This window comes from Luteimonas sp. MJ250, from assembly GCF_039548455.1.
Lineage (GTDB): Bacteria > Pseudomonadota > Gammaproteobacteria > Xanthomonadales > Xanthomonadaceae > Luteimonas.
The window spans coordinates 55839-112263 of record NZ_JBCLVB010000015.1 but is presented as its reverse complement, the minus strand read 5'-3'; the positions used below and the strand labels follow the sequence as shown (position 1 = coordinate 112263).

Sequence of the window (56425 nt, the reverse complement as noted above, 5' to 3'; positions counted from 1 at the left end):
GTGCTGCAGGGCGACGACCATGCCTACCTGCGCACATTCCCGATGAAGGGCGATGAAGTGGTGGGCTCGCCCGCCGAGGGTCCGGTTTACATCCACGCCGTGGCCGGCACCAAGATGTACGAGCAGTCGGATGCGCCGCACATCGCGAAGCGCTTCACCGACATCTCGACCTACCAGGTCATCGACATCGACGGCGGACGCCTGCAATACACGGCCTATGACGTCGACGGCAGGGTCATGGACGATTTCAGCATCGAGAAGTGATGCGCCAGGGCCCGCGGGGCCCTTGCTTCAGGCGGAACCCGAGAAGCCCAGCTGCCGCCAGGCTTCGTAGGCCACCACCGCCACCGCGTTGGACAGGTTGATGCTGCGGTTGTCCGGACGCATGGGCAGCTGCAGCCGATGGTCGGGGGCGACCGCATCCAATACGTCGCCGGGCAGGCCGCGGGTTTCGCAGCCGAACAGGAAGGCGTCGCCGGCAGCGTAGCGGGGCGCGTCGTAGCGCACCTGGCCGCGCGCGCTGAGCGCGAACAGCCGCGGCGGCGCGATCGCGTCGAGCGCCGTGGCCAGGTCGTCGTGCACCGCCACCTGCGCGTACTCGTGGTAGTCCAGCCCGGCGCGCCGCAGCTGCCGGTCATCCATGTCGAAGCCCAGCGGCCGCACCAGGTGCAGGCGGGCGCCGGTGTTGGCGCACAGGCGGATCACGTTGCCGGTATTGGGCGGGATTTCCGGCTGGTAGAGGATGATGTCGATCATCGCGTGCTGCGGTCGAAGCGGGCGGCGTGCAGGATATCCGGCCGTGCGGCTACCAGGCGATCGTCTTGCCGTCGGTGCCCAGGAACCGCCCGCTGTCGCCTTCGCCGAGGGCATCGACCTGGCGCAGCATGCCGGCGACGGCGTCTTCCGGCGCGACGTCGGCGTCGCTGCCGCCCATTTCGGTGCGCACCCAGCCCGGGCTGGCCGCGATCACCACGATCCCGCGCGGGGCCAGCGCCTGCGCCAGAAGCACCGTGGCCATGTTCAGCGCCGCCTTGCTGATGTTGTAGCTGGGCGTGCCGAAGCGCTCGGTCAGCGCGATCGATCCCAGGCGCGATGACACGTTCAGCACCCGCGCGCCCCCGGCCAGCAGCGGCGCCAGCGCCTGGGTGAGCAGCAGCGGACCCATGGCGTTGACCCGGAAGCTGTGTTCCAGATGGGCTTCGCCCAGGGTGCCGAAACGCTCGCCCGAGTGCAGCACGCCGGCGTTGTTGAGCAGCAGGTCGATGCGCCCGCCGTCGCCCAGCACCAGCGGCAGCTCGGCGGCGAACGCCGTGCGCGAGCGGGCGTCGGCGACGTCCAGCGGCAGCACGTGCAGGCGACCCGGATGCTCCGCGGCCAGGGAATTGAGCGCGGTGGCGCGCCCGGGCTCGCGGCAGGCGGCGACGACGTGGTCGCCGCGGACCAGCAGTTGGCGGGCGAACTCGAGGCCAAGGCCGCGGTTCGCGCCGGTGACCAGGGTGGTGCGGGAAGGACTGTCCATGCCGGCAGCATGCACCAGGCGGGGTCACGCGGGCGTTTCGACCGGGACCAATGGCCCGCTCCCGCCGGCCGCGCGGCACCGTACCATCAGGAGCTGACCAGCAAGGAAGAGCCCATGTCGACGTTCAAGACCCTGCCGCGCCGCGGCACCCTCCTCGCCCTGGCGCTTGCCGCCGCCATGGGCACCGCCGCTCCGCTCGCCTGGGCCGAAGCACCGCCCGCGACCGCGAACGCCGGCGTCGACATCGCATACGAAGAGTTCACCCTCCCCAACGGCCTGCGCGTGGTGGTGCACACCGACCGCAAGGCGCCGATCGTGGCGGTCAACATCTGGTACCACGTCGGCAGCAAGGACGAGCCCTCCGGGCGCAGCGGCTTCGCGCACCTGTTCGAGCACCTGATGTTCCAGTCGTCCGAGAACCACGCCGGCGAGTACTTCGCGCCCTACACCCAAGTGGGCGTGACCGATCAGAACGGGACCACCAACACCGACCGCACCAACTACTTCCAGAACGTGCCCACCACCGCGCTCGACACCGCGCTGTGGATGGAGTCCGACCGCATGGGCCACCTGCTGGGCGCGGTCGACCAGGCGGCGCTGGACGAGCAGCGCGGCGTGGTCCAGAACGAGAAGCGCCAGAGCGAGAACCAGCCCTATGGCCAGGCCTGGGAAAAGCTCATGAAGGCGCTGTATCCCGCCAGCCACCCGTACCACCACTCGGTGATCGGCTCGATGAACGACCTCGACGCGGCCTCGATCGAGGACGTGCACGCCTGGTTCCGCGCCTGGTACGGCCCCAACAACGCCGTGCTGGTGCTGGCCGGCGACATCGACCTGGCCACCGCGAAGGACAAGGTCGCGAAGTACTTCGGCCACATCCCCGCCGGCCCCGACATGGCGCAGCCGGCGGTGGACGTCGCGCGCCGCGCCAAAGCGACCCGCGAGACCATGCATGACAAGGTCCCGCAGGCCCGCATCTACCGGGTCTGGAACGTGGCCGAGGTCGGCAATGACGAGCTCGAGCGCCTGCAGCTGCTGGCGCAGGTGCTGGGCGGCAGCCGGTCCTCGCGCCTCGACGCGCGCCTGCTGCACGGCGACCAGCTGGTCGACAGCATCAGCGCGGGCGTCTATGCCAAGCAGTTGGGCTCGAACTTCATCCTCATGGCCAACGTGAAGCAGGGCGTGGATCCGGCGAAGGTGGAGGCGGTGATCGACGAAGAGATCGACCGCCTGCTGGCGGAAGGCCCGACCGCGGACGAGATGGCGCGCGCGCGCACGGTGTTCCGCGCCGGCTTCATCCGCGGCATCGAGCGCATCGGCGGCTTCGGCGGCAAGGCCGACGCACTGGCCGAATGCGCGGTCTATGCCGATGACCCGGGCTGCTTCCGCGAGTCGCTGCGCATCATCGACACCAGCACCGCCGACCAGGTGCAGGCCGCCGGCCGCGAATGGCTTGGCGACGGCGATCACACGCTGCTGATCCTGCCCGGCGAACGCACTCCGCTGGTCGAGGAGCCGGCCGGGACGCCACAGCCCTGGGACCTGCCGCAGCTGGACGAGCACTACTGGGTCACGCCGCCGGCCGTGGACCGCAGCGCCGGCGTGCCGATGCCCGACGCCTTCCCGGAGCTGAAGTTCCCCGACGTCGAGCGCGCCACGCTCGGCAACGGCACCACCGTGGTCCTGGCGCGCCGCACCGGCGTGCCGGTGGTGCAGCTGCGCTACCAGTTCCCGGGCGCCGGCTACAGCGCCGATGCCGGCCGCAAGATCGGGACCGCGAGCTTCGCCATGGGCATGCTGGACGAGGGGGCCGCAGGCCTCAAGCCGCTTGAGTTCGCCGACCGCGCTGAAGCGCTGGGCGCGCAGCTGGGCGCTGGTGCCGGCCTGGATGCGGGCACGGCGTGGCTGTCGGCGCTGAAGGGCCAGCTGGACCCGTCGCTGGCGCTGTTCGCGGACATGCTGCGGCGCCCGGACTTCGACGCCGCCGAGATCGAGCGCGTGCGTGCGACCTGGATCGCCAACATCGCCCAGGAAAAGGCGCGTCCGCAGACCGCGGCGCTGCGCGTGCTGCCGCCGCTGCTGTACGGCGAAGGCCATCCCTATGCGATGCCGTTCACCGGCAGCGGTACGGAAGCGTCGATCGCATCGCTGACCCGCGACGACCTGGTGGACTTCCATCGCGCACAGATGCGGCCGGAAGGCGCCACCCTGGTGGTGGTCGGCGACACCACCCTGGCCGAGATCGTGCCCCTGCTGGAAGCGCACCTGGGTGACTGGTCCGGCAGCGGCCCGGCGCCCGGCGCCGCGGCGGCGATCCCGGCCGTGCCCCGCCCCGCGAAGGCGCGCGTGTTCCTGATCGACCAGCCCGGCGCGGTGCAGGCCAACATCTACGCCGGCCTGCTGGTGCCCGCCACCACCGACGACGGCGCGGTGCGCTTCGACATGGCCAATGGCGTGATCGGCGGCGATTTCACTGCGCGCCTGAACATGAACCTGCGCGAGGACAAGCACTGGTCCTACGGCGCCCGCAGCGGCGCGTCCGGCGCCCTGGGCCAGCGCCCGTGGCTGGCCTCGGCGCCGGTGCAGATCGACAAGACCGCCGAAGCGATGGCCGAGATGAAGCGCGAAATTGCCGGCTTCGCCAGCGGCGAGGCACCGCCGACGGTGGAGGAGGTCGAGCGCATCCGCGCGATCAACACGCTGAGCCTGCCGGGCGCGTACGAAACCGCCTCCTCGGTGGCATCGACCATCGCCGGCAACGTGATGTACGGGCGGCCGGACGACTACGTGCAGCGCCGCAAGGCGGAGATCGAAGCCATGACCCCGGCGCAGGTGGCGGAAGCGGCGAAGGCCATCGACGCCGATGCGCTGACCTGGGTCGTGGTCGGCGATCTTTCGCAGATCGAAGCCCCGGTGCGCGCGCTGGAGCTGGGCGAGGTCACCGTGCTCGACGCCGACGGCCAGCCCGTCGCGCGCTGAGCCCTGCGCCCAGAGGGCCGCCGCTCAGCTGCGGCCTGCATCACCTGAACGACAGGTCTTGCCGTCACCGCTGGTCACCGCTGCAGCTGCTCCTGCAAGAGTTGCGGCGGGGCACAATCGACCGGGTCCAACACGGAGTTCCTCCATGCGCCAACTACTTCTGGTTCCCCTCCTGATGGTCTTGTCCGCCTGCACCTGGGTGCACATGGCGCCAGGCGCCTCTGCCGTGCGTATCGCCGCGTCGCCGCCGGCGGGCTGTGACAAGCGCGGCGAGGTCGAGGTCTCGGTGAAGCACAGCATCGCGTTCATCGATCGCAACACGCTGCGGGTACGGGAAGAGCTGGAAACCCTGGCCCGCAACGAGGCCCCCGGACTGGGTGCCGATACCGTGCACCCCCTGTCCGACCCCGTGCGCGGCGCCCAGCGCTGGGCCGCCTGGCGCTGCGGCCGCTGATTCCCGCCCCGGGGAACGCGCTCCCACGGGGGCCGCAGGTGAACGGATCGACGGGCCGGAAAGTGCGCCGAAGGCCGGAAGCCGCTACATTAGCGGATCTTTTTCCCAGCTTTACGGCGGCATAGCCCATGTTGTTCCAGCACGTAGCCATCGCGGGCCTTGCCCACATCGACGCCCCGCGCCGGTTGACCTCCGACGAGATCAACGCCCGGCTGAAGCCGACGCTCGACCGCCTGGACATCCGTACCGATGTGCTGGGCGACGTTGCCGGCATCCACGCCCGCCGCCTCTGGGACGGCGACATGCTGGCCTCCGACGCCGCCACCCTGGCCGGCGTCAAGGCGCTGGCCGATGCCGGCATCGACCCGGCGCGCGTGGGCCTGCTGGTCAATACCTCGGTCAGCCGCGACTACCTCGAGCCGTCCACGGCCAGCATCGTCAGCGGCAACCTCGGCCTTGGCGACGAATGCCAGAACTTCGACGTCGCCAACGCCTGCCTGGCCTTCATCAACGGCATGGACATCGCCAGCCGCATGATCGAGCGCGGCGAGATCGACTACGCCCTGGTGGTGGACGGCGAAACCGCCGACCTCGCCTATGAAAAGACCATCGAGCGCCTGAGCCGCGCCGACGCCACCGAAGAGAACTTCCGCAACGAACTGGCCACGCTCACCCTCGGCTCGGGTGCCGCCGCCATGGTGCTGGCGCGCGCCGAGCTCGCCCCGGGCGCACCGCGCTATCGCGGCGGCGTGACCCGCGCGGCCACCGAGTGGAACAAGCTCTGCCGCGGCAACCTCGACGGCATGATCACCGACACCCGCACCCTGCTGATCGAGGGCATCAAGCTCGCCACCAAGACCTTCGAGGTCGCCAAGCAGAAGCTCGGCTGGGTGGCCAGCGAACTCGACGAGTTCGTGATCCACCAGGTCAGCAAGGTGCACACCGCGGCCTTCACCAAGGCCATGGGCATCGACCCGAAGAAGGTCATGACCATCTTCGGCGAGCACGGCAACATCGGCCCGGCCTCGGTGCCGATCGTGCTCAGCAAGCTGCGCGAGGAAGGACGCCTGAAGAAGGGCAACCGCGTGGCGCTGCTGGGCATCGGATCGGGGCTGAACTGCTCGATGGCCGAGGTGGTCTGGTAAGACCGGGCTGCGCAGGGGCTTGGACGGGGCCGGCCAGTCCGGCCCCGCGTCGTTTCAGGCGCGCGGATCCGCGCGTCGTATCGTGCCCGGCACCGCCTGGACGTCCGGCGCGCGGGCAAATCACTGCAGTGTCGGAGGCGGGGTTCGATGGAATTCGGTTTCGAGGTGTTGGCCCTGCTGGCGCTGGCGGCCTTCGTCGCCGGCACCATCGATGCGCTGGCCGGCGGCGGCGGCCTGATCACCATTCCCGCGCTGATGGCGGCCGGCATCCCGCCGGTGCAGGCCATCGCCACCAACAAGCTGCAGTCGAGCTTCGGCACCGCCGGCGCGGTGCTGGCGTTCGCACGTCAGGGCCGGATCGACTTCCGTCGGTTCCTGTGGCCGGCCGTAGCTGCGTTTGCCGGGTCTGTCGGCGGCGCGATCGCGATCCAGCTGGTGGATCCGTCCTTCCTCGCCGGCCTGGTGCCGGTGCTGCTGGTGGCGATGGCCGCGTACTTCCTGCTCGGCCCGAAGGCCAGCGAGGCCGAGCGCCACGCGCGGCTGGGGCATGCGGCGCTGGTCACGCTGATGTTCGCGCTGGGCTTCTACGACGGCTTCTTCGGCCCGGGCACCGGCTCGTTCATGGCGACCGCGCTGGTGGCGCTGTTCGGCTTCGGCCTGGTGTCGGCCACGGCGCACACCAAGCTTCTCAACCTCGCCAGCAACGTCGCCGCGCTGGCGACCCTGGTCATCGGCGGCCAGGTGCTGTGGACCGTGGGCCTGGTGATGGCGGTGGCGAGCATCGCCGGCGGCCAGCTGGGCGCGCACCTGGCGCTGGGCCGTGCGGGCGCGCGGGTGATCCGGCCGCTGCTGGTGATGATGTCGCTGCTGCTGACGGTGAAGCTGCTGATGGAGCCGGGAAATCCGCTGGTGGAGTGGGTGAGGGATGTGCCGGGTTGAGGCCGGCACACTGAACCTGCCTGGAAATCCCGTAAATTTATACACGTCGCCAGGTTTGTATAAAAATACCCGTTGCCGTGCAGCAGCAGCGCGGTGCGGCCATTGGCCTCGCTGGTCGGCGGCAGGTCCAGGTAAGCCATCTCGACCTGCTGCCGCTGCGATTCGAACCCGTGCATGCGAACCGGGTGCGGATAGTCGAAGCCTTCCAGCCGCGGGCGCTGCAGCGGCGGCGGCCGATCCGCTGATGCCAAGCAGGCCTGCGAGCAGGAGGGCGCCGCGCTTCGATCGGGAAGGGCGATCACGCTGGCTCACGGCGCGTCTCGAGTGTCGGCCGCCGCCGAGCGCTCGATCGCCTCCAGCGCCTCATGCAGCGCGACCGCATCGCCAAACCCCGGCGCCAGCCGCGTGCCCTCGCGGATGTCGCGCGCCAGCAGCGCATACATGCGTGCGACGTTGCGCGCCACCGGGGAGTCCGGCCAGTCGGCGTAGGCCTCGGCAGGCGGCATGAGCTCGGTCAGCGCCGTCTCCGTGCCGCGGGCGCCGCGGATCGTGAGCTGTTCCAGCTGCGCGTGCCCGGACGCGCCGGTCACCTGGATGTCGCCCTCGGTGCCGTTGATCTCCCACAGCAGGTTGCTGTCCGCGCGCGACAGTCCGCCGCGGTAGTGGATTGAGAACGCGGCGCCGCGTTCCAGCGTGCCGTGCACCAGCACCTGGTCGGGCGTGGTCTTGTCGATGGTCGCGCCGGTATCGGTGATGGATGTCCGCGTGCGGCGGTTGATCAGCCGCGCCGACAGGCTGCCGAATCCGCCCAGCACGTCGAAGAAGCCGGCCAGCGTGTGCCCGAGCGGAATGCTGAGCAGCGTCGCACCGTTGCGGACGTCGTCCAGATAGGCGTGCGCGGCGTCCGTCCGTCCGCCCCACTGGCCGCCGCTGCCGACCAGGGTGGTCGACAGCACCTCGCCGACATAGCCGTCGGCGATCAGCTGGCGCAGGTGCTCGATCTCCGGCGCCACGCGCATCTGGGTGCCCACCGCGGTCACCACGCCACGCGCTTCGGCCAGCGCGGCCAGTGCGCGCGCCTCGGCCAGTCCGTTGCCCAGCGGCCATTCGCAGTAGACGTGCTTGCCGGCATTCAAGGCCGCGCTGACCAGGGCGTGGTGGTGCGGCACCTTGACGGTCACGACCACGAGGTCGACCTCGGGCGATTCCACCAGCGCCTGCGAATTTTCGAAGGCATGCGGCAGGCTGAAGGCTTCAGCGGCGCGCTGCGCGCTGGCGAGGCTGGTGTTGGCGACGCCGACCACTTCGTAGTCGTCGGGCAAGGCCGCCAGCGCGGGGATGTGGGCCATCGCGGCCCAGTGGATGCCGGGGTTGAGGCCGATGATGCCGACGCGGATCCGTGTGCCCATGTCCTGCTCCTCTTCAACGGGTAGCGCGCGGCTCAGTTCAATCCGCAGCACTTCTTGTATTTTTTCCCGCTGCCGCAGGGGCAGGGGTCGTTGCGCTCCGGGGCCGCGTCGCGGCGGATCGGCGTGCGCGGGGTCAGTGCTTCCACGCGGTGGTGGTTGAGGTCGGCCATCATCGAAGGGATTTCGATCACGATGCCCAGCCGCTCGCGGTAGTCGACGGGCATCGCTTCGGCGGTGGGGTCGTCCGGGTTGATGGCTTCGCCGCTGGCCAGGCGGTCCAGGGCGTCGAAGATGTCTTCGATCCAGTCGTTGTCGTCCAGCCACTGGTCCCACTCGGCCTCGCGCAGCATCACCGCGGAGAAGAAGCCGTGGGCCCAGTCGGTGCCGACGTCGAGGTCGTCCTCGTCGAGCGCCTCCTCGCCGGTGAGCTCGGGGTCCTCGGGCAGCCACATCAGCGGCGCGAGGTGGTCGGGCAGGTCGCCGTCGTCGTAGCGCACGCGGGCGGTGCACATGTTCAGGTGGCCGAGCAGCAGCTGCTGCACCTGGTCGGCCTCCGCCTCGCCGTCCCAGGTCGGCGCCTTGCCGCCCCAGACCACCGGCTGCCATTCCTCCGGCGGCACCGCCGATGGCGAGACGGCCAGCGCGGTCAAAAAGCCGTCCAGCGCCTCCAGGTTGAAACCCTTGAAGGGCACGGCGCGCCGGTCGAGGAGGTCGGCGAGGCGTTCGATCCGGTCTTCGTCGAGATAGGGCGGGGCGGACGTCGGGCTGGTCATGGCGATCTGCGGAAGGCGGCGAGGCCTGCATGGTAGTCGCGTCGCCCGGCGACGGGGCACTCCTCCTCCGGTGCGTGCCGGGCCGGGGCTGCGCCCCCGTCCTACAATGGCGGTCGCTGTCCGCCCAGGCGTCGCCATGCATCTTCCGGGTTATCCCTCCAGTCCCCAGCGTTTCCAGGTCCGTCCCGGCATCGCGATGTCCTATCTCGACGAGGGTCCGCGCGACGGCGAGGTCGTGGTCATGGTCCACGGCAATCCGTCGTGGAGCTATTACTGGCGCACGCTGGTGGCGGGACTGTCGGACCCCGCTTCCGGCAAGGGCTACCGCTGCATCGTCCCCGACCACGTCGGCATGGGGCTGTCCGACAAGCCCGACGACGCGCCGAACGCGATCCCGCGCTACGACTACACCCTGCAGTCGCGGGTCGATGACCTCTCCACGCTGCTCGGGCACCTCGGCATCGACGGCCCGGTGACGCTGGCGGTGCACGATTGGGGCGGCATGATCGGCTTCGGCTGGGCGCTGTCGCACCAGGCGCAGGTGAATCGGCTGGTGATCCTCAACACCGCGGCCTTCCCGATGCCGGATACCAAGGCCATGCCCTGGCAGATCGCGCTGGGCCGCGACTACAACGTTGGCGAGATGGTGATCCGCGGCTTCAACGCGTTTTCCTCCGGTGCGTCGTGGCTGGGCGTGGAGCGGAAGATGCCGGCCGATGTGCGCCGCGCCTATGTCGCGCCCTACGACAGCTGGAAGAACCGCATTTCGACGGTGCGCTTCATGCAGGACATCCCGCTGTCGCCGAAGGACCGGGCCTGGCCGATGCTGGAGGAGTCCGGCCGGCGCCTGCACGAATATGCCGGCCTGCCCGCCTTCATCGGCTGGGGGCTGAGGGACTTCGTGTTCGACAGCCATTTCCTCGAGCGCTTCCAGGCCGAGCTGCCGGGCGCGGAGACGATGGCCTTCGATGATGCCGGCCATTACGTGCTGGAAGACAAGCACGAAGTGCTGGTGCCCGCGATCCGCGATTTCCTGGACCGCAACCCGCTCTGATCGCCGGCGCTTGGTGGCCGCTCCCACAGCAGCCAGCCGCAATCAGGCTGCGATCGGCGGCGGCAGGGCGGGCGGCGGGGTGCCGCGGTCGTTGGGGTGGTCGCTGCCGTCGGGGTTGCCGTCGCGGTCATTGGCCGCGGCTTCGCGCCAGATCCAGTCCGCAGGCGTCAGCGCGGCCAGGCCGTGCGCCGCACGCGCGTTGTCGCACTGGCGGCCGGGTTCGCCGAACTCCCACGAGGCCGCCACGTCGCGGCAGGCCTGTGGGCGCAGCGGATGGATGCTGCAGCGCGAACGGCGACCGATGTCGGCGTCCAGCGCCACGCAGCGCGGCGTGGATCCGCCGGCGGTGCCGCGCATCGCGAGCTCGTGGTTGCGCAGCGGCACCGTCAGCGCCGCCGGCACGTGCCCGCCCAGCACCGGGTCGGCTTCGGACCAGTGCAGGCTCACGCGGAAATGGGCGCAGCAGGCGCCACAGCTGAGGCAGGGATGGGGCACGCGGGCGGGTCGCTGAGTGGCGTGTGCAGGATTTTTCGGCACGCGCGGCGGGCGCGCAAGGGATTTCGGACTGCTGGCGGGGGAGCAGGGGATCGATACCGCGTCGGGTGAGGCCTGCAGCGGTGGCGATCAGGCGCCGGTGCGGGCCGCATCCAGCCCCTGCTGCCAGAACGCCGCCTCCAGCCGCGAGGCCTTGCGGAAGATCGCGACCAGTTCCGCGTAGCGGTTCTCGCTGGCATAGCGCCGGCCGAGGTCGTCCAGCCACGCGTGCGCGGCGGCGCCCGCCTGCTGGAAGGCCTCGCCGGAGTACTCGGCGATCCAGTCGCGGTAGGGATGGTCGGCAGGAATGGCGTCGATGCCCGCGGGCGTGAGCCGGCGGCCGATCTCGGCATAGCCCAGGGTGCAGGGAATCAGCGCAACCTGCAGGTCCAGCAGGTCGCCGGACATGCCGATGTCCAGCACGAAGCGGGTGTAGGCCACGGTTGCCTGCTGCTCTTCGGTGGCTTCGACGTCGGCGGCCGACAGGCCCCAGCGCTCGCACACGCGCAGGTGCAGGCCCATTTCATCCAGGATCGCGGCCAGGCCGCCGCGGGCCGCCTGCATGTCGGCCAGGCCGCGGCTCTTGTACGCGGCCAGGGCGTGGGCGCGGGCGAACTGGATCAGGAACAGGTAGTCCTGCACCAGATAGTTGCGAAACGCGGCCGGTGGCAGGCTGCCATTGCCCAGGCCGCGGACGAAGGCGTGGTCGATATAGGCGTTCCAGTCATCGGCGGCGGTGGCCTTGAGGCGTTCGAACAGCGACATGGTCGGGTCTCCGGGACGCGCGGCCCGGCCGCGGGCCGGCGATTGTCGGCCATTGCTGCTCACGGGGCCAACGGGCCGCCAAGGTGCCCGGGCCGAGCGCGATGATCCGCGATGGCGGAGCCTGCAGGATCGCCAACGCGCCAACGCGCCAACGCGCATGTGCCCCGCGCGTCCGGGCGATAATCCAACCATGACCGGTCCCTGCAACATCGCCGCCGCGCTGCCGCGGCTGGCGCGCGAGCTGCCCGACCAGGTGGCCATGCGCGCCCCCGGCCGCGACGGCCGCTACGCCACCGCGCTGACCTACGCCCGGCTCGACGCCCGCAGCGACGCCATCGCCGCGGGCCTTGCCGTACGCGGCATCGGCCGCGGCACGCGCACGGTGGTGATGGTGCGGCCGACGCCGGAGTTCTTCCTGCTGATGTACGCGCTGTTCAAGGCCGGCGCGGTGCCGGTGCTGGTGGATCCGGGCATCGACAAGCGGGCGTTGAAGCAGTGCCTGGGCGAGGTGCAGGCCGAGGCCTTCGTCGGCGTTCCGCTGGCGATGTTCGCGCGCGTGCTGCTGGGCTGGGCGAAGTCGGCGCGGCTGCGGGTGACCACCGGCGCGCGGCCATTGTTCGCGGACGTGACCCTGGCCGAGGTCGAGCGCAGCGGCACCGACGCGGGCCCGCAGCTGGCCGATAACGCGCCCGATGATGTCGCCGCGATCCTGTTCACCAGCGGCTCCACCGGCGTGCCCAAGGGCGTGGTCTACCGCCATCGCCACTTCGTGGCCCAGATCGACATGCTGGGCGGCATGCTTGGCGTGTCGCCAGGTGGCGTCGACTTCCCGACCTTCCCGCCGTTCGCGCTGTTCGATCCGGCGCTGGGCCTGACGTCGATCATTCCCGACATGGACCCGACGCGGCCGGCAAAGGCCGATCCGCGAAAGCTGCATGCGGCCATCGAGCGCTTCGGCGTGACCCAGCTGTTCGGCTCGCCGGCGCTGATGCGGGTGCTTGCCGAACATGGCAAGCCGCTGCCCACGGTGACGCGCGTGACCTCGGCGGGTGCACCCGTGCCCGCGGACGTGGTGGCCAAAATGCGCGAACTGCTGCCCGACGACGGGCAGTTCTGGACGCCCTACGGCGCCACCGAATGCCTGCCGGTGGCGGTGATCGAAGGCCGTGAACTGGTGACCCTGCGCGAGCGCACCGAAGCCGGTGCCGGCACCTGCGTCGGCCGCCCGGTGGCGCCGAACGAGGTGCGCATGATCCGCGTGACCGACGAGGCCATCCCCGAATGGTCCGACGCGCTGCTGGTGAAGCCGGGGCAGGTGGGCGAGATCACCGTGGCCGGACCCACCGCCACCGACACCTACTTCAATCGCGACGCGCAGACCGCGCTGGCGAAAATCCGCGAGGCGGGCAGCTTTTCCGCGGGTACCTCCCGCATCGTCCACCGCATGGGCGACCTCGGCTATTTCGACGCCGAAGGCCGCCTCTGGTTCTGCGGCCGCAAATCGCAGCGCGTGGTGACCGCGCAGCGCACGCTGTGCACAGAACAGATCGAGCCGGTCTTCGATACCCATCCCGACGTCCGTCGCACGGCGCTGGTCGGCATCGGCGAGCGCGGAGCCCAGCGGCCGCTGCTCTGCGTCGAGCTGCAGCCCGGTATCGACAGGGCCGAACACGCCCGCATCGCCGATGAGCTGCGCCACCTTGGCGAAGGGTTCGTCCACACCGCGCACGTCGATGCCTTCGCCTTTCACCCTGCGTTTCCCGTCGACATCCGCCACAATGCGAAAATCGGCCGCGAAAAACTGGCCGTCTGGGCCGCGCGCGAGCTGCGTCGCGGCAAGGTCTACGACGCGGTGGTGACGCCTGATTGACGCGAGGGAGCACTGAAGTGCGGGTACTGGTGACGGGCGGCGGCGGATTCCTTGGCCAGGCGCTGTGCCGTGGCCTGGTCGAACGCGGACACGAGGTCACGAGCTTCAACCGCGGCCACTACCCCGAGCTTGATGCGCTCGGCGTCCGCCAGATGCGCGGCAATCTTGCCGACCGCGATGCGGTCATCGCCGCCTGCGCCGGCATGGATGCGGTTCTGCACAACGCCGCGAAAGCCGGTGCCTGGGGCAGCTACGACAGCTATCACCGGGCAAACGTGATGGGCACCGGCAACGTGCTGGCCGGCTGCCGCGAACACTTCGTGCCGAAGCTGGTCTACACCTCATCGCCCAGCGTGACCCATCGCGCCACGCACCCCGTCGAGGGCGGCACCGCCGACACCGTGCCCTATGGCGACGACCTCAAGGCGCCGTACGCGGCGACCAAACTGATCGCCGAAAAGGTGGTGCTTGCCGCCAATGACGAAGTCCTGTCGACCGTCGCGCTGCGGCCGCGGCTGATCTGGGGGCCGGGTGACAACCAGTTGGTCCCGCGGCTGGCCGAACGCGCCCGTGCCGGCCGCCTGCGCCTGGTCGGCGGCGGCATGAACCGCATCGACACCACGTATATCGACAACGCCGCGCAGGCCCACTTCGATGCGCTCGAGCACCTGGGGCCGGGAGCGGCCTGCGCCGGCCGCGCCTACTTCATCAGCAACGGCGAGCCGATGCCCATGCGCGAGATCGTCAACGCGCTGCTGCGCGCGGTGGGTGCGCCCGAAGTCGAGGGCACGCTCCCCTTCGGTCTCGCTTATGCGATCGGCGCCGTCTGCGAGACAGCGTGGCCGCTGCTGCGCCTGCGTTCGGAGCCGCCGATGACCCGCTTCCTGGCCGAGCAGCTCAGCACCACGCACTGGTACGACATGGCGCCGGCCACCCGCGACTTCGGCTATGCGCCCAAGGTGTCGATTGCCGAAGGCCTCGAGCGCCTGGCCCGGTCGCAGCGCGGAACCATCACCTCCTGACGACCCGTGGCCGGCAAGGATGTCGCCAGCCGTCCGCGCTCCGACGGACTGGAGAACCGCCATGCTGAGTTATGCCGTCATCTTCCTGGTCATCGCCCTGATCGCCGCCGTGCTGGGCTTCAGCGGTATCGCGGGTGCCGCCAGCAACATCGCCTGGATCCTGTTCGTCGTGTTCCTGGTGCTGGCCGCGATCTCGTTCTTCCGCGGCAAGCGGGTCTGACCCGCGCCACCGGTGCGCCGCGGCGTCTCGGCGCGCCGGTGGCCCGTCGGCGGCGCGGTCCGGCGCGCCGGCGCAAGGGGCGCGGCCGCTACAATGCCGGCCATGGCCCGATCCCCTTTTTCGCTCCCCGGCTTGAAGCCGCTGGCCGGCCGCGCGCTGGAATCCGCGCTCAACCGCGCGCTCGCACTCGATGACGACACCCGCCAGGCGCTTGCCCGGCTGGATGGGCGCCACGTCGCCCTGCACCTGGCCTCGCCGCCCCTGGCGATGTCGGTGCGCGTGGACGGCGAAGCGCTGCGCGTGGGGCCGGTGGCCGACGATGCCAGCCCCGACCTGTCGGTGCGCACCACGCTCGGCGGCCTGCTTGGCCAGCTCCAGGGCATGCTTGGCGGGGCCGACGAGCACGCCACGCCCAGCGGCCGGCTGCGCATCGAAGGCGACGCCGAACTCGCGCGCGCGCTGCAGCGCCTGGCCTCGCGCTTCGACCCCGACTGGCAGCGGCCCTTCGTCGCCGCCTTCGGCGAGGTCATCGGCGTGCAGGTGGCCAACGGGGTCGCGGCGGCCCTGAAGGGCGCGCGCCGCGCTGGTGAAGGCTTTGCGGCCACCGCCGCCGAATACGTGGTGGAAGAGTCGCGCGACGTCGTCGGCCGCCATGAGCTGGATGCCTTCCACGACGACGTCGACATCCTGCGCGACGACGTCGAACGCATCGCGGCGCGCGTGGCGCGCATGGCGTCAAGCGCGGGAGCAGCCCGGTGAGTTCGGCGATGCACGCCCTGAAGATCGGGCGCGTCCTGCTCCGCTATCGCCTGCACACGCTGTTTGAAGGCACGCCGGTCCAGCGCTGGCTGTGGCTGCTGCGGCCGTTCGTGCCGCGTGCCCCGCGCGGGATCACCGACCTGCCGCGCGGCGCCCGCGTGCGCCTGGCGCTGCAGGAGCTGGGGCCGATCTTCGTCAAGTTCGGACAGGTGCTGTCGACCCGCCGCGACCTGGTACCGGCCGACGTCGCCGACGAACTGGTGCTGTTGCAGGACCAGGTGGCGCCCTTCGACGGCGAAGAGGCGCGCGCCATCGTAGAGCGCGAACTGGAGCGGCCGGTGGCCGAGGCCTTCGCGCGCTTCGACATCGTGCCGCTGGCCTCGGCCTCGGTGGCGCAGGTGCACGCGGCGCAGCTGCCGGGCGTCGATGGCGCGCCCGGCGCCGAGGTCGTGGTCAAGGTGCTGCGTCCCGGCATCGATGCGCGCATCGCCGCCGACATCCGCCTGCTTGAGCGCATCGCCGGCCTGGTCGAGCGCACGCATCCAAGCGCCGACAAGATCCGCCCGCGCGAAGTGGTGGCCGAAGTCGCAGGCACGCTGGCCGCCGAACTCGACCTGCAGCGCGAAGGCGCGAATGCGTCGGTGCTGCGGCGCTTTTGGGCGGACTCGCCCGACCTGTACGTGCCCGCGCCGGTGTGGTCGCACAGCAGCGAGCGCGTGCTGACGCTCGAGCGCGTGCACGGCATTCCCAGTGACGACATCGTCGCGATCGAAGCCGCGGGCATGGACCGTAAGCTGCTTGCGGCGAAGGCCGTGCGCGTGTTCTACACCCAGGTGTTCCGCGACAACTTCTTCCACGCCGATGCCCACGCCGGCAACATCTGGGTCGACAGCGACCCGTCGCGCCGGGTCAATCCGCGCTTCATCGCGCTGGATTTCGGCATCGTCGGCCAGCTCTCCGGCGACGACCAGTACTACCTCGCCGAAAACTTCATGGCGATCTTCAACAAGGACTACCGTCGCATCGCCGAGCTGCATGTGCAGGCCGGCTGGATGCCGTCGCACATCCGCCTGGATGAGCTGGAAGCGGCGGTGCGCGGTGTCTGCGAGCCCTATTTCACGCGACCGCTGTCGGAGTTCTCGTTGGGCGAAGTGCTGCTGAAGCTGTTCCGCACCGCACAGCGCTACCAGCTGACCCTGCAGCCGCAGCTGATCCTCCTGCAGAAGACCCTGCTCAACGTCGAAGGCGTGAGCCGGCACTTGGACCCGGAAATCGATATCTGGGCGGTGGCGCGTCCGGTGCTGGAGCGGATCCTGGCCGAGCGCTACAGCCCGCAGCGGCTGGCCGGCGAGTTCCGCAAACGGCTGCCGGAGCTGATCACCCGCGCGCCGGAAATGCCGCGGCTGATGCACGCATGGCTGAGCCAGCAGGTGGAGGGTCGGCACCAGCTGGGCATGCACTCCGCGGAGCTGGCCGAGCTTGTGCAGGTGATGCGCGCGATGCAGCGGCGCACCGTGGCTGCGATCCTGGGCGTGGGCCTGCTGGTGGCGGCGGCGGTGCTGTACGGCCTGGATGCCGGTGGACCGCGTTTGTGGACGGTGCCGGTTGCGGCGTGGGTCGCGGGTGTTGCTGGCCTGTGGGCGATCATCGCCGCCCGGCCACAGCGATGAGCGCTTCTGGCGGGAGCAGCTCTTGCGGGAGCGGCTATAGCCGCGATCCGGGGACTATCGCGGCTATAGCCTCTCCCACACAGGTCCCGACGGCCGCTCCCGCAGCGGCATCCGCTCCCGCAGCCATGCCGGTGCTGCATCTGGAAGAGCGCTTCGCCGTGGTCGACAAGCCCGCGGGGCTCATGGTCCACGACAGCAAGCTCGCACGCGGCGAGAGCGACTTCGCCGCCGACCGCCTGCGCGCGCAGTTCGACAGGCCGATCTTCCTCGTCCACCGCCTCGACCGCGCCACCAGCGGCTGCCTGTTGCTGGCCTTCGATCGCGAAACCGCCTCCGTGCTGGGCAAGTCGCTGATGGCCGGCGAGGTCGACAAGGGCTATCTCGCCGTGTGCCGCGGGTGGCCCGCGGACGAGGCGTTCACCGTCGACCACCCGCTCGACGGCGGCCCCGGCAAGCCGCAGAAGAAGCCGGCCGTGACCCGCTTCCAGCGTCTCGCCACCGCCGAGCTTCCAATTCCGTCCGGCGGTTTCGAGACCTCGCGCTACGCGCTGCTGCGCGCCTGGCCGCAGACCGGGCGCTTCCGCCAGATCCGCCGCCACCTCAAGCACCTTTCGCATCATCTGATCGGCGACACCAGCCACGGCGACGGCCGCCACAACCGCAGCTTCCGCATGCTCGGCATCCACCGCATGCTGCTGCACGCGGAGCAGCTGTCGTTCCCGCATCCAGGGGATCCGGCGCGGCGCGTGCACGCCGTGGCGCCGCCTGACGTGGAGTTCGCACGCGCGCTGGCATTCTTCACGCAGCCCGCCGCTGCCGCGCCGGCTGCCGAGGCGAGACCGCGCTGACCGTCGCGCTGGCCATCGATTCCGGACGCCCATGACCACCACGCCATCCGCCATCGAAATCCCGGACGCCGAAATCATCGAGCGTTTCGTGCGCGCGTCGGGGCCGGGCGGGCAGAACGTCAACAAGGTCGCGACCGCGGTCGAGCTGCGCTTCGACGTCGCCAACTCGCCGTCGCTGCCCGAAGCCGTGCGCGAACGCCTGCTCGCCAAGCGCGATCGCCGTCTCACCGACGACGGCGTGCTGGTACTCAACGCCCAGCGCTTCCGCACCCAGGACCGCAACCGCCAGGACGCGCGCGAGCGGCTGGCGGCGTTCATCGAGTCCGGCCGCACGGCGCCGAAGAAGCGCGTGGCGACCAGGCCCAGCCGTGCCGCCAAGGCCCGGCGCATGGATGCCAAGCGCGAGCGCAGTACGATCAAGCGCGGGCGCACCGTGCGCGACTGGGACTGATCGGGTAGGGGCGGATGAAGGGACCTCGCGAGGACATCCTGCCGGCGCTGCCCCCCAGCGTGCCGCGCCTGCGGCCGAACCGGTTCGCGCGCTGGCTGGGCCGAAGCATCCTGCGCCTGGGCGGCTGGCGCGTGGTCGGTGAGTTCCCCGACGTGCCGCGCGTGGTGCTGATCGCCGCCCCGCATTCTTCCAACTGGGACGGAGTATGGGGCTTCGCGGTCAAGCTGGGCCTGGGCCTGGACATCAGGATCCTGGGCAAGCGCGAGCTGTTCTGGTGGCCGCTGTCGCGGCTGCTGCATGCACTGGGGGTGATCGCGGTCGACCGCGGCCGCTCGGCCGGCGTGGTCGAGCAGGTGGCGGAGATGATCCGCGGTCGCGAGCAGCTGTGGTTCGGACTGGCGCCCGAGGGCACGCGCAAGCCGGTTGAGCACTGGAGAAGCGGCTTCCTCAAGATCGCCCGCGCCGCCGACGTGCCGGTGCTGCCGGTGTATTTCCACTACCCGGACAGGATCATCGGCATCGGCCCGCTGTTCCGGGCCGGCGACGACGCGGACGAGGACATGCGCCGCATCCGCGCGTGGTACCGGCCCTGGCAGGGGCGCAACCGCGGCACGGTCTGAGCCGGCATCCGGCATCCGGCGCCCGCGCCCGCACCTGCACTCGCATATGCACCGGTACTGCCGAGCCAGGCTGCCGCCTGGCACCGTGCCGGAACGCGCCCCCGCTACAGCCCGGTGCTGCCCCCGAACTTGTGCGTGTACTGCAGGTAGAAGCTGCGGCCCTCGCGATCGAACCAGGCGATGTCGTAGTAGGGATAGCCGGTGTACGTCGGGTCGTTCGGCGGCGCCTTGTCGAACAGGTTGACCACCGACAGCGACAGCCGCGAGCGTTCGCTGAACTCGTACTGCAGGTTGGCGTTGTAGCGGTAGCTGGCCGCGATCCAGGGATTGGTGCCGTCGTCCGGCGCCCAGATCTCGTAGTACGAATCGTCGTTGGGCAGACTGCCCAGGCGAACGCCCTGGATCGAGGCCGACAGCGGCCCCTTCGCCCATGACAGACGCAGGCTGGCCTTGCTGCGCGGGATGTCGTACCCGCTGTTGATGGCGAACATGTCGGTGACCGGCTCGTCGGGATACTCCTGGATGTCGTGGGTGCGCACCCAGGTGTAGCTGCCGCTGAGACGGACGTCGCCGAACGGGCTTTCCCAGCGCAGCGTGCTGCTCAGGTCGACGCCGTCGGTGCGCTCGCGCGCGATGTTGATCGGATTGACGTGCACGCCGTACAGCGTTCCGTCCTGCGTCCGGGTGATGCGCGACAGCGTGTCCACGCACAGCGGCGACGCGATGTCCTGGGTCCCGAGCCGGCAGTCGCGCTCGTTGATCATGACGTCGCGCACGCGCAGGTCCTGCACCTGGTTGCGCATGTCGATGGCGAAGTAGTCGACCGACAGGTCGAACCAGCTGGCCGGCGACCAGACCAGGCCGGCGGTCCAGGAGTCGCTGGTTTCCGGCTCCAGGTCCGGGCTGCCGTCGCGGCTGCGGATGATGCCTTCGCGGTCGTAGTCGCATTCGTCGAACGCGACGTCGCCCTGTTCGGTGGCGCAGCGGTAATAGTCTGGCGCGCTGGTTTCGTCATTGCCCGGGCCGGCGAACACGTAGTGCAGGTCCGGAGCGCGGAACGCGGTGCCGTAGGAGCCGCGCAGCAGCAGGCTGTCCGCGGGGCGCCACTCCATGCCCGCGCTCCAGGTGAAGCGGTTGGGATCGCGGCCGGCGAAGTGGTACTGGTCGAAGCGTCCGGCCACGCTCAGGCTGAGCGTATCGAGCACCGGCATGCGCAGCTCGCCCGCCAGCGCCCAGCGGTTGCGGTTGCCGCGCCCGTCCGAGTCCTTCCAGCTGTAGTAGTAGTACTCCGTGGCCAGCGGGTCCGGGTTGATGTCATAGGACTGGTGGCCGAACTCGGCGACGGCGGCGAAGCCCGCGGCGCCACCCGGCAGCGTGAACAGTTCGGCCTGGGTCAGGGTCAGCGCCAGCGACTGGCTGGCGGATTCCGGCTTGTAGCTGGTGTAGGCGAAGATGCTGTCGTATTCGGCGCGGGTAAGCGGCGTCCACAGCCGCGCCGGGTCGGCGTTGTAGATCGGATAGCCGCTGTCGGTGTAGCCGAGCAGCGGCCCGAGGAACAGTGCGTTGGCGCGCTCGGCGACGATCTGCGGCCAGCTGATGTCGGCCTTGTACTGCGAATGGCTGAGCGCGGCCTCATAGTTCCAGTCGCTCCACACCGTGCCCTTGAAGCCGGTGGTCACGCCGAAGGTCTTCTGCACGGTCTTGACCATGCCGGTCTCGAGGCCGCCCATTTCTTCCAGCGTGAACTGGCGCTGCCAGTACTGGCGGTTGTAGCGCTCGTCCTCATCCTCGCCGCCGAAGATGTTGTGGAAATAGTCGTGCTCGACGCCGTCGGGCGTCATCAGCGCCCAGCTGCGCGTGCCGCGGAACAGCGAGACCTCGTGGCGGCCGGCCTGCACGTCGGCGAACCATTCGCTGCCGTTGTCGAACAGATAGCTCAACGAGGCATAGGTGTTGATGCCGTCGCGCTTGCTGATCTGGGTGCGGTAGGACACGGCGCGGTCGCTGCCGCAGTACCAGCCGTAGCGCGGGCGTTCGTGGTAGCCCATCGTGCCTTCGTTGAGCTGCGACATCGCGCTGCAGGTGTCCTCGCCCGGATCGATGTAGTCGTCCCACCAGTCGGTGACCAGGAAGTTGCGCGGCGGCAGCCGCGAGTTGGACGTGGGCGCGTCGAAGCTCGAATCCTGCTCCGCGCGCTCGAAGCCCCACAGTGGCTCCTGCGTCCTGTACTCGAAGCCGAACACGGCGTTGAAGTTGCCGTTCTCGTATCCGCTGGACACGTTGAGGCGGTGCGACTCGGCGTCTCCGCTTTCGGTCTGGCCGTAGCGGTAGTCGACGGTGGTGCCGTCGGCGCGGCGCTTGAGGATGAAGTTGACCACGCCGGAAATCGCGTCGGAGCCGTAGATCGCCGAAGCACTGCCGGTCAGCACCTCGATCCGCTCGATCATGCCCAGCGGCAGGCTGGAGACGTCGGTGAAGTTGCTGCGGCCGCCGAAGGGCAGCGGGAAGTCGGCGATGCGCCGGCCGTTCACCAGCACGAGCGTGTGGTTGGGGCCGAGCGCGCGCAGGTCGACCTGCTGCGCGCCGGGCGAGAAATCGGCGCCGCCCGCGGACTGTTCGCTCTGGGTCTGGCCGCCGTTCTGGGTCAGCGACTGCATCACGTCCGGGACGCTGGTGAAGCCGCCGGCCTGGATGTCGTCGGCGGTGATCACGGTGATCGGCGCCGGGCCTTCGACCTGCGCGCGCGGGATGCGCGAACCGGTGACCTGCACGGTGTCGAAGTTGGTGATCGGCGGCGCGGCTGCCTGTGGCGAAGCCGGCGGCGGCGATGCCGCGGGCGCGGGCCCGGGGGCGGGGCCGGGCGCCGGGGTTGCCGCGGCCTGCGGCACGATGATGACCGCGCCGGAACTGTCGCGCCGCGCGACGAAGCCGCTGCCCCGCAGCAGGCGGTCCAGTGCTTCCTGCGAAGACATGGTGCCGCTGGCGCCGGCGGTCCGCGCGTCGCGGAGCTGGTCGGCGCGGTACACCAGCTGGGTACCTGACTGCCTGGCCAGTGCGTCCAGCGCGGTGGCCAGGCTGCCGGCCGGGATGTCGACCGGAGCCGCGACGGGTGCCTGGGCATGGGCGGCCAGCGCCGCCGAACATGCCAGCGACAGCAACAGGAGGCGCAAAGGACGTAGCGGTTTCATGGCAGGGCTCCCCTTGCGGCGCGCGTGCGCCGCTCTCGATATCAGGACGAACCAACCCCGGAAATCCCCCCACGCCGGCCCGTGCTCATTGGCGGTGGAGCACGATCGCGTCGTCGAAGTACTCGGCGCGGACCGGGAACCCCTGTTCGATCAGGCGCACGAATCCCTCGGCGTTGGACCAGCGGAAGCTGCCGCCGATGCGCAGCGCGCCGGCGTCGTCATCGGCGATCACGATGCGGCGCGCGTTGTAGCGGTTGAACTCGGCCGCGGCCTCGGCCAGCGTGGCGTCGTCGAACACCAGCAGACCATGCTGCCAGTCCAGCATGCGCTCGGCGTCATCGATCGCGCCCGAGCGCACCGTGACCCCGGTCGCGGTGGCGAAGGCCACGCTGCCGGCGGGCAGCAGGGCCGCGGGACGCTGCTGCCCGTCGTGCGGATCGGATTCGAGCCGCACCGTCCCCTCGGTGACCACCACGCGCAGGTCGGGGCCATCGCGGCGCACCGAGAAGCGCGTGCCGACCGCGGTCACCCGGCGCCCGCCGGCGTGGACCACGAACGGACGTCGAGGATCGCGTGCCGCTTCGAAGAAGGCCTCGCCCTGCTGCAGGTCGATGCGCCGCTCGCTGCGCGCCAGCCGCACGTCGATGCGGCTGGCGCTGCCCAGGACCGTGCGCGAGCCATCGGCCAGCGGTAGCGAATGTATATCGCCCATCGCCGTGCTGTGCGATGTGCTGTCGACCCCATCCCGTAGCTGCCAGCCCCATGCCAGGGTGGCCGCCAGGATCACCGAAGCCGACAGCGCCGCGTATGCGCGGCGATTGCGGCGTGGCGCCGGCGTCGGGGCACGCGTTGCGAACGCGAGCCTGCCATGGGGGTGGAGTTCGTCCTGCGCGTCGGCATGGCGACCGTGTTCTTGGCCGTGCTGTGGGCCGGCGCCGGCAAGCACCGCGCCCACGCCCAGGTGCGCCCAGCGCCCGCGTTCCGGCACGCCCTTGCCGAGGCCCGCCCCCAGCGCCTGCATGCGACCGCTCTGCTCCCACGCCGACTGCAGGCGCAGGAAGGCGACGCGGTGCCCGGCTGCGGCCTCGAGCCAGGCGTCCAGCGCGCGGACATCGGCCTCGCCCCAGTCGCCACGGTCGCGGCGCGCAAGCCACGCCGCTGCGCAGCGCTCGACCTCGTGGCTGTCGGCTGGCGGGGGACGGTCAGTCGGTCTGTTGGCGTCCATGTGCCTCGCCTGCTTCCGCGCCCGGCTGCGGCCTGTCCATCGGCTCGTCCTGATTGCCATGGAAATAGTACGCCACCAGGCGCATGCCCTTGGCGACGTGCTTCTCGACGGTCTTCTCGCTGATGCCCAGGCGCACGGCGACCTCCCTCTGGGAAAGCTCCTCGACGCGCCGCAGCCAGAACACTTCGCGGCAGCGATCCGGCAGCCGGTCGAAGGCGTCTGCCAGCCGCAGCAGCAGCTGGCGTCCGTCGCACCAGCGCTCGGGAGACAGCTCATCCATCAAGACGTGCAAGGGCTCGAAATCACCCATCGGCTCGATCGACACCACCCGGCTGCGGCGGACATGGTCGGCCATGAGGTTGCGTGCGGTGGTGAACAGGAAGGCCTTGGGCTGTTGCGGCAGCGCTTTGGCAGCGGACTGGTAGACGCGGGCGTAGGTTTCCTGCCGCAGGTCGTGGATCTCGTCGCGGCGCGGCCAGCTGCGGGCCAGGTAACGCACCAGCGCTCCCTCGTGCACCAGGATCTCGCGGATGAACCAGGCATCGAGCAGGGAGGTCATCGGCGCACGATAGCCGATCGCGTGGGCTGCCAACCGTGCCCGTGTCTGTGCCGGATGAGGGACGCGCTACCCTCGTTCGTCTTGTCAGGGGTGGCGGCGCATGCGCGCGCCGGACCGGTCGATGAAGGAGTGGCGAATGAGACAGCGGATCCGTTCTGGTGCAGTGGTCGCGGTGCTTGCCGGCCTGGTGCTGGCCTGGCCCGCCCTGGCTGCCGACTATCAGCGCCACTTCATCGGCGATGCCACCCTGCCAACGCCGGCCGCGACCGGCCCCGGCCTGCTGCTGATGGGGGGCGGCGACCGCAACCACGAAGCCCTGCGCTGGTTCCTGGACAAGGCCGGCAACGGACACGTGGTGGTGCTGCGCGCATCGTTCGGGGGCGAGATCGGCGAGGAGTTCCATGACGAGGTCGGCGGCGTCGCCTCGGTGGAGACCTTTGTCTTCAGCGGCCGCGACGCGGCCAGCGATCCGGCGGTCCTCGCCAGCCTGGCCAGGGCCGACGGCATCTTCATCGCCGGCGGCGACCAGTCGCGCTACGTGCGCTACTGGAAAGGCACACCCGTGGCCGCCGCGCTGGATGCGCACGTGCGGGCCGGCAAGCCCCTGGGCGGCACCAGCGCGGGGCTCGCGATCCTTGGCGAGTTCCTCTATGGCGCCATGGACGGCGGCAGCCTGGTCAGTCCGCGCGCACTGGGCGATCCGCTCGGGTCGGCGAACACGATCGAGACCGGCTTCCTGCACATCGATGCGCTCAAGGGCGTGGTGACCGACACCCATTTCCGCGAACGCGGTCGCCTTGGCCGGCTGCTGGCCTTCGTCGCCAAGGCGGAGACGCAGGCGGGCGGACGCACGGTGACCGGCCTCGGCGTGGATGAAGATGCCGCGGTCGCGGTGGAGGGCGACGGCAGCGCGCGTGTCCATGCGACCGCGCCAGGCGCCGGCGCGACCGTGCTCCGCGGTGGCGTGACCAGGCAGGCCGAAGACGCCGCGATGCAGGTCGAGCGCGTCGACACCGTGGGCGTCGGCCCCGACTCGGTGTTGCACCTGCCCTCTGGGCGCGTGGAACGGCCGATGTTCCAGCGCAGCTACGCGGTGCGCGACGGCGTGCTGGTGGCGCTGGATGCACCCGTGCTCGCGATCCACGGCGGTGCGGGCGTTGAACGCGCGGGCCTGTCCGCGGAGGACGAGGCCGCGGCGCGCGCGGCCCTGGCGGCCGCGCTGCGGGCCGGTCATGCGCAGCTGCAGGCCGGCAAGCCGTCGCTGGACGCGGTGGCCGCCGCGATCGCGGTGCTCGAGGATGCGCCACAGTTCAACGCCGGTCGCGGCGCGGTGTTCACCCACGATGGCCGCAACGAGCTCGACGCATCGGTGATGGACGGCGCCAGCGGCAAGGCGGGCGCGATCGCAGGGGTCGAGGTGGTGAAGAACCCGATCCTGCTTGCGCGCGCGGTGATGGACCACTCGCGCCACGTGATGATGGTGGGCGAAGGCGCCGAGGCCTTCGCACGGGCACAGGGGCTGGAGATCGTCGATCCCGCGTACTTCCGCGTCGAGACGCGCTGGCAGCAGTTGCAGAAGGCGTTGCAAGAGGAGGCGGCGGCGCAGGCGAGCCGCATGCCCCTGGAGCTTCCGGGAACGGCCTATTTCGGCACCGTCGGCGCGCTGGCGCTCGATGCACGCGGCCATCTCGCCGCCGGCACCTCCACCGGCGGCATGACCAACAAGCGCTGGGGACGCGTGGGCGATGCGCCGATCATCGGCGCCGGCACCTGGGCGGATGCGCGCTGCGCGGTCTCGGGCACCGGCTGGGGCGAGTTCTACATCCGTACCGCCGCGGCGCACGAGGTCTGCGCGCGCGTGCGTCACCGCGGCGACGGCATCGCGACCGCGGCCGAAGCGGTGATCAACGGCGAGGTGGTCGATGCCGGTGGCGACGGCGGCGCGATCGCTCTCGACGCCGCCGGCAACGTCGCCTTCCCCTTCAATACAGAAGGCATGTATCGCGGCTGGATCGGCGCCGACGGCGTGCCGCACGTGGCGGTGTTCGCGGACGAGGTGCTCTCGCTGCCCGGCGAGTAGCGCGTCCGCATCGCGGCCGGGTATGTCCGGCGCCCCGTAACAGCCGGGGCGATCGGGCATCGCGGAGGCTAGGGGGTTCCGTAGCCGCCGAAGCTGCCCGCCGCGCCCGGGAACACCACCGGGCTTTCCGCGCCGTCCTTCGCGACCGCGGACACGCCGAAGAACCAGTTGTCGATCACCACGTTCTCCAGCGTGTGCCGGTCGACGTCGCCGACGTACACGCTGTGCGTCCACTGCGGCTCGGTGGTCCGCCGCCAGTGCAGCCGGTAGCCGGCAAGGTTCGGCGCCTGCGACGCCGGCGCGCGCGTCCACTTCAGCGTGGTGTCGGCGGTGACCGCGCCCTCGATCGACACGCCCGCGGGTGGCGGCGGCGCCGAGGCCATGCCGGCGAGGCTCACGGCGTTGAGCGCTGTGAGTTTTGCGGCGTAGTCGAAGTCCACGCCTTCGATCACGTCGCCGTAGGCGATGCCGTCCTCCGTGCGCAGGTCCTGGTGCTGGCGGTGGTAGTTCTCGTCGGTTTCCATCACCCGCACCGCCGGGTAGCCGAGGTCGTTGAACGGCCGGTGGTGGCCGCCGCGCCCGAAGCGGTCGAGGCGATAGACCACCATCACGTCGAGGCCGGGCACGTACAGGTCGGCCATGCGATCGATGTAGCGCGCGAGGTTGCGCGAGGGCGAATCGACTTCGCCGCCGGTGAAGCGGCGCTGGCTCGCCTCGGCCGGCGTCTCGGTCACGCGGGTGCCCTCGGCGAACACGCGCGCGGTGCTGTTGTCGATCACGCCGTTGATGCCGGCGATGTTTCCGATCATGTCGTTGTTGAGCACGGCTTCGATGCGCCAGCCTTCGGCCTGCGCCTTTTCGGCGACGATCTTTCCGCCGAACAGGCCCTGCTCTTCGCCTGAAAGCGCGGCATAGACGATGCTGCCGTGGAAGCGGTGCTTCGACAGGATCCGCGCCGCTTCGAGCGTGCCGGCGACGCCGGAGGCGTTGTCGTTGGCCCCCGGCGAGTCGGACGTGGCATCCATCACGTCGGACACGCGCGAGTCGATGTCGCCGCTCATGATCACGTAGCGGCCCGGGTCGCTGGTGCCGCGCTGGATCGCGAGCACGCTCACCACCTCGGTGGCCTCGGGGATGCGGTCTTCGCCGGAGATCGTGCCGGCAACGTCGATCACTTCAAGGCAGCCGCCGCACTGCGCCGAGATGCGCTCGAACTCGGCGTGGATCCAGCGCCTTGCCGCGCCGATGCCGCGGGTGTCCGACGTGGTGTCCGACAGCGTGTGGCGGGTGCCGAACGACACCAGCGTGCGAATGTCGGCCTCGATGCGCGCGGCCGAAGGCGCGGTGCCAATGTCGTGCAGCAGCGCCTGGGTGGCGGGCGGCGCTGTGGGCGTTCCAGCGACGGCGACTGGCGCCCCCAGGCAGGCGGACAGGATGGCGATTGGCAGGTGGCGCATGCGCGGTTCCGGCGTTCGGGAGTAGGCGCAACCGTACGCCATCGGTGCTGCCAGGTGCGGCACCACGATGCACGCACGCGGTTGCGCGCGGGCGCGCGGTGCGTGGTAGCGCGCTCAGCGTTCGGAATGCCCGCTGTCCTCGCGGCTGCGGCGCACGAACAGGTCGGGCCTGATCAGGTCCACGAACGCGCGCGCCTGCGGCGACAGCACCTTGCCCTTGCGCACCACCACGCCGTAGCTGCGCGCAGGGAACCAGGCATCGAGCGGGCGGATCGCCAGGCGCTCGGCGTCGGCGTCATCCAGGCAGATCGAGCTCACGATCGAGATCCCCAGGCCCATCGCCACGTACTGCTTGATCACCTCCCAGCCGCCGACCTCCAGCGACACCGTGTACGGGACCCGCGCCTGCTGGAACACCAGGTCCACCAGGCGCCAGGTCACCTGGCGCTGGGGCGGCAGGATCAGGCCGTGCCTGGAGATGTCCTCGAGCGTCAGCCGCGGCGTGCGCGCCAGCGGATGGTCGCGCGGGGTGATCAGCATCGGCTGGAATGAATACACCGGCACATAGCTGAGGTCGGCGGGCACGTCGAGCATCGAGCCGACCACCAGCTCCACCGTGTCCGCGCGCAGCAGGTCGGTGCCGTCGGCGCTGATGGTGTTGTGCAGGCGCAGGCGCACCTCGGGGTGCTGCTCGCGGTAGGCGCCGACGATCCGCGGCAGCAGGTAGAGGATGGTGGAGCTGTTGGCGGCAATTTCCAGCTCGCCCGCGTCCATGCCCGCCAGCGCGTGGCGAAAGGCCGTGGGCAGGGCGTCGATGCCGTCCACCAGCGGCCGCGCCAGCTCGTACAGCGCCTCGCCCGCCGGCGTGGGAAGCAGGCGGCGGCCGTTGCGCTCCAGCAGCGGGGTGCCCATTTCGCGCTCCAGGGCCTGGAGCTGCTGGCTGACCGCGGGCTGGCTGACGTACAGGGCCTCGGCCGCGCGCGACACCGAACCCAGGCGCGCGACCTGGCAGAAGGCCCTCAGCGGTTTCAGGCGGTCGCCCTTGTAGGCGAAGCGGGGGGTGCGAACGGGGTCCAAGGCCGCGTCAGTCCTTCGTATAAGCAGAACTTATCAATTGCATTGTCATATCTGTTTTGTCAAATAGTCGCCTGGCGTGGATGGTGGCTGCCCGATCCTTCGCCGAGGCCGACATGTCCGCAGCCCCCCATCTCACCGTCGCCAAGGCCCGGCTCGCGCCCGGCACGGCGGACGCGAGCGACCTGCTCGACGAACGCGCCCTGGCTTTCCTCGCCGGCCTGCACCAGCGCTTCGAAGCGCGCCGCCGCGCCCTGCTCGCGGCCCGCGGCGAGCGCCAGGCCTTCTTCGACGGCGGCGGCCTGCCGGACTTCCGCGCCGACACCCGCGCCATTCGCGAGGGTGACTGGCGGGTGGCGCCGCTGCCGGCCGCGCTGCTCGACCGCCGCGTCGAGATCACCGGTCCGGTCGATCCGAAGATGGTCATCAACGCGCTCAACTCCGGCGCCAGCTGCTACATGGCCGACTTCGAGGACTCGACCGCGCCGACCTGGGACGCCCTGCTCACCGGCCAGCGGTCGCTGCGCGACGCTGTGGCCGGAACGCTGGCCTTCGACGCCGACAGCGGCAAGTCCTACCGGATGAAGCCCGAGGCCGAGCGCGCCGTGCTGATCGTGCGCCCGCGCGGCTGGCACCTGACCGAGAAGCACCTGCTGGTGGATGGGGAGCGCATCAGCGCCAGCCTGTTCGATGCCGGGCTCTTTTGCCTCGAGAATGGCGCGGCGCTGGCGGCGAAGGAGCGCGGGCCCTACCTCTACCTGCCCAAGCTGCAATCGATGGAGGAGGCCGCGCTGTGGAGCGACGTGCTCGCGCACGTCGAACAGGTGCTCGGCCTGCCCGACGGCTGCATCAAGGTCACCGTGCTGGTGGAGACGCTGCCGGCGGTGTTCGAGATGGACGAGATCCTGCACGCCCTGCGCGGCCGCATCGCAGGGCTCAACTGCGGGCGCTGGGACTACATCTTTTCGTACATCAAGACTTTCCGTGCGCACCGCGACCGGGTGCTGCCCGAGCGCGGCCAGGTGGGCATGACCCAGCCCTTCCTGAAGGCGTATTCGGAGCTCCTGGTGCGCACCTGCCACCGCCGCGGCGCGCATGCGATGGGCGGCATGGCGGCGCAGATCCCGATCTCCGGCGACCCGGAGGCGAACGAGGCCGCGCTGGCGCGCGTGCGTGCGGACAAGGAGCGCGAAGCCGCTGCGGGGCACGACGGCACCTGGGTCGCGCACCCGGCGCTGGTGTCGATCGCGAAGGACATCTTCGACGCGGCGATGCCGGGGCCCAACCAGCACGGCGTGGCGCGCGACGACGTCGTCGCCGACCGCGACGTCCTGATCGAGCCCTCGCGCGGCACCATCACCCGCGCCGGCTTCGAGGGCAACGTCGAAGTCTGCGTGCGCTACCTGGCGGCCTGGCTCGATGGCAACGGCTGCGTGCCGATCCATTGGCTGATGGAGGACGCGGCCACGGCCGAGATCGCCCGCGCACAGCTCTGGCAGTGGCTGCACGCCACCGACCGCGGCGGCGAACCGCTGTGCCTGGATGACGGCACCGAGATCGACGACTGCCTGTTCGAGCGCGCGCTGCTGAACCTGCCCTCGCGGCTGGCGGCGCAGGGGCCGATGCCCGGCGCCGGCCGCGTTGTCGAAGCCATCAGGATGCTCGAGGAGCTGACGCGCAGCGACACGCTCGAGGAGTTCCTGACCCTGTCCGCATACGAACGATTGCCGTGAAGCGTTCCTCGACCCCCATGGGAGCAGACTTTTCCAGCAGCAGCTTTGTAGCAGCGGCTTTTTAGCAGCGGCCCTTTTTTCCAGCAGCTTTTTAGCAGCGGCATTTTTAGCAGCAGATTTTTGGCAGCAGATTTTTAGCAGCAGATTTTTAGCAGCAGATTTTGTAGCAGCGGCTTTTGTGGGAGCGGCTATAGCCGCGATTCCAGAAACCCTGATCGCGGCTATAGCCTCTCCCACAAAAAAGCCGGCCATGTCACCAGGACCGTTCCCATAAGAGCCGGTTCTGCGACTAAAGCCGCTTTCACGAAAACCTCTACCTCATTTCAGCGCTGCAGAATTCCACCGGAGATCCACATGAGCACGAAGCTTCCGAACGCCGACGCCATCCGCAACGAGTGGACCAACAGCCCACGCTGGGCCGGCATCACCCGCAACTACACCGCAGATGACGTGGTGCGCCTGCGCGGCACCGTGCACGTCGAGCATTCCCTTGCCCGGCTGGGCGCGGAGAAGCTGTGGACCTCGCTGCATGAACGCGACTACGTCAACGCGCTCGGTGCGCTGACCGGCAACCAGGCCATGCAGCAGGTCAAGGCCGGGCTGAAGGCGATCTACCTCTCCGGCTGGCAGGTGGCGGCCGATGCCAACCTCGCCGGGCAGATGTATCCCGACCAGTCTCTGTACCCGGCCGACTCGGTGCCGGCGGTCGTGAAGCGCATCAACAACACGCTGCTGCGCGCCGACCAGCTGCAGCACGCCGAGGGCGATGACAGCATCGACTTCCTGCAGCCGATCGTGGCCGATGCCGAGGCCGGCTTCGGCGGCGTGCTCAATGCCTTCGAGCTGATGAAGGCGATGATCGAGGCCGGCGCCGCGGGCGTGCACTTCGAAGACCAGTTGGCCAGCGCCAAGAAGTGCGGCCACATGGGCGGCAAGGTGCTGGTGCCGACCCGCGAGGCGGTCGAGAAGCTCAACGCCGCGCGCCTGGCCGCCGACGTCATGGGCGTGCCGACCCTGATCGTCGCGCGCACCGACGCCGAGGCCGCGGACCTGCTGACCAGCGATATCGACGACAACGATCGTCCGTTCATCACCGGCGAGCGCACGGTCGAAGGCTTCTTCAAGACCCGCAACGGACTCGACCAGGCGATCAGCCGCGGCCTGGCCTACGCGCCCTACGCGGACCTGGTGTGGTGCGAGACCGGCAAGCCCGACCTCGGCTTCGCCCGCGCCTTCGCCGAAGCCATCCACGAGAAGTACCCCGGCAAGATGCTGGCCTACAACTGCTCGCCCAGCTTCAATTGGAAGAAGAACCTCGACGACGCCACGATCGCCAGGTTCCAGGATGAGATCGCGACCTACGGCTACAAGTTCCAGTTCATCACGCTCGCCGGCTTCCACGCGCTGAACTATTCGATGTTCAACCTCGCGCACGGCTATGCGCGCAGGCAGATGAGCGCGTTCGTGGAGCTCCAGGAGTCGGAGTTCGCGGCCGCTGACAAGGGCTTCACCGCGGTCAAGCACCAGCGCGAGGTGGGCACGGGTTATTTCGACGCGGTGACCCAGGCGATCCAGCAGGGCCAATCGTCGACGACGGCGCTGACGGGATCGACCGAGGAGGAGCAGTTCCAGGAGGCTGTGGCCTGACCAGACTCCCATCAGGGAAGCCCATCAACGTGCATCCCGGACATCGGCAACCGCGAGCGCCGGCCGGGTGCGCGAAGCGGTTGGCCGCGGGGCTGACGGGCGATGGAACGCTACCAGTCGCAGCTGCAACCGGTGCGGGAAGTGCTTGAAGCGGCCGCTATCGCGGTCGACGAATAAACCTGTCCATCTTGATGCAGTCCAGGTCCATCGGGCCGGAGGGGAGGCGCGATCCAGTCGTGCGTTTGTAGTTTGACTTGCATGTAGCTTTCTGGTGTGGTATCAGCTCCCTCGCAGAAAGGAGTCATGCCATGAATGCGCGGACCATTTTGGCGACGTTGGCGGTTGCAACCGTTCTCCTTGCGTTCGTCGGGCACGCGGAACCACGGCAGTCCGGGTTCTCCGTCCAGGAGGTGTTGAAGGAAGGTGAGCGCGTTGAAGCCAGGCGGGCGACCATCACTACTCCCGCAAATGGCCGGGCCACGGCGGATCGGGTTGTATCCGTGACGGGTGACCAGGACGCTTCCGATTCGCCGGATGCACAAAGAAGCCCCTATGTCTTTGAGATGTATGGAAATGTCGAGCTGAAGATCGATGGCATATCCGCTTATGCGGATGCTGCGCGGTACTATCCCGAGCTGGATACGTTCGTTGCAGAACATGTCAGGTTCCCGGCCGAAATTTCCAGCATTGCGACTATCGGTTGCGCCGGTTCCGGAAATCAGGTCCAGGTCGTGTATCCCAATGGAACAACTGTCACCGCAGACAGCGTTTGTGCTGGCGGCGCCATGTATACCTGTTCCAACCACCAGCTGAACAAGACTGTTGGAGCGTGCTGAAGGGCTGCTCCTGTCTCGTGCCAGCCAGCAACCGCCCTTCTCCACTCAGTCCGGCTGATCTTGCTTGCCAACTACCGTGAAGCGATCATCCGGATGCAGTCGTCCGGACACGCGAGCGAGCACAGTTCGGAGGCCGGGTTCGCCGCCGCCGACGGGGCTTCAGCGCGGTGAAGCACCAGCGCGAGGTGGGCGCGGGCGGGGCTGGAACGGGACGATGCGCGCCTCGGTGACGCGCGCGATGCGCTCGCCGTCCCAGTGGTACTGCAGGTGCGGGCCTTGCCGCACCGGCTTCAGCATGTCGGGATGGAACGCCGCCAGGCAGGTGCCGCCGGGCGCACGCACGCTGTCGTAGACGATGCCGTTGCTGTCGGCCTCGCGCAGTTCTACCGCGAAGCGCTGGCTGGCCGCGTAGCTGTCCGGATCGTGCAGGTCCGGATACCCGCCGCGGACGTCGTGGAAGCGGCCATCGACGTCGCCCAGGTAGCAGCGCATGTCGAGCACGCAGGCGGGCTCGCGGGTGGCGCGCAGGAAGCGTGATTTGTGGAACACGGTTTCGGTTACGGCGGTCTGCTGTTCGCGCGCGCAGTAATACGCGCCGAACCAGCCCGGGGTGAAGCGCGAGCCCTCGGGATTGAGGTGGGTGAACGAGGCCATGATCGGCGTAGTTCCAGGGCCCGCGATGCGTCGCTTTGGCGGCACCAGTTCGATGGCGCCCAGTTCGTCGCGCATTCGCGGGTTGGTCATCGACTCCAGCTCGTGCAGAGCGGCGATGTCGGCCGGATCGGCGATGGCGTCGAACACGCCCACCGGCGGGAAGCGGCTGGACACCACGCGGTAGGCCGGGCGGAAGCGCACCCGGGTGGTCTTCGGGGCTTGCATCAGCCCCAGCCCCGCTGGGCGTCCAGGTACCGGCGGACGACGAACAGGTCCGCGACCTGGCCGCCGAGCATGCGGTCCAGGGCCGAGCGGCCGCCGAACAGTGGCGACGAGTTGGCGCGGCCGATCCACTCGTCGGCCTGACGGTCGCTGCTGAAGATGAGGTGCAGCGCCTTGTAGATGCCGAGAACGTAGCTGATTCGCTCCAGCACGTCGTGCGGGAGCTGGCCGGAGAGATCGCGCTTCCAGCGATAGAAGGTGGAGCGGCCGGGGTTGCCGAGCAGCAGGCGTTCCTGATCGTTGTTGAGCTTCCAGAGAGCGGTGATGTTGAAGAAGGCGCGAAGCGCGGGTGCAGCAAGGTCGCGGCGGGCGGGGGCTTCTGCGATGCGTGGCCGGGTCATGTCTCGTGTCCTTCAGGGGACTTGAAGGGAATTTTAGTCCCAATCGGGACTTTGCGCAAATCGGGTCGCCCTGATATCACGCTGCCAGCGGCTGTCCCCGGGGATCGATGCCGCGATAGCCCAGCGCTTCGGCGAGGTGGGCGCTGCCGATGGCGCTGCTGCCGGCAAGATCCGCGATGGTGCGCGCCACCCGCAGGATCCGGTGCATGGCGCGGGCGGAGAGCTGCAGGTTGTCGATGGCCCGTTCGAGCAGGACCTGGTCGGCGGTGGAGAGGCGGCAGTGCGTGCCGGTGCCGGACTGGTCCAGGTGGGCATTGAGTACGCCGGCGCGCTCGAGCTGGACGCTGCGCGCCGCGACGACGCGCTCGCGCACGGCGGCGCTGGATTCACCGTGGGGCGCGTCCGGGCGGAGCTCGGAGGGAGACACGCGCGGCACGTCGACGTGCAGGTCGATGCGGTCGAGCAGCGGTCCCGATACCCGCATCCGGTAGCGCTGCACGACGTCCGTGCTGCATTGGCAGCGGCCCGAAGCGTCGCCGGCCCAGCCGCAGGGACAGGGGTTCATCGCCGCGACGAGCTGGAAGCGCGCGGGGAACTCGTTTTGCCGCGCTGCGCGCGAAACGGTGACCGTGCCCGATTCCAGCGGCTGGCGCAGCACTTCAAGCACGTGGCGGCTCCACTCGGGGAGTTCGTCGAGGAACAGGATGCCGTTGTGGGCCAGCGAGATCTCTCCCGGGCGTGGCTCGCTGCCGCCGCCGGCCAGGGCGACGGCGCTTGCGGTGTGGTGTGGCGCCCGGAACGGACGCTGCAGCCAGCGCGCCGGGTCGATGCCGCGGCCACTGACCGAGGCGATGGCCGCGGTCTCCAGCGCCTCGGCTTCGCTGGCCTCGGGCAGGATGCCGGGCAGGCGGGATGCGAGCAGGGTCTTGCCGCAGCCGGGGCTGCCCGCCAGCAACAGGTGGTGTCCGCCGGCCGCGGCGATCTCCAGCGCGCGGCGGGCGCGGAGCTGGCCGCGCACGTCGGCAAGGTCGGGCACGCCCGCAGCCGGGCCGGTCGCGGCCGGCCCGGCCTCGGCTTTGGGCAATGGCCTCTGCCCGCTGAGGTGCGCGCAGACTTCCGACAGCGTACGGGCCACGCGCACCTCGACGCCCCGGGCCAGTGCGGCTTCGGCGCCGTTCACCGCGGGCACCACCAGCACGCGGCCGGCCTCGCCGCAGGCCAGCGCGGCCGGCAGCACGCCGTCGACCGCGCGAAGCTCGCCGGTCAGGCCCAGCTCGCCCAGGAACTCGTGGCCGGCCAGCGCCGAGGCCGGCAGCTGGCCGCTGGCAGCGAGGATGCCCAGGGCGATGGGCAGATCGAAGCGTCCGCCGCCCTTGGGCAGGTCGGCCGGCGCCAGGTTGACCGTGGTGACCCGCGGAGGAAACTCGAACTGCGCGCAGCGGATGGCGGCGCGCACGCGGTCCTTGGATTCGCGCACCGCCGCCTCGGGCAGGCCGACCATCGACATTCGCGGCAGGCCGCCGCTCATGTAGACCTCGACCGTGACTTCCGGCGCGCGCACGCCGGCGCGTGCACGGCCGTGCACGATCGCAAGCCCCGGCATGGCGGAGGCCCTAGTGCGGTTGCTGCGGCGCGGGCGGCATGGACTGCGCCGCACCGCCCGCGGCCAGCCGGGCTTCCAGCTGCGCCACCTGTGCCTCCAGCGCCTCAAGCTTTTCGCGCGTGCGCAGCAGCACCGCGCGCTGGACGTCGAACTCCTCGCGGGTCACCAGGTCCAGGCGCGAGAGCCCCGCCTGGAGCACGGACTTGAAGTTTTCCTGCAGCTCCTCGCGACCTTCGCGCAGGCCCGGGGGCACCAGGCTGCTGAGGCGGCGGGCGAGGTCGTCGATGTGGCCGAGATCGATCATGGGGGTGTCCTTCCGGTGTTGGCAGCAGTCTGGCCCTGGCACGGGCCTGGCGCCATCGGCCGGGCGCGTGCCGGCATGTGGGGAAAAGCCCGTGCAGCGCGCGGGCCGCGGTATCCTGCGGGCCCTGCAAGCGGAGGCCGCGTGATGAAGATGATCATGGCGATCATCAAGCCGTTCAAGCTCGACGACGTGCGCGAAGCGCTGTCGGAGGCCGGCGTGGCCGGCATCACCGTGACCGAGGTCAAGGGTTTCGGCCGCCAGAAGGGCCACACCGAGCTCTATCGCGGCGCCGAGTACGTGATCGACTTCCTGCCCAAGATCAAGCTCGAGGTCGCGGTCACCGACGACCAGGCGGAGCTGGTCACCGAGGCGATCCTGAAAGCCGCTTCGACCGGCAAGATCGGCGACGGCAAGGTCTTTGTCTACAACCTCGAGCGCGCGGTGCGCATCCGCACCGGCGAGCTGGACGCGGACGCGCTGTAGCCCATCCTGTAGACACCACGCAGGAGCCCTGCAGGGCCCTGCAGAGCCTTGCGGCAGCCCTGTGTGGGAGCGGCTACAGCTGCGAGCGCTGTTTCCGGCGCTGCAATCTTCCGGGGGCGCTGATCGCAGCTATAGCTGCTCCCGCAGGTATCCGGCGCGGTCAGGTATCCGGCGTGGCCGTGCCTCAGCCCAGGGCTTCGACCACGAACGGAGGCAGCACCTGCGCGGCCTTGTGGATGTCCGCACTGTAGTACTTCGTCGCGAACCCCTTCGCACGCGCGTCGTCCTCGCGGAAATCGAAGCCGCGGCCGCCCTTGCGCGCCAGCGTGCAGCTCCACCAGCCGGTGGGATAGCAGGGCTGCGGGAAGGGCAGGGTCTGGAAGCTGTCGAAGCCGGCCTTGCCCATCTCGGCGCGCATGGCCTGGATCAGCTCCAGCAGCACCAGCGGCGACTCCGACTGCTGCACCAGGATGCCGTCGTCCTTCAGCGCGCGGAAGCAGCTTTCGAAGAAGCTCTTGTTGAAGAGTCCTTCGGCCGGACCGACCGGGTCGGTCGAGTCCACGATCACCACGTCGAGCGAGCCCGGCGCGCAGTTCGCCATGTACGCGATGCCGTCGTCGAACATCACCTCGGCGCGCGGTTCGCCGTTGGATTCGCACAGCTCGGGGAAATACTTCTCCGCCATGCGCGTGACCTGTTCGTCGATGTCGCACTGCACCGCGCGCGCAACGCCCGGGTGCTTCAGCACCTCGCGCAGCGTGCCGCAGTCGCCGCCGCCGATGATCACGACGTTCTTCGGGTCGGGATGGGTGAACAGCGCCGGGTGCGTCATCATCTCGTGGTAGAGGAAGTTGTCGCGCGTGGTGACCATCATCGCGCCGTCGATGAGCATCACGTTGCCCCAGTCGGTCGACTCGAAGATCTCGATCTTCTGGAACGGCGACTGCACCTCGTCCAGCTTGCGGGTGACCCGGTAGCCGATGGCGGAGCCGGAGGGATCGAAGTTCTCGTAGAGCCAGGTCGGGGCGGTCATTGCGGGCGTCCGGAAGCGGGATCGAAGGCCGCGGATTGTAGCGGACGGGTCGCGGTGCACAGTTCATGCGGCCCGGATGGCGTTCGGTGCTGACGCCCGACGGCGGCGTCCGGCAGCGACGCACGCGCAGCATGCAGCGCGAGGCCATGCCGGTCACGGCCGCCGATGCGTGCGAAGGCTAGAATGCGCGCCTCACCCCACGGCTCCGGATTGCGCACATGACCGCATGGTCCATCGACCAGGCCCGCAAGACCTATTCGATTCCGCACTGGTCCTCGGGCTATTTCGACGTCGACGACGCCGGCCGCGTCGTGGTCCGCCCGCGCGGCGCCGGTGGGCCGTCGATCGCGCTGCCCGAGGTCGTCGACCGCGCGCTGGAGCAGGGCGCCAATCTGCCGATGCTGGTGCGCTTCCCCGACGTGCTCGGCGACCGCCTGGGCGCGCTGCAGGCGGCGTTCGCGCAGGCACAGGCGGACTGGGACTACGAAGGCGGCTACACCGCGGTCTACCCGATCAAGGTCAACCAGCACCGGGGCGTGGCCGGTACCCTGGCGTCGCATGCCGGTGACGGCTTCGGGCTGGAGGCCGGCAGCAAGCCCGAGCTGATGGCGGTGCTGGCGCTGTCGCGCCCCGGCGGGCTGGTGGTCTGCAACGGCTACAAGGACCGCGAATACATCCGCCTGGCGCTGATCGGCCGCAAGCTCGGCATGAACGTCTTCATCGTGGTCGAGAAGCCATCCGAGCTGAAGCTGGTGATGGAAGAGTCGAAGGCGCTGGGCGTGGCGCCGGTGCTTGGCGTGCGCATGCGCCTGGCGACGCTTGGCGCGGGCAAGTGGCAGAACTCCGGCGGCGACAAGGCCAAGTTCGGTCTCAGCCCGCGGCAGCTGCTGGACCTGTGGAAGTCGCTGCGCGACGCCGGCATGGGCAGCGCGCTGAAGCTGCTGCACTTCCATATGGGCTCGCAGATTTCCAACGTGCGCGACATCGCGCGCGGCATGCGCGAGGCCACGCGCTACTTCGTCGAGCTGTCGCAGCTGGGCGCGGACATCGACTACGTCGACGTCGGCGGCGGCCTCGGCATCGACTACGAGGGCACGCGTTCGCGCAGCTACAACTCGGTCAACTACGGCATGGCCCAGTACGCGTCGAACATCGTCCAGCCGCTGGCCGATGCCTGCGCTGAAGCCGGCCTGCGCCAGCCGCGCATCGTCACCGAGTGCGGGCGCGCGATGACCGCGCACCACGCGGTGCTGGTGGCCAACGTGTCCGAGGTCGAAGCCGCGCCGGAAGGCCGCGTGCCCGATGAGCACGGCGACGAGCCCGCGGTGATCCGCCACCTGCGCGAGATCCACGCCGAGCTCGAATCGCGGCCGGCGGTGGAGCTGTTCCACGAGGCCCAGCATCACCACGCCGAGGGCCTGAGCCTGTACGCGCTGGGCCAGCTCGACCTGGTGCACCGCGCGCGCATCGACGACCTGTTCTACGCCATCGCGCACGCGGTCAGGGCGCGCCTGACCTATGACGAGAAGAGCCACCGCCCGCTGCTCGACGAACTGAACGAGCGCCTGGTCGACAAGTATTTCGTCAACTTCAGCGTATTCGAATCCATGCCCGACGTCTGGGCGATCGACCAGGTGTTTCCGATCGTGCCCATAGAGCGCCTGGACGAGGCGCCCACGCGCCGCGGCACCATCGCCGACCTGACCTGTGACTCCGACGGCAAGATCGACACCTACGTCCAGAACGAGGACCTGGACAGCTCGATGCCGCTGCATCCGCTGCGCGCGGGCGAGAACTACCGCCTCGGCTTCTTCCTGGTCGGTGCCTACCAGGAGATCCTGGGCGACATCCACAACCTGTTCGGCGACACCGACGTCATCGCGGTCAAGGCCGAGGGCGAGGGCTATGCCATCGCCCGGCAGCGCCGCGGAGACACCACCGACGTGATGCTCGACTACGTGGGCTATGCTCTGGACGACCTTCGCGCGGAATACGACGCCAAGGTCGCCGCCGCGAAACTGCCGGCCGACGAATCGGCACGCCTGCGCGACGCGCTTGAGGCCGGACTGACCGGCTATACCTATCTGGACGATACCCCGCTGGAATGACGCGGATCCTGTCCGACACCGTTTTCCCCAAGGAGGCCAAGGCGTGAAGAAGGGCTATGTCGACAACATCGAGGACCGCACCCTCGAAAATACAGATTTCCGCCGCGTGCTCTACACCGGCGCGCACCTGCAGCTGGTGCTGATGTCGCTGCAACCGGGCGAGGAGATCGGCAAGGAAGTGCATCCCGACATCGACCAGTTTTTCCGGGTCGAGCAGGGCAAGGCGACGCTTCTGATCGACGGCGTCAGCCACACGCTGGAGCATGACGACATCGCCATCGTCCCCGCGGGTGCCGAGCACAACGTCATCAACGCCGGCGATGCGCCGCTGAAGCTCTACACCCTGTATGGCCCGCCCGAGCATCGCGACGGCACCGTGCACGCCACCGCGGCGATCGCCGAAGCGCGGCACGAAGCCGATCACTACGACGGCAAGCCGACCGAGTAAGCGGTATCAGGCCGGCGGCGCCTTCCACGGCGCCGCCACCAGCGCCACGCCCAGCAGCACCAGCACGGCGCCGGTGATCCGCGTCCAGTCCGCCGGCCGCTGCGCCTGCAGCACGCCGTAGTGGTCCAGCAGCAGCGAAGCCACCACCTGGCCGAATACCGCCAGGCAGATCGCCGCCGCCGCGCCCACGCGCGGGATCAGCAGGGTGAACACCGCGACGTAGATCGCGCCGAGCACGCCGCCGATCCAGATCCATGCCGGGAAGCGCGCATCGGGCACCGCGGCCCAGGGCGTGCGCGATGCCAGCAGCCAGCTGCCCAGCACCACGCTGCCGACCAGGAACGAAACGAAGGCCGCCATCACCGGCCCGTGCAGCGCCGTGGCCAGGCGCGCGTTGACCAGGCCCTGCAGCGGCAGCACCGCGCCGATGGCGACGATCGCGAGCATCGCCAGCCACGCGTTCACGGCCTGCGCTCCCTGGCGCCCGCGCCGCGGCCCGCGCATTCCGGCCCGGGCCGGCGCGGACTCACGCGTGCGGATCCCGGTGGATCTGCAGCCCCGCCAGCGACTGGCTCACCGGCATCACTTCCAGGCGGTTGATGTTGAGGTGCGGCGGCAGGTTGGCGATCCACCAGGTCGATTCGGCGATGTCGGCGGCGGTGATCGGCGCGCTGCCGGCGTACAGCGCATCCGATGCCGACTGGTCGCCGCCGGTGCGCACCAGGGTGAACTCGGTCTCCGCCAGCCCCGGCTCCAGCACGCTCACGCGCACGCCGGTTCCGTGCAGGTCCGAGCGCAGGTTCATCGAGAACTGGTCGACGAAGGCCTTGGTCGCGCCGTAGACGTTGCCGCCCGGATACGGATACACGCCCGCGATCGAACCGATGTTGACGATGGCACCGCGGCGTTCGATGAGCGTCGGCAGCAGCCGGTGGGTGACGGCGACCAGGGCGGTGACGTTGGTGTCGATCATCTGCCGCCACTGCGCCAGGTCGCTGGCCTGCGCGGGCGCGGTGCCGAGCGCGAGGCCGGCGTTGTTGACCAGCAGGTCGACGTCGCGAAAGCCTTCCGGGATCGCGTCCATCGCGGCGGCCATGGCGTCGGCGTCGCGGATGTCGAAGCAGGCGGTGTGCACGCGGTCGCGGCCGAGGCGTTCGGCCAGGGCGTCGAGGCGCGCCTGACGACGGCCGGTGACGACCGCGCGCCAGCCATTGGAGACGAAGCGCTCGGCGATCGCGGCGCCGAAGCCGGCGGTGGCGCCGGTGACAAGCAGGGTCTTCATGCCCGGGATTCTACGCCGGCGCCCTGTTGGAGCGGCCTTGGCCGCTCCAACAGAAGACGCTCAGCGGGCGCGGATCGCCAGGGCTTCAAGGCCGCCGTTGCCGAGCTTCTGCTTGGCTTCGGCCAGTTCCGACGCGGTCCCGTAGGGGCCCATGCGCACGCGGTGCATCGCGCGGCCGTCGATCTGTGCGGTCTCCACGCGGGCCACCAGCCCGAGCATCGCGATGCGCGCCTTGAGCGCCTCGGCGTCGCTGTTGCTGGCAAAGGAGCCGGCCTGGAGGATGTAGCGGGCGCCGTCGGCGGCCGCCGCGGCAGGCGGGGTGGCCGTGGCCACCGGCGCCTTCGGTGCCGATGGCGCCGGGTCGGGCGTGGCGGCGCCGGCAAGGTCCGCGGCGTCGGTGCTGCGCTCCTGCTGCTGCCGGGCCGCCCGTTCGCGGGCGAGCAATTCGTCCTGGCGCGCCTGTTCCGCGCGCGCGCTGGCGGCGAGTTCGGCGTCGGTCATGGCCACTTCCTGGCCGGGAAGCAGGTCGTAGAACTCGTAGCGTGTCTCGGGCGCGGCGGACCCGTCGGCGGCGTCGGCGGCGTCGGCGGCCGGTCGCGGCCGCGCGGAGGGCGCATCGTCGGCGACGCTGTCGCCGGCCTCGGGACTGGCCACGGCAGGGCGCGCGTCCGGATTCGGGGTCGGGCGGAAAAAGCTGGATTCGCCGTCCGGCTTCAGCAGCCGCGGCGCCACCAGCACCACGACCACCGTCAGCAGGATGCCGATGATCATCCACGCCCAGCCGGGCAGCGGCGCGCTGCTGCCGCTGTTGCGACGGGCCTGGGACTTGCCGCGCTTGACTGCCACTTACATCGCCTCCGGGGCTTGCACGCCCAGTACGTCGAGTCCGTTCGCCAGCACCTGGCGGGTCGCGAGCGCGAGCGCCAGGCGGCCGTCGCGGACATCGGTTTCATCCACCAGGAACTGGTGGTCGTTGTAATACGACTGGAAGGCCTGTGCCAGCTCAAGCAGGTACTGCGCCACCAGGTGCGGCTCCAGAAGCTGCCCGGCCGCGGCCAAGAGTTCCGGCCAGCGGCTGATCGAAGTGACCAGCTCGAGCGTGGCGGAGCTGTCGAGGTCCAGCGCCTGCGCCAGCCCGTTGTCGAGGTCGAAGGCCAGGCCGCGCTCGTCCACCTGCCGCATCAGGCCGCAGATGCGCGCGTGCGAGAGCTGCACGTAATACACCGGGTTGTCGAGCGACTGGCTGCGCGCCAGGTCGATGTCGAACACCAGCTGCGAGTCCGGCTTGCGCGCGACGAGGAACCAGCGCGTCGCGTCGCGGCCGGCCTCGTCGATCAGGTCGCGGAGCGTCAGGTAGCTGCCGGCACGCTTGGAGAGCTTCACCTCTTCGCCGCCGCGCATCACCGTGACCATCTGGTGCAGCACGTATTCCGGGTAGCCCTGCGGGATGCCGGCATCGAGCGCCTGCAGGCCGGCCTTTACCCGGGCCAGCGAGCCGTGGTGATCGGCGCCGAGCTCGGTGATCGCGCGCTCATAGCCGCGCTGCCACTTGCCGAGGTGATAGGCGACGTCGGGCACGAAATAGGTATAGGTGCCGTCGGACTTGCGCATCACGCGGTCCTTGTCGTCACCGAAGGTGGTGCTGCGCAGCCACAGCGCGCCGCCGTCCTCGTAGGTGTGGCCGGCGGCGACCAGCGCGGCCACGGTCTCTTCGACCTTGCCGTCGGCATACAGCGACGACTCCAGGAAATACACGTCGAAGTCGACGCCGAACGCGGCGAGGTCGCCGTGCTGCTCCTTGCGCAGCCAGGCCACGGCGAAGCGGCGGATGGCGTCGAAGTCGTCGGCGTCACCGTTGCCGCTGACCACCTGGCCCTCGACCTCGACGCTGGCGCCGTCCAGGAACGCGCGTGCGACGTCGGCGATGTAGTCGCCGCGGTAGCCGGCCTCGGGCCAGCCGGCGTCGTCCGGGCGGATGCCCTTGGCGCGCGCCTGCACCGAGTGCGCAAGGTTCTCGATCTGCACCCCGGCATCGTTGTAGTAGTACTCGCGCTTCACGTCCCAGCCGTTGGCGTCGAGCACGCGCGCGATGCAGTCGCCGATCACCGCCGCGCGGCCGTGGCCGACGTGCAGCGGGCCGGTGGGGTTGGCGGAGACGTATTCGACCCCGGCCGTGCGGCCTGCGCCGCTGGCATTGCGGCCGTAGGCCACGCCCTGCGCGTGGACCTCGCGCAGCTGGCCCTGCCAGGCGCCAGCGGACAGCCGGAAGTTCAGGAAGCCCGGGCCGGCGATCTCGACCGCGGCGATGTCGCCGCCGGTAGGGATCGCCTCGGCCAGCGCCTGCGCGATCGCGCGTGGATTGCTGCGCGCGGGCTTGGCCAGCAGCATCGCGGCGTTGCTTGAGAAGTCGCCGTGCGCACGGTCCTTGGGCCGCTCGATGACGAAGTCGGGCGTGGCCAGGTCGGCGGGCAGGATGCCCTGGTCGCGAAGGGTGGCGATGCCCTGTTCAACCAGGGCCTTGAGCGTGGATTTCACTGGGATTCGCAGCGGGAACGTACGGCCGCACATTGTACGCGAGGGGCCCGCCCCGGCCGGCCTGCGGCTGAACCGCCTAGACCCAGCCCCGGGCGGCCAGCGAGACCGGCGCGCCGTCGCCGATCACGAAATGATCCAGCAGGCGCACGTCGACCAGGCGCAGGGCCTGCTTGAGCTGGGCGGTAACCGCGCGGTCGGCGGCGCTGGGCTCGCTGCTGCCGCTGGGGTGGTTGTGGCCGACGATGACCGCGGCCGCATTGTGGCCGAGTGCCCGCCGCACCACTTCGCGCGGATGGACCTCGGCGCCGTCCACGGTGCCGCGGAACAGCTCTTCGAAGGCCAGCGCGCGGTGCCGGGTGTCGAGGAACAGGGCGGCGAAGACCTCGCTCGGATACCCGCGCAGGCGCTGGGCGAAGTAGCGGCCGGCGGCATGCGGATCGGTCAGCGCCTCGCCGCGCTCCAGCCCCGCGGCCATGTGCCGGCTGGCAAGCTCCAGCGCGGCGGCCAGCTGGCAGGCGCTGGCGGGGCCCAGGCCGGGCAGCTTGACCAGCTCCGGCCCTGGAAGGTCCAGCAGGCGCCGCAGTGGGCCGTGCCCGGCAAGCAGCCTGCGCGCAGTCGCGACGGCGTCCAGGCCGCGTACGCCGGAGCCGAGGAACAGCGCCAGCAGCTCCGCGTCCGAAAGCACCGCGGCGCCGCGTGCAAGGAGCTTCTCGCGCGGGCGTTCGCCGCTGGGCCAATCGCGGATGTGCATGGGCGTGCTCCATGAGGGTGGTCGTCGGCCGCCGGTGCATCGCGACAGGGGTGGGGCCGCATGGCTGGCAAAGCGGGGGGCCTGCACCGGCTGCCGACGTGGATCCATTGCACGCGATACGGCCCCGCGCCGCCGCCGGCCCGCCCCGGGCGTTCGGGTAAGCTGTCCGACCGTTCCCGGGTCAGGACACTCCGAACGCGCATGGCCAAGGTCGACAGCCAGCTTGAAGGCGAGCGCATCCTGCTGTGCGTGTGCGGCGGCATCGCCGCGTACAAGTCCGCGGACCTCGTGCGCCGCCTGCAGGACGCCGGCGCGCAGGTGCGGGTCGCGATGACCGGAAGCGCGATGCACTTCGTCGGCGCCACCACCTTCCAGGCGCTGTCCGGCGAGGCCGTCCGCACGTCGCTGTGGGACCCGGCGGCCGAAGCCGCGATGGGCCACATCGAGCTCGCGCGCTGGGCCACGCGCGTGCTGGTGGCGCCGGCCACGGCCAATACGCTGGCCAAGCTTGCCCACGGCCTTGCCGACAACCTCGTCACCACCCTGTGCCTGGCGACCACCGCGCCGCTGGCGCTGGCACCGGCGATGAACCACCGCATGTGGCTGCATCCGGCCACGGTGGCCAACATGGCGCTGCTGCGCGAGCGCGGCGCGCTGGTCCTGGATCCGGTCGACGGTCCGCTGGCCGAGGGCGAGTCCGGCCCCGGGCGCATGGCCGAGCCGCTCGACATCGTCGCCGGACTGGCGGCCGCGAGGGCATGAGTCGGGACCCGCTCGCCGGCCTGCGCGTGGTAGTCAGCGCGGGGCCGACGTTCGAAGACGTCGACCCGGTGCGCTTCATCGGCAACCGCAGCAGCGGCAAGACCGGCTTCGCGATCGCCGCCGCGGCAGCGCGGCGCGGCGCCGAGGTGGTGCTGGTGGCCGGCCCGGTCGCGCTGGCAACCCCCACGGGCGTGGCGCGCGCCGATGTGCGCTCCGCCGCGCAGATGCATGCGGCCGTGGTCGCCGCCTTGCCGGCCGACATCTACATCGGTGCCGCCGCGGTCGCCGACTTCACTCCCGCCGCGGTCGCCCAAGGCAAGATCAAGAAGCAACCCGGTGAAGACGGCCTGGTGCTGGAACTGGTGCGCACCGCCGACATCCTTGCCGACGTCGCGTCGCACGCGCTGCGCCCGCGGCTGGTTGTCGGTTTCGCGGCCGAGACCGGCGACCTTGACGCCAACGCCCGCGGCAAGCTGAAGCGCAAGCGCGTCGACCTGCTCGCCGCCAACCGCGTCGGTATCGTCGGCAGCGGCTTCGAGTCCGACGACAACACCCTCCATGTCTTCAGCTCCGAAGGCATGCAGGTGCTCGGACCGGCTCCCAAGACCGAACTCGCCTGCGCACTGCTCGACCTCGTCGCCGCGCGCCTGGCCTGACCCGCACATTCCGCGCGCCACGGCGCCTACCAGGACGCATCACGCCATGCAGCACACGCTGGACCTGAAGATCCTCGACCCGCGCATCGGCGGCGACTGGCCGCTGCCGGCGCACGCCACCGAAGGCAGCGCGGGAATGGACCTGCGCGCCGCGATCGACGCGCCGCTCGAACTCGCGGGCGGCGACACCGCGCTGGTGCCGAGCGGCATCGCCATCCATATCGGCGATCCCGGCCTGTGCGCGATGGTGCTGCCGCGCTCGGGCCTCGGCCATCGCCATGGCCTGGTGCTGGGCAACGGCACCGGGCTGATCGACGCCGACTACCAGGGTCCGCTGATGGTCAGCCTCTGGAATCGCTCGCGCGAGGCCTATGTGGTGCAGCCCGGCGACCGCATCGCGCAGCTGGTGCTGGTGCCGGTGGTGCGCGCGGGGCTGCGGGTGGTGGATACTTTTGAACAGAGCGCGCGGGGCACGGGTGGATTTGGCCATACGGGCACGCGCTGAAGGGGGCGACGCAGGCATGGATCTCAAGGTTTCCAACAAGGCACGGCAGGCCGTGATGCAGGCGCGGCCCTTGCTGCTGCTGCTGGCCGGGCTGGTGGTGGTGCTGGCGCTGTGGCTGGCGTGGACGGGCTGGCGGCAGATGCAGGACCAGGCGCGCCGCGACTCGCTTGCCGTCAACCGCGACGCCGTGGCGCAGGCGGTCGCGCGCTCGCTGCAAACCGAGCTCGACCGCCTTGAAGAACGCCTGGCTTCGTCGCCGGTGCGCGACGCGCTGGCGGCCGGCGACTTCGCCGCGGCGGGCGAGGCCCTGGGCCGCGACTGGCCCAACCTCGACCAGGCCGTGGTCCAGGACATCACGCTGGCCGATGCCTACGAGGCGATCGACGATGCCGGCTACGGGCGGATCCTCGTCGGCGAAGCCGCGATCGCCGAGGGCAAGCCGGTGCTGTGGGTGGTGCGCGACGGCGGCGCGCCGATGCTGGCCCTGGCCGCGCCTGCGGAGGTGGACGGCACGCCGGTTGCCGTCGCCTACGTGCGCCTGCCGCTGGCCCGCGCCAGTGCCAGCCTGGCCGCCGTGGACGTGCCGGGCTCGACCTATCTCGCGCTCCGCCAGGGCGGCTTCACGCTCGCCGAGCGCGGCGACGCCAGGTACGCCGAATCCGCGGAACGCATGGCGGTGCCGATCGCCGGCAGCGGGATCCGCGTCGCCGCCGGCCTGCCGGCGCGCCCGCAGGCGCTGTTCGGCCTGGCTGCGGTGCCGTCGTTCGTGGTCGCCGCCGTGCTGCTGCTGCTCGGGTACCTGTTTGCACGGCTGCCGTCGCTGCTCGGCAGGCCGGAAGATGAAGACGCGGGCGACACACCCACGCTCGAGCAGGCGCTCGAACTGGGGCCGATGGCCGATGACAGTGCCGTTCCGGCAGCGCTGGTGCGTGACATGGCGCCGGCGGCGGTGGCGATCGACCCCGGCATCTTCCGCGCCTACGACATCCGCGGCATCGTCGGCCAGACGCTCGACGTCGGCGTCGCCGAACTGATCGGCCACGCCATCGGCTCGCTGATGCACGAGCAGGGGCTGAAGGACATCGTGATCGGCCGCGACGGCCGCCTGTCCGGTCCCGACATGGTCGCCGGGCTCACTGCCGGCCTGCGCAAGGCCGGCCGCGACGTCATCGACATCGGCATGGTGCCGACGCCGGTGGTGTATTTCGGCGCCTACCATCTGCGCACGGGCTGCTGCGTGTCGGTCACCGGCAGCCACAACCCGCCCGACTACAACGGCTTCAAGATCGTGGTCGGCGGCGAGACGCTGGCCGGCGACGCGGTCACCGACCTGTACGCGCGCATCGCCGAGGACCGCCTGCACACGGCACCTGCGCCCGGCGGCGTCACCGAACGCGACATCGCCGATGACTACGTCGAGCGCATCGCCTCCGACGTCCAGATCGACCGCGCGCTGAAGGTGGTGGTCGATGCCGGCAACGGCGTCGCCGGCGAGATCGGGCCGCGCGTGCTCGAAGCCATCGGCGCCACGGTCGAACCCCTGTTCTGCGAGATCGACGGCACCTTCCCCAACCACCATCCGGACCCGAGCGACCCGGACAACCTGGTCGACCTGATCAACATGGTGGAGCGCTTCGACGCCGACCTGGGCATCGCCTTCGACGGCGACGGCGATCGCCTGGGCGTGGTCACCAGGAGCGGCGAGAACATCTTCGCCGACCGCCTGCTGATGCTGTTTTCCGCCGACGTGCTGGAGCGCAACCCGGGCGCGGTGATCGTGTACGACGTGAAGTGCACCGGCCGCCTGCAGGGCCACATCCTGCGCCACGGTGGCAGCCCGCTGATGTGGAAGACCGGGCACTCGCTGATCAAGGCCAAGATGCGCGAGACCGAGGCCGAGCTTGCCGGCGAGATGAGCGGGCACTTCTTCTTCGGCGAGCGCTGGTACGGCTTCGACGACGGTATCTACGCCGCCGCGCGCCTGCTCGAGATCCTGGCCTCGCGCACGGAGTCGCCCAGCGAGGTGCTGGCCGCGCTGCCCGCCGGCATCGCCACTCCGGAGATCAAGGTGGATGCCCCCGGCGGCAACCCGCATGCCTTCGTCGAGCGCTTCGTGGCGGAGGCGAAGTTCGAAGGCGGTGCGCGTCCGTCGACCATCGACGGTCTGCGCGTGGATTTCCCGGATGGCTGGGGCCTGGTGCGCGCGTCGAACACCACGCCGGTGCTGGTGCTGCGCTTCGATGCCGACAGCGAGGAGGCGCTGGATCGGATCCGCGGCGAGTTCCGCGAGCAGCTGCTCGCGATCGACCCGGGGCTGCCGCTGCCGTTCTAGCCTGTGGTCCGCGCTGCCATGGCGGCGATCGCGGCCATGGCCGCTCCCACAGGTACATGGGCGGCATGGCCGCTGCTATACAGGTGCATGGGCTGCCATGGCCGCTCCCACAGGTGCAGGGGCGGCCTTGCTGTACGCCTCAGCCGCCCTTCATCGCGCGGTAGCGTGCGAGGGCACCGTCCAGGTCGCTGCCCAGCGATGCGCGATCGACCAGCTGCCGCTCCATGATCGCCTGCTGACGCAGCAGGTCGCCGTGCTGCGACCGGACGCCATCGGCCAGGGGCTTGCCCACCGGCTGTTCAAGCAGCTCGCGCTCCGCGGCCTGGCGCAGCAGCGACAGCAGGCTCTGGCGCAGGTTGGCGATGCTGAGCTCGGAGGTCTTCAGCGACTCCTCCACCAGCAGGATGCGCTCGCCATAGGCGCGGCGCAGGTCGTTCTCGGTGGCATAGGACTCGACCATGGCCAGGTCGCGTCGATGGCGTTCGGCTTCGGCCATCTCGGCCTCGGCGGCGGCGCGGGCGTCGGCCTCGGCGGCCGTGCGCTCATCGCCGGTCAGCGCACGCGGCACGTCCCCGGTGCGGTTGCCGCTTGCGGCGCTGATCTCGGTGCGGGCGCGATCGAGGGCGCTGGCGGGCAGGGTGTCGCCGCAGACCTGGACCCCGCCTTCGTCCCAGCAGTAGAGCTTCTTGTCGGCAGGCGCCTTCTGCGCCACGGCCGCCAGCGGCAGCGTGGCCAGCGCGATGCCGGCGATCCAGTTCATGGTCTTCATCGTGTCCGTCCCCCCGGTCGGCCGCGTCAACCCGCCGCGCTGCCATAGCGCGCGCGGTAGGCGAACAGGCGCTCGCGCTCGTCCGACAGTGTCGCGTTTTCGCCGGTGAACGCAAGCAGGTCGCCGAGGCTGGCGATCGCCACCACCGGCACGCCCTCGTTGGCGGCCACCAGCGCGGCGGCCGAACGGCGGTCGGCGGAATCGGCGTCGAGCACTTCCTCGCGGTCGAGCGCGATGGCCACGCCGGCCGGCGTGCCGCCGCCGTCGCGGATCAGCGCCAGCGCCTCGCGCACGGCGGTGCCCGCGGTGAGCACGTCATCGACCACCAGCACGCGGCGGCCGGCCAGCGGCGCGCCGACCAGACTGCCGCCTTCGCCATGGGCCTTGGCTTCCTTGCGGTTGTAGGCCAGCGGCAGGTCGCGGCCGCGGCCCGCGTATTCGCAGGCGAGCGCAGTGGCCAGCGGGATGCCCTTGTAGGCCGGGCCGAACAGCAGGTCGAAGTCGAGGCCGGCGGCGTCGATGGCGTCGGCGTAGCAGCTCGCCAGCGCCGCCAGCGTTGCGCCGGAGTCGAAGCGCCCGGCGTTGAAGAAGTAGGGGCTGGTGCGGCCGGACTTCAGCGTGAACCCGCCGAAGCGCAGCGCTTCGGCCGCCAGTGCCAGCTGCAGGAAGCGGGAGCGGTGATCGGACATGGCGTGTGCAGTGCGGGCGCGGGCGGGGGGGCCATGTTAGCAACCTGCCGGGGTTGACCTTGGTCAACGCCCCTCCGCTGCCATTGGCCTAGAGTTGGGCGTGATGATGACCTGGATGCGGAGGCGCGGGATGCACGTTCGGACGAAGCTTGCAGTGTCGGTGGCCCTGGCGCTGGGGGTCGCCACGGGGTGTGGACAGACCGGTGGCGACGCGGCGGACGCCGGCGTGTCCGCCGCCGCCACCGCCGACGAGGCCGCCGCCGGTGCCGCGGCCATGCGCGGTGCCGCGGCCGAACCTGCCGACGCCGCTGCCGCCGGCGGCGTGGCGGACACGGCGCAGACCGCGAAGGCGGCGGAGCCGGCAGCGGCCGGTGATGCCGACGGTGATCCGCTGCGTGCCATGGCCGCCGCCATGTTCGGCACCATCCCGGCCAGCGTCGACGAACTCCGGGGCAAGCCGCTGGTCGCCGAGCAGGTCGAACTGGGCCGCATGCTGTGGTTCGAGCCGCGGCTTTCACAGAGCCACCTGATCACCTGCAACACCTGCCACAGCCTGGGCACCGGCGGCGCCGACAACGTGCCGGTTTCGATCGGGCACGGCTGGCAGAAGGGCCCGCGCAATTCGCCGACCATGCTCAACGCCGTGTTCAACGCGGCCCAGTTCTGGGATGGCCGCGCCGCGGACCTGGCCGAACAGGCCAAGGGGCCGGTGCAGGCGAGCGTGGAAATGAACAGCACGCCCGAGCTCGTGGTCCGGACCCTGCAGAGCATTCCCGAATACGTGGATCGGTTCGGCGACGCCTTCCCCGGCGAACGCCCGGTGAGCTTCGACAACATGGCGCTGGCGCTGGAGGCATTCGAGGCCACCCTGGTGACGCCGGATGCACGCTTCGACCGCTGGGTCCTGGGCGACGACAGCGCGATCGACGCCACCGAGCGCCGGGGCCTGGAGCTGTTCGTCAACAGCGGCTGCGCGTCCTGCCACAACGGCCGCAACTTCGGCGGCCAGACCTACTTCCCCTTCGGCGTGATCGCCCGCCCGGGCGCCGAGATCCTGCCCGAGGGCGACAAGGGCCGGTTCACGGTCACCAATACCGCGACCGACGAATACGTGTTCCGCGCCTCGCCGCTGCGCAACGTCGAGCTGACCGCGCCCTATTTCCACAGCGGCCAGGTCTGGAACCTGGAGCAGGCGGTGGCGATCATGGGGACCGCGCAGCTCGGCCGCGAGCTCGACGAGGAGGAGTCCGGCGCCATCGCCGCCTTCCTGCGCACGCTGACCGGACGCCAGCCGGTGGTGGAATATCCGGTGCTGCCGCCGAGCACGCCGGATACGCCCAGGCCGGTCGCGATGTGACGCACGTGCCTGCGCACCGCCGGCGGCCGCGCCGGCGGTGCGCTAACCTTGCCGGCCGGCGGGCCCGTGCCCGCCGCATCCGTCATGACACCGGCACACCATGCGCATCATCAGCTTCAATGCCAACGGCATCCGCTCGGCGGCCAGGAAGGGCTTCTTCGACTGGTTCCTGCAACAGGACGCCGACATCCTCTGCGTCCAGGAGACCAAGGCCCAGGAGCACCAGCTCCTCGGTATCGACGGCAGTGGCCTGCACGCCGACTTCCTTCCCGCCGGCTACAAGGCCTGGTTCAAGGACGCGAGCACCAAGAAGGGCTACAGCGGCGTGGCGATCTACAGCCGTCGCGAGCCCGATGAAGTGCGTACGTCGCTCGGCTGGGCGCCGTTCGATGACGAGGGCCGCTACATCGAGGCGCGCTTCGGCAACCTGAGCGTGGTGTCGTTCTACATCCCGTCGGGCTCGTCCGGAGAGCTGCGCCAGGGCTTCAAGTTCGAGGTCATGGACTGGCTCAGGCCCATCCTCGACCAGTGGCTGGCCAGCGGCCGCGACTACGTGCTGTGTGGCGACTGGAACATCGTGCGTTCGCGCAACGACATCAAAAACTGGACCGGCAACCAGAAGAACTCCGGCTGCCTGCCGCCCGAACGCGCCTGGCTGAACACGATGATCGCCGACGCCTGCGGCGACGGGCTGGGCGAGGCGCCGGCGCACGGCTGGGGCGACGCCCTGCGCATGCTGCGGCCCGACGCGGCGGACGAATACACCTGGTGGAGCAACCGCGGCGCCGCACGCGCCAAGAACGTCGGCTGGCGCATCGACTACCAGTTCGCGACCCCGGCGCTGGCGAAGCGGGTCGAAGCCTGCGCGGTGCACGGCGAGCCGCGCTTCTCGGATCATGCGCCGCTGGTCGTGGACTACCGCGAGTGAGCACGGCCGAAGGCGGCGCGGCGCGGCGGAAGCCGTCCGCCTGGCGCGCGTTCGCGCAGCCATCGGCGCGGATCCTGTTCTTCTTCGGTTTCGCGTCCGGACTGCCCTTCCTGCTGGTCGCCGGCACGCTGGCCTATTGGCTCCGCGACGGCGGGCTGGAACTGCGCGAGATCACCATGATCGCCAGCGCCGGCCTGGCGTATTCGTTCAAGTTCGTCTGGGCGCCGCTGGTCGATCGCTGGCGGCTGCCGCTGCTCGGCCGCTTCGGGCAGCGCCGCGGCTGGCTGCTGCTGGCGATGGCCTGCGTGATGATCGGGCTGCTGGCGATGTCGGCGCTGACGCCCGAGCGGCTGACCGTGTTCGTCGCGCTGACGCTGTTCGTGGCTTTTTCCGGCGCCACGCTCGACATCGCGGTGGACGCCTATCGCGTCGAGATCGCGCCCGCCTCCGAGCAGGGCGCGCTGGTGGCGACCTATTCGCTGGGCTACCGGATCGCGCTGATCGTGTCCGGTGCGCTGGCGCTGGTGCTCGCCGACCACGCCGCGTGGGCGAACGTCTACCGGGTGATGGCGGCCTGCATGCTGGTGCCGATGGTGGCCTGCCTGCTGGCGACCGAGCCCGACGTGGTGCGCGTGCGCACCCGGGGCTGGGCGGCCGGGCTGCGCGAAGGCGTGGTCGAGCCCTTCGCCGACTTCTTCCGCCGCTTCGGCAGCGGCATCGGGCTGGTGGTGCTGCTCTTCATCCTGTCAATCAAGATTTCCGACCAGGCGATCGTCGGCGGCATCATCGGCCCGTTCTACCTCGACCAGGGCTTCAGCAAGACCCAGATCGCCGCGGTGACCAAGGTCTACGGCATCTGGGTCGGGATCGCCGGCGCCTTCCTCGGCGGCGTGGCGGTCGCGCGCTGGGGCATCCACTGGCCGCTGCTGGCGGCGATCATCCTCGGCGCGGCCAGCAACCTGCTGTACCTGGCGCTGATCGGCGCCAACGGCGACATTGGCCTGCTGACCCTGGTGATCTCGGGCGAGAACCTGGCCCAGGGCTTCCTCGGCACCGCGGCGGTCGCCTACCTGTCGGCACTGGTCAACCAGCGCTACACCGCGACCCAATACGCGCTGTTCTCGTCGTTCATCATGCTGCCCGGCAAGGTGCTGGGCTTTTTCTCGGGCGCCATCGTCGAGACCAGCACCGGAGGCTATGCCACCTATTTCCTGATCACCGCGGTGGTGGCGGTGCCGGCGGTCCTGCTGTTCTTCTGGCTGAAGCCGCGGCTGCGCCTGGGCGACGAGGCCGGGGCTGTCGCGGAGGACACCAGGTGAGCGCGTGCCGGGCCTTGCCGATCCGCGCGCGTCGTCGTATCTATGGCATGTTGCCGTGAACGATGGTGACTGGACGCGGGCCATGACCGACATCGTGCTCAAGGACATCGACGAAGTGCTGCTTGAACGCATCAAGCGCGTCGCCGACCGCCGCGGCTGGGCGCTGTCGCACGCGCTGCTGCAGCTGCTGGAGCGCGGCCTGTACGCGGCCGAAGGCGACGGCAAGCTCAGCTTCGACAACTCCGAGGCCGACGTGCTGCAGGCCGCGATCGCGGCCCTGGAAAGCGTGCCCGACGGCGATTTCTCGATGATCGGCCAGCTCCCCGGCGGCAGCCAGGTCTCCCAGTAGGAGCAGCTGCAGCTGCGACCGGGATCTCCGGCCGGAGCCCGCTCCCATCCGGTGGTCGCGGCTATGGCTGCTCCTGCCGCGGGCGCCGATCACGCCTGGTGGATGGCGCCAAGGATCCGCGGCCCCGCGGCGCCGGTGACGCTGGCGAGGTTGCCCGGCCGTCCGGCCAGGGTCTCGCGCGCCAGCCAGGCAAAGGCCATGGCCTCGATCGCATCGGGGTCCAGTCCGTGCGCGGCGCTGGATTCAACCGCGATGCCCGGCATCTGTGCCGCCAGCGCCTGGATCAGGCGCGGATTGTGCACGCCGCCGCCGCAGGCGATCACGCGCGTGGTACCGGGCTGGGTCGCGCGCAGGGCGTCGGCCACGGTGCGCGCGGTCAGCGCGAGCAGGGTCGCCTGGACGTCGGCCGGTGATTCCGTGCCCGCCAGGCGCGACTCCACCCAGCCGAGGTGGAACGCGTCGCGCCCGGTGGACTTCGGCGGCGGCAGGGCGAACCAGGGTTCGTCCAGCAGGCGTGCCAGCAGTGCGGCGTCGACCCGGCCCTCGGCGGCGAACGCGCCACCGGCGTCGAAGGCCTTGCCACGGTGGCGCAGGCACCAGGCGTCCATCAGGCCGTTGGCGGGACCGGTGTCGAAGCCGCGCACCGGTTCTTCGCCGGGCAGCAGGGTGAGGTTGGCGATGCCGCCGAGGTTGAGCACCGCGCGCGATTCGGCGGGATCGTGCAGCAGTGCCGCGTGCAGCGCCGGGACCAGCGGCGCGCCGTGGCCACCGGCGGCCACGTCGCGACGGCGGAAGTCGGCCACGGTAGTGATGCCGGTGCGCTCGGCGATGGTCGCCGCGCAGCCGAGCTGCAGGCTGAAGGGCAGGGAGCCGTGCGGGCGGTGGCGCAGCGTCTGTCCGTGCGAGCCGATGGCGGCGACGGTTGCAGGGTCGGTGTCCGAGTCGGCCAGCGCGCGCAGCGCCGCGACGGCGAAGGCGCGTCCGATGGCGACGTCAAGCCCGCCCACGGTGTCCAGCGACAGCAGCGCGTCTTCCTGGCCGAGCGCTACCAGCCGTTCGCGCAGCACCGGCTCCCAGGCATAGGTACGTGCGAAGCGCAGCGCCGGGCGCGTGCCGGCGGCGTCGTCGTCGAAGTCGACCAGCGCGGCGTCGATGCCGTCGGCGCTGGTGCCCGAGATCAGCCCGAGGAAGCGCTGCCGACCGGCCATGCGTGAAGCCCCCCGTGGCGCCGCTTGGGCGGCGCGGCGCTCAGCCCTGTCCGCGGCCGGACGGCGCGTCGCGCTTGGCCTCGACCACGCGGGTGCCGTCCGCAGCATCCGGCACCTGGGCGTAGATGATGTCTTCGACGGTGCGGATGCGCGCCAGCGCGGGCCCGGTCTGGGCGTGGAAGGCCGCCAGCGCGACGCCCTTCAGCGGCTCGGGTTCGGGCATGGTGTGCTGCAGCGGGTTGCGGTGCACGCCGTTGATGCGGAATTCGTAGTGCAGGTGCGGGCCGGTGGACAGGCCGGTGCTGCCGACGCGGCCGATCACCGTGCCCTGGCTGACGCGCTGCCCCTGGCGGATGTTGCCGAAGCCGGACATGTGCGCGTACAGCGTGGTGTAGCCGCGGCCGTGGTCGAGGATCACGGTGTTGCCGTAGCCGCCACGCCAGCCCTTGAACTGCACGCGGGCGTCGCCGGCGGCCATGATCGGCGTGCCGGTGCGCGCGGCGTAGTCCACGCCCTTGTGCTGGCGCACGCTGCCGCTCACCGGGTGCCTGCGCGAGCCGAAGCGCGAACTCAGGCGCGCGTACTGGATCGGCATGCGGATGAAGCTCTTCTTCAGCGGCCTGCCTTCGGCGTTGTAGTACTCGGTCTTGCCGTCCTGCTCGAAGCGGAACGCGGTGAACGGTTTGTTCTTCGCCGTGAACACAGCGGCCAGCACCTTGCCGGTGCGCAGCAGCTCGCCCTCGCGGTAGACCTGCTCCACGACCACGCTGAAGCGGTCGTTCCGGGTGACGTCGGTGTTGAAATCGATGTCGTACTGGAAGATCTCGTCGGTCAGCATGTTGATGCTGGAACCCGACAGCCCGAGCTTGCGCGCGGAGTGGAACAGCGAGCGGCCGA

General features: G+C 70.3%; 52 protein-coding genes and 2 pseudogenes (2 of these 54 only partly in view). 29 read left to right on the top strand and 25 right to left on the bottom strand.

From position 1 onward, the window contains the following. A protein-coding gene (locus tag WCE37_RS13120) for a metallophosphoesterase family protein (protein WP_343279750.1) crosses the window boundary here: on the top strand, positions 1–264 show its end. The gene continues 1587 nt to the left of window position 1, outside the view; the window shows 264 of its 1851 coding nt (coding positions 1588–1851); its start codon lies off the left edge, out of view; its stop codon occupies positions 262–264. A 27-nt stretch (positions 265–291) separates the two neighbouring features. Here the strand turns inward: WCE37_RS13120 and WCE37_RS13115 are convergent, their stop codons facing one another. Together WCE37_RS13115 and WCE37_RS13110 are read right to left on the bottom strand one after the other, a co-directional pair. After that, positions 292–756 (bottom strand): tRNA (cytidine(34)-2'-O)-methyltransferase, encoded by a 465-nt coding sequence (locus WCE37_RS13115; RefSeq protein WP_343279749.1) that lies wholly within the window; start codon positions 754–756, stop codon positions 292–294. A gap of 49 nt (positions 757–805) precedes the next feature. After that, positions 806–1519 (bottom strand): SDR family oxidoreductase, encoded by a 714-nt coding sequence (locus WCE37_RS13110; RefSeq protein ID WP_343279748.1) that lies wholly within the window; start codon positions 1517–1519, stop codon positions 806–808. Positions 1520–1633: 114 nt separating this feature from the next. On the opposite strand from WCE37_RS13110, the gene WCE37_RS13105 reads away from it, so the two are divergent. The 4 genes from WCE37_RS13105 (at position 1634) to WCE37_RS13090 (ending at position 7036) form a co-directional block, all read left to right on the top strand. Beyond that, positions 1634–4498 (top strand): pitrilysin family protein, encoded by a 2865-nt coding sequence (locus tag WCE37_RS13105; RefSeq protein WP_343279747.1) that lies wholly within the window; start codon positions 1634–1636, stop codon positions 4496–4498. Positions 4499–4643: 145 nt separating this feature from the next. Continuing rightward, complete coding sequence (locus WCE37_RS13100) at positions 4644–4952, top strand: DUF4156 domain-containing protein (protein WP_343279746.1); 309 nt, start codon at positions 4644–4646, stop codon at positions 4950–4952. Positions 4953–5080: 128 nt separating this feature from the next. Then, positions 5081–6097 (top strand): 3-oxoacyl-ACP synthase III, encoded by a 1017-nt coding sequence (locus tag WCE37_RS13095; protein ID WP_343279745.1) that lies wholly within the window; start codon positions 5081–5083, stop codon positions 6095–6097. A gap of 147 nt (positions 6098–6244) precedes the next feature. Beyond that, the gene (locus WCE37_RS13090; RefSeq protein ID WP_343279744.1) at positions 6245–7036 is read left to right on the top strand and encodes a TSUP family transporter; all 792 of its coding nucleotides are present in this window, start codon (positions 6245–6247) and stop codon (positions 7034–7036) included. Positions 7037–7344: 308 nt separating this feature from the next. Here WCE37_RS13090 and WCE37_RS13085 read toward each other — a convergent pair whose 3' ends face one another. Together WCE37_RS13085 and WCE37_RS13080 are read right to left on the bottom strand one after the other, a co-directional pair. Then, positions 7345–8445, bottom strand: a complete 1101-nt coding sequence (locus WCE37_RS13085) for a Gfo/Idh/MocA family oxidoreductase (protein ID WP_343279743.1) — start codon at positions 8443–8445, stop codon at positions 7345–7347. Positions 8446–8477: 32 nt separating this feature from the next. Further along, positions 8478–9218: a UPF0149 family protein gene (locus WCE37_RS13080; RefSeq protein WP_343279742.1), complete on the bottom strand. Its 741-nt coding sequence runs from the start codon at positions 9216–9218 to the stop codon at positions 8478–8480. A gap of 136 nt (positions 9219–9354) precedes the next feature. On the opposite strand from WCE37_RS13080, the gene WCE37_RS13075 reads away from it, so the two are divergent. After that, positions 9355–10272 (top strand): alpha/beta fold hydrolase, encoded by a 918-nt coding sequence (locus WCE37_RS13075; protein WP_343279741.1) that lies wholly within the window; start codon positions 9355–9357, stop codon positions 10270–10272. Between the two features lie 42 nt (positions 10273–10314). On the opposite strand, the gene WCE37_RS13070 is transcribed toward WCE37_RS13075, so the two are convergent. Together WCE37_RS13070 and WCE37_RS13065 are read right to left on the bottom strand one after the other, a co-directional pair. After that, complete coding sequence (locus tag WCE37_RS13070; protein ID WP_343279740.1) at positions 10315–10767, bottom strand: YkgJ family cysteine cluster protein; 453 nt, start codon at positions 10765–10767, stop codon at positions 10315–10317. A gap of 129 nt (positions 10768–10896) precedes the next feature. Next, entirely contained in the window at positions 10897–11571 is a 675-nt protein-coding gene (locus WCE37_RS13065) for a TenA family protein (protein WP_343279739.1), read from the bottom strand. A gap of 190 nt (positions 11572–11761) precedes the next feature. Between WCE37_RS13065 and oleC the strand changes: the two genes are divergently transcribed. The 8 genes from oleC (at position 11762) to WCE37_RS13025 (ending at position 19031) form a co-directional block, all read left to right on the top strand. Continuing rightward, positions 11762–13441 (top strand): olefin beta-lactone synthetase, encoded by a 1680-nt coding sequence (gene oleC / locus WCE37_RS13060; protein ID WP_343279738.1) that lies wholly within the window; start codon positions 11762–11764, stop codon positions 13439–13441. A gap of 17 nt (positions 13442–13458) precedes the next feature. Then, positions 13459–14463, top strand: coding sequence for a 2-alkyl-3-oxoalkanoate reductase (oleD, locus tag WCE37_RS13055; protein ID WP_343279737.1), 1005 nt, complete (start codon positions 13459–13461; stop codon positions 14461–14463). Between the two features lie 61 nt (positions 14464–14524). Beyond that, on the top strand, positions 14525–14683 hold the full coding sequence (locus WCE37_RS13050; protein ID WP_343254651.1) for a DUF1328 domain-containing protein: 159 nt from the start codon (positions 14525–14527) through the stop codon (positions 14681–14683). A 102-nt stretch (positions 14684–14785) separates the two neighbouring features. Further along, positions 14786–15442 (top strand): SCP2 sterol-binding domain-containing protein, encoded by a 657-nt coding sequence (locus WCE37_RS13045; protein WP_343279736.1) that lies wholly within the window; start codon positions 14786–14788, stop codon positions 15440–15442. Beyond that, complete coding sequence (gene ubiB / locus WCE37_RS13040) at positions 15439–17112, top strand: ubiquinone biosynthesis regulatory protein kinase UbiB (RefSeq protein ID WP_343279735.1); 1674 nt, start codon at positions 15439–15441, stop codon at positions 17110–17112. The genes WCE37_RS13045 and ubiB overlap by 4 nt, the downstream gene beginning before the upstream one ends. Beyond that, positions 17109–17960, top strand: coding sequence for a pseudouridine synthase (locus WCE37_RS13035; RefSeq protein WP_343279734.1), 852 nt, complete (start codon positions 17109–17111; stop codon positions 17958–17960). The genes ubiB and WCE37_RS13035 overlap by 4 nt, the downstream gene beginning before the upstream one ends. Positions 17961–17991: 31 nt before the next feature. Then, positions 17992–18411: an alternative ribosome rescue aminoacyl-tRNA hydrolase ArfB gene (gene arfB, locus WCE37_RS13030; RefSeq protein ID WP_343279733.1), complete on the top strand. Its 420-nt coding sequence runs from the start codon at positions 17992–17994 to the stop codon at positions 18409–18411. Between the two features lie 14 nt (positions 18412–18425). After that, positions 18426–19031, top strand: coding sequence for a lysophospholipid acyltransferase family protein (locus WCE37_RS13025; protein WP_343279732.1), 606 nt, complete (start codon positions 18426–18428; stop codon positions 19029–19031). A 104-nt stretch (positions 19032–19135) separates the two neighbouring features. Here the strand turns inward: WCE37_RS13025 and WCE37_RS13020 are convergent, their stop codons facing one another. The 3 genes from WCE37_RS13020 to WCE37_RS13010 all read right to left on the bottom strand — a co-directional run bounded on the left by WCE37_RS13020 (position 19136) and on the right by WCE37_RS13010 (position 24003). Continuing rightward, complete coding sequence (locus WCE37_RS13020) at positions 19136–22219, bottom strand: TonB-dependent receptor (protein WP_343279731.1); 3084 nt, start codon at positions 22217–22219, stop codon at positions 19136–19138. An 85-nt stretch (positions 22220–22304) separates the two neighbouring features. Then, positions 22305–23444 carry a FecR domain-containing protein gene (locus WCE37_RS13015; protein WP_343279730.1) on the bottom strand — a complete coding sequence of 380 codons (1140 nt, stop codon included), beginning with the start codon at positions 23442–23444 and terminating at the stop codon, positions 22305–22307. After that, complete coding sequence (locus WCE37_RS13010) at positions 23422–24003, bottom strand: sigma-70 family RNA polymerase sigma factor (protein ID WP_343279729.1); 582 nt, start codon at positions 24001–24003, stop codon at positions 23422–23424. The genes WCE37_RS13015 and WCE37_RS13010 overlap by 23 nt, the downstream gene beginning before the upstream one ends. Before the next feature lie 100 nt (positions 24004–24103). Here WCE37_RS13010 and WCE37_RS13005 point away from each other — a divergent pair. Both WCE37_RS13005 and WCE37_RS13000 read left to right on the top strand, forming a co-directional pair. After that, a pseudogene (locus WCE37_RS13005) lies at positions 24104–24640 on the top strand (Type 1 glutamine amidotransferase-like domain-containing protein); the annotation flags it as partial. Positions 24641–25075: 435 nt separating this feature from the next. Next, entirely contained in the window at positions 25076–26083 is a 1008-nt protein-coding gene (locus WCE37_RS13000) for an isoaspartyl peptidase/L-asparaginase (RefSeq protein WP_343279841.1), read from the top strand. 68 nt (positions 26084–26151) lie between these two features. On the opposite strand, the gene WCE37_RS12995 is transcribed toward WCE37_RS13000, so the two are convergent. Together WCE37_RS12995 and WCE37_RS12990 are read right to left on the bottom strand one after the other, a co-directional pair. Beyond that, the gene (locus WCE37_RS12995) at positions 26152–27540 is read right to left on the bottom strand and encodes a M28 family metallopeptidase (RefSeq protein ID WP_343279728.1); all 1389 of its coding nucleotides are present in this window, start codon (positions 27538–27540) and stop codon (positions 26152–26154) included. A 114-nt stretch (positions 27541–27654) separates the two neighbouring features. After that, a complete protein-coding gene (locus tag WCE37_RS12990) occupies positions 27655–28617 on the bottom strand; it encodes a LysR family transcriptional regulator (RefSeq protein ID WP_343279727.1) in 963 nt (320 codons plus the stop codon). A 113-nt stretch (positions 28618–28730) separates the two neighbouring features. On the opposite strand from WCE37_RS12990, the gene aceB reads away from it, so the two are divergent. The 3 genes from aceB to WCE37_RS12975 all read left to right on the top strand — a co-directional run bounded on the left by aceB (position 28731) and on the right by WCE37_RS12975 (position 32830). Beyond that, on the top strand, positions 28731–30347 hold the full coding sequence (aceB, locus tag WCE37_RS12985) for a malate synthase A (protein ID WP_343279726.1): 1617 nt from the start codon (positions 28731–28733) through the stop codon (positions 30345–30347). A gap of 354 nt (positions 30348–30701) precedes the next feature. Next, complete coding sequence (aceA, locus tag WCE37_RS12980) at positions 30702–31994, top strand: isocitrate lyase (protein WP_343279725.1); 1293 nt, start codon at positions 30702–30704, stop codon at positions 31992–31994. 308 nt (positions 31995–32302) lie between these two features. Then, the gene (locus WCE37_RS12975; protein WP_343279724.1) at positions 32303–32830 is read left to right on the top strand and encodes a hypothetical protein; all 528 of its coding nucleotides are present in this window, start codon (positions 32303–32305) and stop codon (positions 32828–32830) included. Positions 32831–32989: 159 nt separating this feature from the next. On the opposite strand, the gene WCE37_RS12970 is transcribed toward WCE37_RS12975, so the two are convergent. From WCE37_RS12970 to WCE37_RS12955, 4 genes are all read right to left on the bottom strand, one after another. Beyond that, entirely contained in the window at positions 32990–33709 is a 720-nt protein-coding gene (locus WCE37_RS12970; protein ID WP_343277068.1) for an RES family NAD+ phosphorylase, read from the bottom strand. After that, complete coding sequence (locus WCE37_RS12965; protein ID WP_343277067.1) at positions 33709–34107, bottom strand: antitoxin Xre-like helix-turn-helix domain-containing protein; 399 nt, start codon at positions 34105–34107, stop codon at positions 33709–33711. Before WCE37_RS12965 ends, WCE37_RS12970 begins: the two co-directional genes overlap by 1 nt. Before the next feature lie 76 nt (positions 34108–34183). After that, entirely contained in the window at positions 34184–35710 is a 1527-nt protein-coding gene (locus WCE37_RS12960; RefSeq protein WP_343279723.1) for a YifB family Mg chelatase-like AAA ATPase, read from the bottom strand. 10 nt (positions 35711–35720) lie between these two features. Beyond that, entirely contained in the window at positions 35721–36014 is a 294-nt protein-coding gene (locus WCE37_RS12955) for an accessory factor UbiK family protein (protein ID WP_343254638.1), read from the bottom strand. 144 nt (positions 36015–36158) lie between these two features. On the opposite strand from WCE37_RS12955, the gene WCE37_RS12950 reads away from it, so the two are divergent. Then, positions 36159–36497 carry a P-II family nitrogen regulator gene (locus WCE37_RS12950; RefSeq protein WP_343254637.1) on the top strand — a complete coding sequence of 113 codons (339 nt, stop codon included), beginning with the start codon at positions 36159–36161 and terminating at the stop codon, positions 36495–36497. Between the two features lie 184 nt (positions 36498–36681). Here the strand turns inward: WCE37_RS12950 and speE are convergent, their stop codons facing one another. Further along, a complete protein-coding gene (gene speE / locus WCE37_RS12945) occupies positions 36682–37530 on the bottom strand; it encodes a polyamine aminopropyltransferase (RefSeq protein WP_343279722.1) in 849 nt (282 codons plus the stop codon). Between the two features lie 218 nt (positions 37531–37748). Here speE and speA point away from each other — a divergent pair, with 218 nt between their 5' ends. Beyond that, positions 37749–39638, top strand: a complete 1890-nt coding sequence (speA, locus tag WCE37_RS12940; protein WP_343254635.1) for an arginine decarboxylase — start codon at positions 37749–37751, stop codon at positions 39636–39638. A gap of 43 nt (positions 39639–39681) precedes the next feature. Beyond that, positions 39682–40086 carry a cupin domain-containing protein gene (locus tag WCE37_RS12935; protein WP_343254634.1) on the top strand — a complete coding sequence of 135 codons (405 nt, stop codon included), beginning with the start codon at positions 39682–39684 and terminating at the stop codon, positions 40084–40086. 6 nt (positions 40087–40092) lie between these two features. Here WCE37_RS12935 and WCE37_RS12930 read toward each other — a convergent pair whose 3' ends face one another. The 5 genes from WCE37_RS12930 to radC all read right to left on the bottom strand — a co-directional run bounded on the left by WCE37_RS12930 (position 40093) and on the right by radC (position 44654). Further along, positions 40093–40551 carry a DMT family transporter gene (locus WCE37_RS12930; RefSeq protein ID WP_343279721.1) on the bottom strand — a complete coding sequence of 153 codons (459 nt, stop codon included), beginning with the start codon at positions 40549–40551 and terminating at the stop codon, positions 40093–40095. Positions 40552–40612: 61 nt separating this feature from the next. Next, positions 40613–41368, bottom strand: a complete 756-nt coding sequence (locus WCE37_RS12925) for an SDR family NAD(P)-dependent oxidoreductase (protein ID WP_343254632.1) — start codon at positions 41366–41368, stop codon at positions 40613–40615. A 60-nt stretch (positions 41369–41428) separates the two neighbouring features. Continuing rightward, entirely contained in the window at positions 41429–42214 is a 786-nt protein-coding gene (locus WCE37_RS12920) for an SPOR domain-containing protein (RefSeq protein WP_343279720.1), read from the bottom strand. Next, on the bottom strand, positions 42215–43903 hold the full coding sequence (gene argS, locus WCE37_RS12915) for an arginine--tRNA ligase (RefSeq protein ID WP_343279719.1): 1689 nt from the start codon (positions 43901–43903) through the stop codon (positions 42215–42217). It lies immediately after the preceding gene. Between the two features lie 76 nt (positions 43904–43979). Next, positions 43980–44654, bottom strand: a complete 675-nt coding sequence (gene radC, locus WCE37_RS12910) for a DNA repair protein RadC (protein WP_343254629.1) — start codon at positions 44652–44654, stop codon at positions 43980–43982. 201 nt (positions 44655–44855) lie between these two features. On the opposite strand from radC, the pseudogene coaBC reads away from it, so the two are divergent. The 3 genes and pseudogenes from coaBC (at position 44856) to WCE37_RS12895 (ending at position 48909) form a co-directional block, all read left to right on the top strand. Further along, positions 44856–46072: pseudogene (coaBC, locus tag WCE37_RS12905) on the top strand (bifunctional phosphopantothenoylcysteine decarboxylase/phosphopantothenate--cysteine ligase CoaBC). A gap of 46 nt (positions 46073–46118) precedes the next feature. Further along, entirely contained in the window at positions 46119–46577 is a 459-nt protein-coding gene (gene dut, locus WCE37_RS12900) for a dUTP diphosphatase (protein ID WP_343254628.1), read from the top strand. Between the two features lie 16 nt (positions 46578–46593). After that, positions 46594–48909 carry a phosphomannomutase/phosphoglucomutase gene (locus WCE37_RS12895; RefSeq protein ID WP_343279718.1) on the top strand — a complete coding sequence of 772 codons (2316 nt, stop codon included), beginning with the start codon at positions 46594–46596 and terminating at the stop codon, positions 48907–48909. A gap of 139 nt (positions 48910–49048) precedes the next feature. On the opposite strand, the gene WCE37_RS12890 is transcribed toward WCE37_RS12895, so the two are convergent. Together WCE37_RS12890 and pyrE are read right to left on the bottom strand one after the other, a co-directional pair. Then, positions 49049–49678, bottom strand: a complete 630-nt coding sequence (locus tag WCE37_RS12890; protein ID WP_343279717.1) for a hypothetical protein — start codon at positions 49676–49678, stop codon at positions 49049–49051. A gap of 26 nt (positions 49679–49704) precedes the next feature. Further along, positions 49705–50367: an orotate phosphoribosyltransferase gene (pyrE, locus tag WCE37_RS12885; protein WP_343279716.1), complete on the bottom strand. Its 663-nt coding sequence runs from the start codon at positions 50365–50367 to the stop codon at positions 49705–49707. Between the two features lie 130 nt (positions 50368–50497). Here pyrE and WCE37_RS12880 point away from each other — a divergent pair, with 130 nt between their 5' ends. The 4 genes from WCE37_RS12880 (at position 50498) to WCE37_RS12865 (ending at position 54320) form a co-directional block, all read left to right on the top strand. Beyond that, positions 50498–51724, top strand: coding sequence for a cytochrome-c peroxidase (locus WCE37_RS12880; protein WP_343279715.1), 1227 nt, complete (start codon positions 50498–50500; stop codon positions 51722–51724). A 100-nt stretch (positions 51725–51824) separates the two neighbouring features. Then, positions 51825–52652 carry an exodeoxyribonuclease III gene (locus tag WCE37_RS12875; protein WP_343254623.1) on the top strand — a complete coding sequence of 276 codons (828 nt, stop codon included), beginning with the start codon at positions 51825–51827 and terminating at the stop codon, positions 52650–52652. After that, positions 52649–53971, top strand: coding sequence for an MFS transporter (locus WCE37_RS12870; RefSeq protein ID WP_343279714.1), 1323 nt, complete (start codon positions 52649–52651; stop codon positions 53969–53971). Before WCE37_RS12875 ends, WCE37_RS12870 begins: the two co-directional genes overlap by 4 nt. A gap of 82 nt (positions 53972–54053) precedes the next feature. Beyond that, on the top strand, positions 54054–54320 hold the full coding sequence (locus WCE37_RS12865) for a hypothetical protein (RefSeq protein WP_343279713.1): 267 nt from the start codon (positions 54054–54056) through the stop codon (positions 54318–54320). A gap of 89 nt (positions 54321–54409) precedes the next feature. Here WCE37_RS12865 and WCE37_RS12860 read toward each other — a convergent pair whose 3' ends face one another. Then, the gene (locus tag WCE37_RS12860) at positions 54410–55528 is read right to left on the bottom strand and encodes an anhydro-N-acetylmuramic acid kinase (protein ID WP_343279712.1); all 1119 of its coding nucleotides are present in this window, start codon (positions 55526–55528) and stop codon (positions 54410–54412) included. A gap of 40 nt (positions 55529–55568) precedes the next feature. Further along, on the bottom strand, positions 55569–56425 hold the 3' portion of the coding sequence (locus tag WCE37_RS12855; RefSeq protein ID WP_343279711.1) for a peptidoglycan DD-metalloendopeptidase family protein. Its footprint extends 637 nt past the window's final position; the window shows 857 of its 1494 coding nt (coding positions 638–1494); its start codon lies off the right edge, out of view — the gene reads right to left on this strand; it ends in the stop codon at positions 55569–55571.

Coding starts and splice junctions, on each gene's coding strand:
- WCE37_RS12875 (WP_343254623.1), top strand. CDS start 51,825: ATGCGCATCATCAGCTTCAATGCCAACGGCATCCGCTCGGCGGCCAGG.
- speA (WP_343254635.1), top strand. CDS start 37,749: ATGACCGCATGGTCCATCGACCAGGCCCGCAAGACCTATTCGATTCCG.
- WCE37_RS13105 (WP_343279747.1), top strand. CDS start 1,634: ATGTCGACGTTCAAGACCCTGCCGCGCCGCGGCACCCTCCTCGCCCTG.
- WCE37_RS13000 (WP_343279841.1), top strand. CDS start 25,076: ATGTTCCAGCGCAGCTACGCGGTGCGCGACGGCGTGCTGGTGGCGCTG.
- aceA (WP_343279725.1), top strand. CDS start 30,702: ATGAGCACGAAGCTTCCGAACGCCGACGCCATCCGCAACGAGTGGACC.
- WCE37_RS12890 (WP_343279717.1), bottom strand. CDS start 49,678: ATGAAGACCATGAACTGGATCGCCGGCATCGCGCTGGCCACGCTGCCG.
- WCE37_RS12965 (WP_343277067.1), bottom strand. CDS start 34,107: ATGACCCGGCCACGCATCGCAGAAGCCCCCGCCCGCCGCGACCTTGCT.
- WCE37_RS13035 (WP_343279734.1), top strand. CDS start 17,109: ATGAGCGCTTCTGGCGGGAGCAGCTCTTGCGGGAGCGGCTATAGCCGC.
- WCE37_RS13115 (WP_343279749.1), bottom strand. CDS start 756: ATGATCGACATCATCCTCTACCAGCCGGAAATCCCGCCCAATACCGGC.
- WCE37_RS12955 (WP_343254638.1), bottom strand. CDS start 36,014: ATGATCGATCTCGGCCACATCGACGACCTCGCCCGCCGCCTCAGCAGC.
- WCE37_RS12995 (WP_343279728.1), bottom strand. CDS start 27,540: ATGCGCCACCTGCCAATCGCCATCCTGTCCGCCTGCCTGGGGGCGCCA.
- WCE37_RS13095 (WP_343279745.1), top strand. CDS start 5,081: ATGTTGTTCCAGCACGTAGCCATCGCGGGCCTTGCCCACATCGACGCC.
- WCE37_RS12895 (WP_343279718.1), top strand. CDS start 46,594: ATGGATCTCAAGGTTTCCAACAAGGCACGGCAGGCCGTGATGCAGGCG.
- WCE37_RS12865 (WP_343279713.1), top strand. CDS start 54,054: ATGACCGACATCGTGCTCAAGGACATCGACGAAGTGCTGCTTGAACGC.
- WCE37_RS13100 (WP_343279746.1), top strand. CDS start 4,644: ATGCGCCAACTACTTCTGGTTCCCCTCCTGATGGTCTTGTCCGCCTGC.
- WCE37_RS12960 (WP_343279723.1), bottom strand. CDS start 35,710: ATGCCGGGGCTTGCGATCGTGCACGGCCGTGCACGCGCCGGCGTGCGC.
- WCE37_RS13050 (WP_343254651.1), top strand. CDS start 14,525: ATGCTGAGTTATGCCGTCATCTTCCTGGTCATCGCCCTGATCGCCGCC.
- WCE37_RS12950 (WP_343254637.1), top strand. CDS start 36,159: ATGAAGATGATCATGGCGATCATCAAGCCGTTCAAGCTCGACGACGTG.
- WCE37_RS13010 (WP_343279729.1), bottom strand. CDS start 24,003: ATGACCTCCCTGCTCGATGCCTGGTTCATCCGCGAGATCCTGGTGCAC.
- WCE37_RS12880 (WP_343279715.1), top strand. CDS start 50,498: ATGCACGTTCGGACGAAGCTTGCAGTGTCGGTGGCCCTGGCGCTGGGG.
- WCE37_RS12970 (WP_343277068.1), bottom strand. CDS start 33,709: ATGCAAGCCCCGAAGACCACCCGGGTGCGCTTCCGCCCGGCCTACCGC.
- WCE37_RS12860 (WP_343279712.1), bottom strand. CDS start 55,528: ATGGCCGGTCGGCAGCGCTTCCTCGGGCTGATCTCGGGCACCAGCGCC.
- dut (WP_343254628.1), top strand. CDS start 46,119: ATGCAGCACACGCTGGACCTGAAGATCCTCGACCCGCGCATCGGCGGC.
- speE (WP_343279722.1), bottom strand. CDS start 37,530: ATGACCGCCCCGACCTGGCTCTACGAGAACTTCGATCCCTCCGGCTCC.
- WCE37_RS13085 (WP_343279743.1), bottom strand. CDS start 8,445: ATGGGCACACGGATCCGCGTCGGCATCATCGGCCTCAACCCCGGCATC.
- arfB (WP_343279733.1), top strand. CDS start 17,992: ATGACCACCACGCCATCCGCCATCGAAATCCCGGACGCCGAAATCATC.
- WCE37_RS13075 (WP_343279741.1), top strand. CDS start 9,355: ATGCATCTTCCGGGTTATCCCTCCAGTCCCCAGCGTTTCCAGGTCCGT.
- WCE37_RS13110 (WP_343279748.1), bottom strand. CDS start 1,519: ATGGACAGTCCTTCCCGCACCACCCTGGTCACCGGCGCGAACCGCGGC.
- WCE37_RS13015 (WP_343279730.1), bottom strand. CDS start 23,444: ATGGACGCCAACAGACCGACTGACCGTCCCCCGCCAGCCGACAGCCAC.
- aceB (WP_343279726.1), top strand. CDS start 28,731: ATGTCCGCAGCCCCCCATCTCACCGTCGCCAAGGCCCGGCTCGCGCCC.
- pyrE (WP_343279716.1), bottom strand. CDS start 50,367: ATGTCCGATCACCGCTCCCGCTTCCTGCAGCTGGCACTGGCGGCCGAA.
- oleC (WP_343279738.1), top strand. CDS start 11,762: ATGACCGGTCCCTGCAACATCGCCGCCGCGCTGCCGCGGCTGGCGCGC.
- WCE37_RS13065 (WP_343279739.1), bottom strand. CDS start 11,571: ATGTCGCTGTTCGAACGCCTCAAGGCCACCGCCGCCGATGACTGGAAC.
- WCE37_RS13025 (WP_343279732.1), top strand. CDS start 18,426: ATGAAGGGACCTCGCGAGGACATCCTGCCGGCGCTGCCCCCCAGCGTG.
- WCE37_RS12925 (WP_343254632.1), bottom strand. CDS start 41,368: ATGAAGACCCTGCTTGTCACCGGCGCCACCGCCGGCTTCGGCGCCGCG.
- radC (WP_343254629.1), bottom strand. CDS start 44,654: ATGCACATCCGCGATTGGCCCAGCGGCGAACGCCCGCGCGAGAAGCTC.
- WCE37_RS13020 (WP_343279731.1), bottom strand. CDS start 22,219: ATGAAACCGCTACGTCCTTTGCGCCTCCTGTTGCTGTCGCTGGCATGT.
- WCE37_RS13090 (WP_343279744.1), top strand. CDS start 6,245: ATGGAATTCGGTTTCGAGGTGTTGGCCCTGCTGGCGCTGGCGGCCTTC.
- WCE37_RS13080 (WP_343279742.1), bottom strand. CDS start 9,218: ATGACCAGCCCGACGTCCGCCCCGCCCTATCTCGACGAAGACCGGATC.
- WCE37_RS12975 (WP_343279724.1), top strand. CDS start 32,303: ATGAATGCGCGGACCATTTTGGCGACGTTGGCGGTTGCAACCGTTCTC.
- WCE37_RS13045 (WP_343279736.1), top strand. CDS start 14,786: ATGGCCCGATCCCCTTTTTCGCTCCCCGGCTTGAAGCCGCTGGCCGGC.